We start from the raw sequence: 57671 nt of genomic DNA, 5'->3' as shown, positions 1-57671 counted from the left end.
CCGCCGGCTATCCGCTGGGCGCAGTAATAGGCAGCGCCAGAGTGGGCCAGTGCTTGAAAAGCGGGGAGCACGGGACCACCTTCGGCGGGGGACCGCTGGCTTGCCGGCTTGCGCTCGAAGCCCTGGATGTGATCGAAGACGAAGGATTGGCGTCAAAGGCCGCCGAACACGGCAAATACTTGATGCAGAAGCTTCATGCCATGAAAGCCCGACACCCATCGATCAGCGATGTGCGGGGCCTCGGCCTGATGGTGGGAGTCGAGGTCGGCGCGATTGCGCCGGAAGTGGTTAAGAAGCTCCTGAGGCGCGGCGTCGTTGCCAACGCGGCGCATGGAACGGCACTGCGGCTCGTACCGCCTCTTATCATTACGCGGGAACAAATCGATGAGTTTGTGAGCGCGCTCGATCACGTCCTGAGCGAGATCTAATAATGATTGGAAGGTTTGATGATGACAGGGATTGGTTCCAAATCGATATGCCTGCTGCCCGGTGACGGCATCGGTCCCGAAGTGCTTGCTCCGGCGGTTGCGATTCTCGAGGAAGTGGCCCGGTGGGCCGGTTTCGCGGTAACGACGAAACGGGCGGCTGTCGGTGGTGACGCTCTGGACCGCAGTGGGACACCTTTGCCGGAGGAGACGCTCGATGCCTGCAGGAAAAGCGATGCCATCCTGCTCGGGGCGGTCGGGGGGCCGAAATGGGATGGTTTCCCTTCGCACTTGCGGCCGGAAAAAGGGCTACTCGGTGTGCGCAAGGGGCTGGGGCTTTTTGCCAACCTGCGGCCGGTGCGGCAGATCCCGCCCCTGCTCGCTTGTTCCCCGCTCAGACCGGAGGTGATCGAGGGGGTTGACCTTGTCGTGGTGCGTGAACTGACTGGAGGACTCTATTACGGGCAGCCGAGGGGGATATCCGGAAAGTCCGGTTCGGAAGTCGGGCTGAACACCATGGTTTACGGCCGCGATGAGATTGAACGCATCGCACGCACAGCATTTGATCTCGCCCGAAGACGCCGCAGGATCGTGACTTCCGTCGACAAGGCCAACGTGCTGGAAGTCAGTGCGCTCTGGCGGCAGGTCGTGGAAGAAGTTCATGAAAGCTATGCCGACGTGACTCTGGCTCACCAATATGTGGACAATTGCGCGATGCAGTTGGTGCTGAAACCGAGGCAGTTTGACGTCATTCTGACGGAGAACACTTTTGGCGACATCCTCAGCGATATCGGCGGGGTGTTGACCGGCAGCATCGGCACGCTGCCGTCGGCCAGTGTGGGCAGTGGCCCAGCCCTGTACGAGCCCGTGCATGGTTCTGCGCCGGACCTGGCGGGTGGGGACGCAGCCAATCCGATTGGGGCCATCGGTTGCGTCGCGCTGATGTTCGAGGTTTCGTTCGGGCGCGCGGATCTGGCCTTGAGAATCACCCGGGCGGTTGACCGCACGCTGGCTGATGGCTACCGCACGCGCGACCTGTGCCGTGCAGGTGAAAAAGCCGTCGGCACGGCCGAGTTCGGCAGACAGGTACTGGACCGGCTCGAGGAAGCGGAAGCCGGGTGAGTCTGCAAGGCAGCCGCTCAGGCGCCATTTGTGAAGTTCGAGTCATTCGTGGCCCCTTTCCGTTTTTGAGGAGTTGTTCTCGGAGCAGTTTGGGGAACGGGGCGACTTGCTTCCCGCTCCGCGGAGAGTTCGAGTTTGGGACGAGTCGAATTTAGCCGTATCATTGAAAGATGAAAACCGGTTCCGACGACGGCTTCAAGATCCTGGACGACACCCGAGCTCCTGCGCGCAAGCCGCGTCCGGAATGGCTGAAGGTGCGCCTGCCTGCAGGTGAAAGGTATTCCGAGCTGAAGCGATTGGTGCACCGGCAACATCTGAACACCGTGTGCGAGGATGCGCGCTGCCCGAACATCGGGGAGTGTTGGGGAGCGGGCACTGCGACTTTCATGATCCTGGGGGACGTGTGTACGCGCGCCTGCAAATTCTGTGCAGTGAAAACGGGCCTGCCTCCCGATTATGACCTTGACGAACCGCGCCGGGTTGCGGAAGCGATCCGGCAGCTGAACCTTAAGTATGCCGTGATCACTTCTGTGGATCGCGACGACCTGGATGATGGGGGTGCCTCCATTTTTGCCGAGACGATCCGTCTGACCCGGCAGGCTTGTCACGGCATCAAGATCGAAGTTTTGATCCCCGATTTTCGCGGCGACCGGATTGCCTTGGGCAAGGTGGTCGAAGCCCGGCCGGACGTACTGGCACACAATGTGGAAACGGTCCCGCGGCTGTACCGCAGCGCTCGCGCCGGATCGCGGTACCGCCGTTCCCTGGACCTTCTTCTCCATGCCAAGTCGTTCGGCCCGGAAATGGTCACCAAATCGAGCATCATGCTTGGGCTTGGCGAGCAGCTGGATGAGGTCGTCGGGGTCATGAAGGATCTGCGGGGTGTCCGGGTGGACATCCTCACGCTGGGACAATATCTGCAACCGACCAAACAGCATCTTCCCGTCGAGCGCTTCTACACTCCGGCAGAGTTCAGCGACCTGCGCAGCATCGGCCTGTCGCTGGGCTTTTCCTACGTCGAATCCGGACCCCTGGTACGTTCCTCCTATCACGCCGAGAAGCAGGAAATCATCTTCAAGTGACGCGCGACGATTTCTGCCTGCATCCTTCGTCAATTGTCAATTGGAGATGAGGCCGGTTTCTGTTCTGTGATATGATTCATCTTGAACACTATCGAAGACTGATCCTATGTCAACCGTACTGCGATTTGCCATTATCTCTGCAGTGCTTTGCCTCGCCGCCGGCCCGCCCGCGCGCGCCGAGATTGCCCGGATCGATCTGAACGGCACGATCGACCCGATCACTGCCGAATACATAGTCAAGAGCATCGGAAGAGCCAGGGTGGAGCATGCACAGTTCATCCTGATCCAGTTGCGGACTCCTGGAGGCTTCGGTTCCTCCATGGAGGAAATCATCTCGGCGATGTTGAACAGCCCGATTCCCGTGGTCGTTTACGTTGCGCCCAGCGGCTCATCGGCGGCGTCGGCCGGCTTCTTTCTTCTGATGGCCGCGGACGTTGCGGCGATGGCACCGGGGACCAACACGGGTGCAGCCCATCCCCTGCTTGCGATTGCAGGATTTCCAGTAGAAGGGGGCGAGGCAGGCAAGACACTCACGGACAAGATCACAAGCAATGCGACGGCATACCTGCGCAGCATTACCGGCAAACGGCATCGAAACATCGCCGAAGCGGAAAAGGGGATCGTCGAGAGTAAGTCTTTTACCGAGACTGAGGCGCTGGAGAAGCATCTGATTGACTTCGTGGCCAAGGACGAGGGCGAGCTGTTCCGGCAACTGCAGGGCTACAAAGCCCAGCTTTTTAGCGGGCAGGAGGTCATACTCGCGCCGCAGGGACAGGCGGTGGTCGTTTATCAGATGACCGCGCGCGAAAAGTTCCTGGCCACGATTTCCCAGCCCAACCTCGCCTTGATCTTGGGGGTTCTCGGCCTGATCCTGCTTTACATAGAATTCACACACCCCGGGATGGTAGCTCCGGGGGTGATCGGAGGCATTTGTCTGTTGCTTGCGATCCTGGGCTTCTCATTCTTACCCATCAATTACGTCGGAGTGCTGCTGATCCTTCTGGCCATCGGCCTGTTTGTCGCCGAAGTCAAAGTGCAGGGATTCGGCATACTCGGTCTCGGCGGGGTGGTTTCGATGGTCATGGGCATGCTTATTCTGGTTGACAGCCCCGATCCGGCGGTAAGGATCGGGATCGCGACTGCGCTTTCGGCCGCGCTCCCGTTTGCCGTCATCTTCATCATCCTGCTGTTCGCTCTGATCCAGTCGTATCGTCAGAAAGCGTCCACGGGCAGCGCCGGCATGATCGGACTGGTCGGAGTGGCGGACAGCGAAGTTTTTGCCAGCGGTCGTGTCAGGGTGCGTGGAGAATACTGGCAGGCGCAGTCGTCCGTGCCGATCGCTGCAGGCAGGCCGGTGCGCATAGTCGGGATCGAAAACCTGATGCTGAAAGTCGAAGAGGTCCAATCATAGGCTTACCCGCGCTGCATGCGCGGCAACATTCGTCGGTCTTGGGGGAACCATGGAACCTACACAGATGCTGTTGTTCGGAATTGCAATCGTAATACTCTACCTGCTGAGCACGATCAACATTCTGAAGGAATATGAGCGCGCTGTGGTATTTCGCCTGGGCCGCCTGGCAAAGGATGCGTCGGGTCCCGGCGTGGTCTTCATTTTCTGGCCCGTCTACAAGATGGTGCGCGTCAGCCTGCGCACCGTAACGCTCGAAGTGCCGCCGCAGGACGTAATCACGCGCGACAATGTATCGGTGAAGGTGAATGCGATCGTATATTTTCGCGTCATGAATGCACCACGGGCCATTGTGGAAGTGGAAAATTATATTTATGCCACTTCACAGCTGGCTCAGACAACGCTGCGCTCGGTTCTGGGCGAGGTGGATCTTGACGACCTGTTGAGCAAGCGTGAAAAGCTGAATGTCAAGCTCCAGGAAATCCTCGACCAACACACCGATGCCTGGGGCATCAAGGTAAGCCTGGTCGAAGTCAAGCAGGTGGATCTGCCGCAGGAGATGCAGCGGGCGATCGCACGCCAGGCCGAGGCTGAACGCGACAAGCGCGCCAAAATCATTCACGCGGAAGGTGAATTTCTGGCTGCGGCGAAGATCCGCGAGGCGGCCGACGTCATCGCCAAGGAACCGGTTGCCCTGCAGCTCCGTTATTTGCAGACGTTGGCCGACATCGGGAATGAGAAAAATACGACGGTTGTTTTCCCGGTCCCGATTGATATTATCCAGACTTGGCTGAAGAAAAACTCATAGGCAGAAAAAATGGATCAACGAGGCGCTGAAGCCGGGACGGAGCTCGTCCTGGATAACCGGAAACTCATTCTTGGTTTTATGCTGCTGATTGTGGTCTGCGGCGCGTTCTTCGTCATCGGTTTCATGGAGGGGAAGCGGCAGGCTGTTCAGGCTCGGGTCGAGAGCACACCATCCAGCTCTGCAACCACGGCCGCCGAGATCGCCGGACCCGACACGAAGGCCCCCGCCACCGGAACGACCGCTACGCCAGCCACGGATCGGTCGGTGCGCGAACAGTTGGATTGGTACAAGAGCGTCCAAAGCGGTCAACCCGATGCGCGCAAGGCGACTCCTCCTGCAGAGTCGGCAAAAGCGATGCAAACTCCGGAAACCAAAAAGCCCTCACCCTCCTCTCCCAACGCGAACAGGGCGGCACCGGCGCCTGCGGTGGGGTCGATGATCCCTGCCGCAAAGGTGGGCTACAGCGTTCAGGCCGGAGCCTTCCGGGAGCGCCGCGAAGCGGAGATCAAAGCGGACGCTCTCAAGGCGAAGGGATTCCCGTGCGTGATCGAAGCTCCTAAATCGGCTGATCAGCTTTACCTGGTCAAGGTCGGTAAGTTCGAGTCGCGCGCAGATGCCGTGGCGATGCAGAAGAAACTGCAGAAAGCAGGATTCCCCTGCTTCATTAAGACCAATTGACGCATCGCGCGCCGGCGAGGGTGGAAGGGCAACTGCTGCTGACTACAACCAGAACTCATCAAAGACTGCCACCACTTCTGCTCCTTCCGGTGCTGTCCGGGATTATTGCCTGGGCTTCATTCCCAAAACTCAGTCAGAGTTATCTCGCGTGGGTAGCGCTGGTCCCGCTCATTTTCTATGTGGCGCGCGTACGGAGGCCCCGTAGTGCTTTTCTGGGCGGCGCGCTGGCCGGGATGCTTCAATTCCTCGCTCTGCTTTACTGGATCCCGCGGGTCCTCACCCATTATGGTGGCTTGCCTGCACCCGGGGCGTGGTCACTTTTTATCCTGATGGCAGCGATCCTGGGGTGCTATCCCGCCGCGGCGTGCGCCCTTACACGCTTCTGCATGAATCGCGGCGGCTCGGGATTCCTGCTGATATTGGCGCCCGCATGGGTCACCCTGGACTATGTGCGCAGCCTGTTCCCCTTCGGGGGATTTCCCTGGCTGATGGTCGGCTATTCCCAGGCCGATTATCTGAGGCTCATCCAGATCGCCGACCTCGCAGGCGTCTACGCCGTTTCATTCCTGATTGTCTGGGTCAACGTGGTGATCGCGTGGGTCCTGGTGCACCGCAGCTACAACGGGTTGGCGACCCTGGGTGCGGCCGCGATGCTGGCGGGTGCTCTGGCCTATGGCACCGGAAGCCTGCATCGCTGGGATCGGACGCAGCCTGAGTACCGCGCCGCGCTGCTGCAGGGCAACCTGTCCGTCGATGTGCCTGAATCGGCGCTGGCGTGGAAGTACCAGCAAGGGTATGTCCAAATGGCCGATCGTTTGGGCCCTGCACGGATCGACCTGTTGGTTCTGCCGGAGGCACCCTCGCCGGTCATTTTCCAGCACGATCCGGGTTACCAGGAGATTCAGCGCAGCCTCGCGCAGCGATTCCCGCTCGGGCTGGTTTTCAACAACATTTATTTTCGCGAGGTGGAGGGCACATCCAGGTACTTCAACAGCGCATTCTTTCTTGACCGGAATGGAACCGAGGTGGGGAGATATGACAAGATTCACCTCGTGCCCTTCGGCGAATACATACCTCTGCAGAAGCTCTTCTTTTTCAGCGAGACGATATCGAAGGACGTAGGGAATTTCTATCCGGGGAACAGTTTTGTGACCGTGCCCCTCGGGGGCCATCTCACGAACGTCATCATCTGTTTTGAGGCGGTTTTCCCGGAACTCTCGCGGCAGTTCATCCGGCGGGGCAGCCAGTTGATCATCAATTTGACCAACGATGCCTGGTATGGTGATACTTCAGCTCCTTACCAGCATCTAACGATGGCGCGCTGGAGAGCGGTCGAGTGCAGGCGCTATCTGCTGCGCGCAGCCAACTCGGGTATTTCGGCTATCGTGGAGCCGAGCGGGAGAATTCAAGTGCAGACCGGACTTCTACGGGAAGATACGGCCGTCGGCGGCTTCGCGTTTCTTTCGGGCGAGACCTTCTACGCGCGTCATGGCGATTCTTTCCCTATCCTCTGTGTTATCATTATTTGTTTGGCATTACTCTGGAGCCTCATGCGAGGAACCAGGTTGCCGGTGTTCCCGGCTCATCCGTAAATAGTGGAGGCAGGCATGCTTGAAGAGTTGCGCGACAAGGTGATTGCGCTTGGACAGAAGGTGGAGCAGGTTCGAGGTTATCTTTGATGCAGAGCACAAACGCGCGGAAATCCTCGAAATCGAAAAGAAAGTAGCACAGCCCGACTTCTGGAACAGGCAGGAAGAAGTTCAGGCGATCTTGCAGAACCGGCGCAAGCTCGAACGCGACGTTGAGCTTGACTCGAAACTGGCTCGGGACATGTCCGACCTTGGAGCTCTGATGGATCTCGCCGCTGAAGGAGAGGACGTGCTCGCCGAGCTGAAGGTCGAAGTGGAACGTCTGGAGCAGGAGATCAAGCAGACTGAGATTCGCACTCTCCTTTCCGGAGAGCATGATGATACCAATGCGATTGTCAGCATTCATCCCGGCGCCGGGGGCACCGAGTCGCAGGATTGGGCCGAAATGCTGCTGCGCATGTATCTGCGTTGGGCAGAGCGCTCGGGGTACGCAACGGACATCCTGGATTATCAGCAGGGTGAAGAAGCCGGCATCAAGTCAGTGACCTTTCTCGTGAAGGGGGATTACGCCTACGGCAACCTGTGCGCCGAAATCGGAGTGCACCGGCTGGTTCGCATTTCGCCTTTCGATGCTGCCGCGCGCCGGCATACGAGCTTTGCTTCCGTGTTCGTATATCCGGAGATTGATGACAGGATCGATGTGCAGATCGATGAGAAGGATCTTCGCATTGACACTTACAGATCCTCCGGAGCGGGCGGGCAGCATGTCAACGTCACGGATTCCGCGGTTCGCATCACGCACATTCCCACAGGAATCGTCGTATCGTGCCAGAACGAAAGGTCTCAAATACGGAATCGCGATATGGCGCGCAAGATTCTGCGTGTCCGCCTCTACGATCTCGAACTGGAGAAGAAGCGGAAGGAAATGCAGGCAGTGGAAGATGCCAAGCTGGATATCGCCTGGGGGAGCCAGATCCGCTCCTACGTCCTTCATCCGTATCGCCTGGTTAAGGATCACCGCACCAAATTCGAGACCTCCAATACAGATCGGGTCCTGGACGGTGATATCGACGAGCTGATCTACGAGTATCTGGTCCATCGCGAGAAATCCAGGAAGCGCGATGCCAATGCCAAGGTTGCCCGATAGTGACAGGAGAGCTCGCCAAATCCAAAGGTTGTACTGAAAAGTAAGGAGATGCAGGCGAAGATGCAAAACATGACCACCCGGCACATCTCAGGACGATCGGGTTATCACCGGAAAATCTATCTGGGCCTGCTCATCTTCGTAACCATCGCCGGCCTTCCCATAGTCGGGGTGCCGTCCTTGCGGCAGCGGTTGCGTTCACGAGTCGAGACTTTGCGGTCCGCAGCTGCCGGGGAGCCGGTTCCTCAGGCTCCTGCCAAAGCGGTGGTTGGGGAGAACCATGAACCCTTTCCGCACGAGTATGAACGCTCCCAGCAAGTGCGCCCCTCCTATCTCCCGAATATCGAAGTGTCGCCGCGGCCGCAAGTCCGGTTTGCCGTAGGGGGCGATCAGACCACTCCCCCGGCAATCGATTTCACACCCCCCGCCGCGAAGGGAAAGCCGGCCTCGAAAGCTGTCCCCGCTCCCTCCGAACCGGCGGCGACGGGCGGGCAAGCGGCCGCCGGCGCCGGAGCCGATTCGCAATATAAGAAAGGGAAGAGCGAGCAGGAGGCCTACGACATCCTGGTAAATTCGAACCAGACGCTCGCGGCTATGATCAAGGGAACTGATCCGACTCTAAAGTTCCAGGACTGGTCGGCGTCCAACAAGGGTGAGGAGTCCTACTACGTGAGCGTGACGTTTGTGCAGACGAGTGACAACATAGTCCGCAGATACATCTGGAACGTGAAGGTGATGACCAAGGAAGTCGTGCCCCTCAATTTCTATGCGATGGGGATCTCGAAGTAGCGTCTCGAGGTGGAGCGCCCGTGCATCTCAAGCCGGACTTCAAAAACCTGCCGCGAATTCCACAAATATTTCATGATTGCTCCTGTCTTGATTGCAGGCGTTTTGTCGTTGCGGGCAATGAGTGATTAGTAATCTCTTTGTCATGTAGGCGTCGGGAGTTCCATTGCAGGTATACCAGGTCAGACTTTTGCGCAGGCTTCTGCTCGGCCTGATCGCGCTGGTGTCGCTTGCCGTTCTGGTGAACTATGTCCAGATCTGGCGCCGCCGCCGCGACATTATCAAGCCGACGACTCAGATCCTGAGCCCCGAATTGCTCCGCTCGGCGACAGACGTCAAATACTCAGCGACCGAGAAGGGGGTCACCAAGTTCAAAGTCAGTGCGAAGAAGCTGTTGACAACCCGTGAAGACAAGGAGTTTCTCGAGGGCATCGACGCAAATGATTTCAACCCGGACGGCAGCGAGCGCAACCACATCAGCAGCAACATGGGGTGGTATGACCGGGTCCGCAAGCAGGCGTTTTTTTCCGGTGATGTCCGTCTTCGCCTGGGCAGGGACATCGAACTGCGCATGGAAACGCTCTATTACAGCATCGGTGATCAGACCGGCCATTCGGACGACCGATTGCGGCTCACCTCTCCACAGGCGTCCGGAACAGCCAAGGGTGTACGCTACGACAACGCGCGCAGGCGGATTGAGCTGTTGAGCGATCTCGCATTTGTAGTGCATCGGCGTGCCGTGGGCACCAAAGGGTCGTCGATCCTCGAGGAGTATCAGCTCACGTCGCAGCAGGGGTACTACTCGGAACAGGAGCATCTCATACGCCTGCAGGGAGCTGCGCGTATTGTATCTGCCGCCGGGTCCCTCGCAGGGGATCGCATCGAAGCCACTTTCAGCCCGGACAAGAAACACCTTACCAGCCTGGCCAGCCGTGGAAATGCTATCTATGAGTCTGCCGATCAAGATAACGTGCGCACGCTGCGCGGCGAAATCATCACCTTCGGCATCGGGTTTGAATCGAAAGCACTCGAAAACATCCACCTCTCTGGGCTGGCGAGCTTTTCACTGAAGTCTCCCGATGGAGGGCAGAAACTTGCGGGCTCCCAGATCCATCTGACCATGGATCCCGTCAAAGGCCTGCCGCGCGTAATTCAGAGCCAGCAGGGCGTGCGCTTTGAGTTCAAGCGTGAAGTGCAGGGCATGGAAGGCGGGGGAGACTGGCTCGAAGCCGTGTTCGTGCCGGAGGGCAACATTCTCGAAAGCATGCATATCCGCGACCACGCCAGCCTGAAAATCGGCGGTGGAACCGCAGCGCCCGATGAACTGCAGGCAGAGGATATTCGGGTCGCGTTTCGCGATCTCGAGGGTCGAAGCGTTCCGCGTGAGCTGCAGGCCGAGCGGACCGTCCAATGGAGATCTCCCGGCCGAAGTGCCGCGGAACCCGGCCGGTCTCTCTCAGCCTCCTCGTTGACCATGCGCTACTCCGAAAAAGGAGATTCGCTGCAATCCGGAACAGCCGGCGGCGGGGTGACATTGAACGCAATCCCAAAGCCGGGGCCTGGCAGCCTTCAGGTGCGGCGCCTGCAGTGTGATCGGGTCGATTTCTTTTTCTATCCCGGGAACAATCGCCTGCAATCCATGGCGGGGGACGGGCACGTACAGGTGTTTTATAGCAGGCCCGCGGAAGCCGGGACTCAAGGACAGCCTGACGAGTTCCACACTTCGAGTTCGAACATCAGGGCTAAATTCAAAGAAGCAGATGGGAGTGCCGAAACGATCACCCAGTCAGGCGGCTTTGTCTATCAGGATGGAATCAGAACCGCCAAGTCCGGAACTTGCGATTTTTCTGCAGCGACCGAGAAGCTTGTCTTGAGCGATGGTCCGAGCTTTACCGACCCTGACTCCTCCACCAGCGGCGAACTCATGGAGTATGATCGAACCGGGAAGATACTGACGGTCCGGCGCCAAGTCCGTTCCACCCTCAAGTCTGCGGCAGGAAATCCCCAGGGTTTCCTGACTGCATCCTCGGACGCATCCTCCTCGGTCATCGTGACCGCCGACGAGATGCAGTACAGGACGGAACAGGCCGAGGCCCGCTACACCGGCAACGTGCACCTGCTTTCGGCGGACGGTCAGCTTCAAGCCCAATCCCTGGTAATACAGAACAAGGGAAATCGCGTCGAAGCAGAGGGAAATGTCAGGCATCTCATACTTCGGTTCGGAAGTGCGGGTCCGGGGAAGTCCCTCCTGGGAGGCCAACCTCAGACGGGCAAGGGAGACGATAAGGCAAAAGAGAATGACCCCGTCCTGATTCGAAGTGCCGGACTTCAATACTCCAGAGCTGCGAACAGTATCCACTATGCGGGCGGTGTCGTGCTCGACTCGGCCAAGACCAGGCTTCGTGCCGACAGTATGGATGTCTTCCTGGACTCGGAAGGGAGGCAGGTCGAGCGGTCGATTGCGCGAGGAAACCTTGTAATTACACAGCCTGGCAGGGAAGTGAATGGTCTGGAGGCGGAATATTTTCCTGCCGAGGGGAAGTTCATTGTGACCGGAAGCCCAGCGACCATAACAGATTATGTCAAGAAGGAAAAGAGAACGTCCTCAGCACCTCGATTGACATTTTTTACCGCCGATGATAGGATCTTGCTGGGTCGCTAATCCTGATATAACATATTGATATTGCATTACTTACGATGAATAATCACAAGTTGCAGGCCTTGGGTTTGGAGAAGTCTTACCGAGGCAGGAGGGTTGTCAGCGAGGTTTGTCTCGAGCTCAGGCAAGGCGAAGTAGTGGGACTTCTGGGCCCCAACGGGGCCGGAAAAACCACTACCTTTTACATGGTTGTCGGTTTGATCTCACCCGATGCGGGGAAGGTCCTGCTCAACGGCTCCGATATCACCGGCTTGCCGATGTACCAGAGGGCACGATCGGGAATCAGCTATCTTCCTCAGGAGCCGTCCGCTTTCAGAAAATTGACGGTGGAAGAGAATCTCCATAGCATTGCAGAGACCCTGCCTGTTTCGCCCGAAGAGCAGGAGGAACGGGTTACGGGGTTGCTTGAGGAGTTTGGCATTGCGTCCCTGCGCCGACAGGGAGCGTATACGCTCTCCGGGGGTGAGCGGCGTCGCCTGGAAATTGCGCGGGCTCTTGTCCTGACGCCGAAGTTTGTACTTTTGGACGAGCCGTTTGCCGGGATCGATCCTCTGGCCGTGCTGGATATTCAGAGAATTATTGGGCAATTGAAGAATCGCGAAATCGGCGTTCTGGTTACCGATCATAATGTGCGGGAAACTTTGAATATCACGGATCGCGCCTATATAATAAACGAGGGCAAGATCTTACGTGAAGGTTCCCCCGAGGAATTGACGAGTGACGATGAAGTCAGAAAAGTCTACCTCGGCGAAAACTTCAGGCTCAACTAAGCGATGAACAATCGGCGACAGAATTTGCGGCAATCCCTCGACTTGCGGCTGACCCAGCGGCTTGCGCTTACACCTTCCCTTTTGCAGAAAATCGAATTGCTTCAGCTCAACAAGCTGGAACTGCAGGATATGCTCACCCAAGCACTGGTCGAGAACCCGATTCTTGAGGAGATTACCGAGCCGGAACCGCCGAAGGAGTTAAGCGCCGAGGAGAAAGTTGCCGAGACGCCGCCGGAGACAAGGGATCGAGAAAGAGATTCCTTCGAGGAAATCGATTTCCAGTACTTTTTCGGCGAATATCTGGACACAGGCTACAAGAATCGGGAGGTCGAGGATTCCGAAAAGCCGTCGTTCGAGACTTTTCTCGTGCGGCTCCCTTCGCTCACCGATCACCTGACATCGCAACTGGGCTTGTCTGACGCCGACGAGCGCACTGCGGAGATCGCGCGTCAAATCATTGGTAACCTGGATGAAGACGGGTATTTGCTCCTGAGCATGGAAGAGTTGTGCGATCTGACCATGGCCACCCCGGAGGAGGCGGAGGCTGCGCTCAGATTGGTACAGAGCTTCGACCCGATCGGCGTGGCGTCACGGGATCTCCGGGAGTGCCTTCTACTTCAACTTGAAGCACGAGGCCTGAAGGACAGCCTTGCCGCGAAAATTGTGGGCGAACACCTCCCACTTCTGGAAAATCACAAGTTCAAGGACCTTGCTGCCCGCACAGGGTCCACGTTTGAAGCGGTACTGCAGGCGGTTGACGGCATCAAGCATCTGATCCCGAAACCCGGACAGAAGTACAATCCCCAGAATGTCAACTACGTGCAGCCGGAGGTTACCATTGCCAAAGTCGGCGGAGAGTTTGTCATCATCCAGAATGACGAGGGCATGCCGCAGCTGCGCTTGAACTCGAGTTATCGGGAACTCCTCAGAAGCAACGGTGTGAGTGCCGAAACGAAGGCTTTCCTGCGTGAGAAATTTCGCTCTGCCGTTGATCTGCTGAGAAGCGTAAGTCAAAGGAAACGCACGATATACAGGGTGTGCGAGTGCATTGTGAACCGGCAGCAGGAGTTTCTCGAACGCGGACCCTCAGCCCTGCGACCCATGCTGATCAAGGATGTCGCAAGCGAGCTTGGCGTGCACAGCTCGACAATCAGCCGGGTCGTGACAAACAAGTATGTCGACACTCCGCAAGGGGTGATGGAATTGCGAAAGTTTTTCACCATGGGAGTGGAGAGCCCGGACGGAGAAGAACTCTCGATTGTGCAAGTAAAACTAAAGATCAGAAAACTGATCGATAACGAAAACAAAGGGAAACCATACTCTGACAATCAGATCGGGCAATTGCTGCGGCGCGACAACATCTTCATCACAAGGCGTACCGTGGCCAAATATCGGGAGCAGATGCAAATCCCGGGCTCTCGCGAACGGAAGATCGGTTATCTCCTACAACAGTAGGCAGCAGGAAGCCGGCAGTCGCCAGTGCAAGGCGGCTAGGATCAACTTCGCAGAAGGCGAAGCAAGCGCTACCAGATTTCCAACTGCCCCTCCGCCTACTGCCTGCCGGTTACCGCCAATTGAAAGGATCGATAGATGAATGTGGAGATCACAGGACGGCATGTCGTTATCACGACCGCCATCCGATCGTATGTCATGAAGAGATTGCGCAAGTTCGGCAAGTTCTTCGGTGAGGATGCCAGTTTTCATGTAATCATCGACGTCGAGAAGCAACGGCACACGGCGGAGATCCTTCTCAAGTCGAAGCTTCTGGATCTGACGGGGAAGGGCGAGACCGGCGACATGTATTCATCCATCGTGCGCGCCATCGAAAAGCTCGAACGTCAGGCGATCAAGAACAAGGGCCGGCTGATCGAAACTAAGCGTCAGAAAGCGAAGGCCAAGTCAGTGGAAGAGAGGTCAGGGTTCGCCCGTGCCAAATCGACGGGGCGCACCGACCGGAGGGTCGCAATCCGTGAGGAAATTGTCCCTAGGAAGCCGATGGCCGTCGAGGAGGCAGCTGTCGAACTGGGCCAGTCTGATTACCCGTTCGTGGTTTTTCGCAACGTGGAATCCGGATCCGTGAATGTCATCTATCGGCGCAAGGACGGGTCGTTCGGCCTGATTCAGGAGTAGTTTGAGCGCAATACCGGGATGCCATGCTTGAGCAGGAAGGAAGCCAGCCGGAGAGCATTACTGTAGCGGAGTTCGCGCTTGCGCCTGAGTTAGGACTGGAACTCGATGTGATTTACGGGGGCGAGGGGATGGCACACCAGATTCGCTCCCCGCGCATCCAGAAGCTTGGTTTGGCGCTCGCCGGTTACACGGACTACATCCATCCCGACCGGGTGCAACTGCTCGGCGGGAGTGAAATGAATTATCTCAGGATCTTGGAGCCGGCAGCCTGCGAGAAATCGATCCGCAGGTTGGGCCGCCTTAAGATCTGCTGCATCGTCATTACCAAAGGGCTGGATGTGCCTCCGGGCTTTCTGGAACTGGCCCGCGAAAGCGGCATCGCGTTGCTGCGTACGGCGGCATTAAGTTCAGTAGCCATCCGGAGGATCAGCGATTTTCTTGAAGTGCGCCTGGCTCCGCGCACCACGATTCACGGCGTTTTCATAGAGGTCTTCGGATTGGGGGTTCTGATTCTGGGGCCCTCAGGAATCGGCAAGAGCGAGTGCGCCCTGGAACTTGTGTTGCGGGGGCACCGCCTGATTGCCGACGACAGCGTGGAGATCACCCGTCGCGGCATCAACGGCCTGATCGGGGCAGGCGGGCCTGTTTTAAAGCATCATATGGAATTGCGGGGCCTCGGGATCATCGACATTAAGGAGTTGTTCGGCGTTTCGGCGACGGGGCAAACCCATGCCCTGGACCTTGTTGTTCGGTTGGAACGATGGAAGCCGGAAGGTGAATATGACCGACTGGGACTTGATCGTCCGACAGTCGAGATCCTGGGAGTGCCGATGCCTGTAATCGAAATGCCGGTCGCGCCGGGCCGGAATGTGTCCACGCTGGTCGAGGTGGCTGCGCGTACCCAGTTGCTGCGTAAACGCGGCTATCAGCTGTCAGGTGAACTGCTCGGGAGCGAAACCGGAAGCGGGTCCCCTTGCTAGCTGCTTGCGACCAGCGATTCATGCTGATTTTCCGGGCCTCCTGCTCCTGTAGCCTGTTCTGAACCGTCTGATCGGGACGTCCCCTTTTCGCCCGGAACTTTCGAGCGCATCATGAGCCTTCAAGAACTGGTAGTCGTGACAGGAATGAGCGGTTCCGGTAAAGGGACCGTTCTCAAGGCCTTTGAGGATCTGGGTTTTTTCTGCATCGACAACCTTCCGGTGCCGCTGATTCCCAAATTCATCGAGGGAATCCACGTCAGCGGCGGCGAGGTCGAACGTGCTGCGCTCGTGATTGACATCCGCGCCGGTGAGAAGCTGCGCGATCTGGAAAAAATGCTCTCGAGCTTGCGCGAATATGAGTTTCGTCTCTTCGTACTGTATCTGGAGGCGCGCGACGAAGTTCTGTTGCGGCGGTTCAGCGAGACCCGGCGGCCCCACCCGCTCACGGGGGACAAGACGCTGAGTCAGGCGATCCGCCTCGAGCGCAAACGCCTGCGCGCCATCCGGGAGCGTGCTGATGTCATCATCGACACCTCGGGGTATTCGATCCACGAGGTCAAGGCACTGGTGATGGACCGCTTCCGGGAACATCCCCGGACGGAAAAGCTCATCGTCTATCTGGTGAGTTTCGGCTACAAGCATGGCGTTCCCCTCGAGAGCGACCTGCTGTTTGACGTGCGCTTCCTGCCGAATCCGTTCTTTGTTGCCGGGCTGCGCATGCTCAGCGGGCGGCACCGCGAAGTTGCGAAGTACATGCGCTCTCACCCGGAAACGGATGAGTTTATCCGACGAGTTTTGGATTTTCTGAAATTCCTGATCCCCTTGTATGTCAAGGAAGGGAAGGCCTACCTTACTGTGGGCATTGGTTGCACCGGAGGGCGCCATCGGTCAGTATATGTGGTCGAAGAGCTGGCCAGGCTGCTGAAAATTCGGAGCGTGACCATAAAAGTCCGGCACCGAGATGAGGGGCAGGGCCGGCTTCCTCAAACGAGTTCATGATCCACAGGGAGTGCTATGATCGGTGCATTGGTCGTGACCCATGGGCATCTCGCGCAGGAACTGCTGGCGGCGGCGGAGATGATCGTTGGCGAGATCTCGCACATACAAGCGGTTTCTATCGGGTGGCACGACGATGTGAACGACGCGCGCAGTGAAATCGAGCGGCGCCTTGCGGATGTGGCAAGCGGCTCCGGCGTTCTTATACTGACGGACATGTTCGGAGGCACCCCTTCGAATATCGCTTTTTCCTTTCACGAGCCGGGGAAAGTGGATATTGTAACGGGAGCCAACTTGCCCATGATCATAAAAATCGCGAGCCAAAAAGAAGGGGAAACCCTCGAAGCTCTGGCACGCACTGTATGCGAGCAAGGGCGGTCAAGCATCGCCATGGCCAGCGACTTTTTGTCGACATGATCCGACGGGTTCTTGTGGTGGAAAACAAGCTGGGATTGCACGCTCGGGCTGCGGCGAAACTCGTCCACCTGACTTCCCGTTTCCGCAGCGACATCCACCTGGCCCGGGACGGCTACCGCCAGGCCATCGACGGCAAGAGCATTCTTGGGGTTTTGATGCTCGCCGCCGCGCGCGGGACGAGGCTCGTGGTTTCCATCAGCGGTGCCGACGAGATCGAAGCCGACGAAGCGATCGGGCAGCTTTTCGCTGACAAATTCGGAGAAGAGAGTTGAACAGCACAAAGGCTGAAGTGGTGTTTCAGGGCAACGGTGTCTCGCCCGGAGTCGCGCTGGGGAGTGCACTGAAGCTCGACAGCTACAACCGGGTCATCCTCAAAACGTTCATCGACGACGCATCTGTGGAAGCGGAGATCGAGCGCGTCCAGCAGGCCATCCAGACCTCCAAAGAGCAGTTGGAGAGCCTGAAACTCCGGCTGGAGAAAAAGGTCGGCACGGAGCACGGCTTCATCCTGGACGTGCATATCCTCATGCTTGAAGACAAGAGTCTTATGGCGGACATCATCTCCATCATCCGCAACCACGGCGCCAACGCGGAATGGGCAGTCCGGCAGGCCACGGATCGGATCCGCATTGCCTATCAGTCCCTAGACGACGAATACTTTCGTGAGCGCGTGAGCGACATTGAGAATGTGGTGGAGCGCATCCTCCTCAATCTGTCTGGCGACAAACCCTTCAGCTGGACCGCGCTTCCGGATGAACTGATTGTCATCGGTCACGATTTCAACCCGTCCACCTTCGCTTCCATGGATCTGCACAAAGTCCGCGCTCTCGCGCTCGAATCCGGGGGCCGCACCTCGCACACGGCGATTATTGCCCGCAGCTTGCGCCTTCCTGCGGTGATGGAAATCAAGGGCTTTCTATCGACCGTGACATCGGGCGATCTTGTGCTGGTAAACGGAGACGACGGCCAGCTTGTGCTGAATCCTTCCGATGAACGTGTCACCAGATTGCGCACCAGGATCGAAGAGGCGCGCCTTGGGGCCGGGGAGCCGCCGGCTTCGCCGGGAGGTGCCATCCTGACCGAGGACGGTTGCCGCGTGTCGCTGCAGGCAAACACCGAGTTGCCTCACGAAGTGCTGGCGGCAAGAAAGTGCGGCGCGGAGGGAATCGGTCTTTTCCGGTCGGAGTTTCTCTTTTTCGCCCATCCGCAGGGTTTTCCCAGCATGAGCGAGCAGTTGGAGACCTATCAGATGCTGGCCCGGGAGATGGCTCCGCATCCGGTGGCGGTTCGGACCCTGGACGCGGGCGGCGACAAGACCTGGGCCCGCACTGAGCCCAGCGCCGAACCCAACCCAAGCATGGGCCTGCGAGGCATACGGCTCAGCCTGCGCGCCAAAGACCAGTTTGCTGCCCAGATTGAGGCGATTCTGCGCGCCAGCGGCTCAGGTAAGCTGGAAATCGTGCTGCCGATGGTCTCGACCGTGGAGGAACTCTGGGAAGCCAAGAAGCTGATCGAGCAAGTCCGCACCAGCATTCGCCTTGCAGGCGACCAAATACCCAAAATGATTCCTATTGGAGCCATGATCGAAGTTCCTGCAGCCGTGCTGACCTTGGACCGCCTGGCGCATGAGGTGGATTTTTTGTGCGTAGGAACCAATGACCTGATTCAATATCTTCTTGCCGTAGATCGTGACAACCCGCACGTTGCCCACCTGTTTCAGCCCCTCCATCCATCCATCCTGCAATGCCTCAGCAGGATTGCCACCACCGCAAAGAGGCTCAAGAAGCCGGTGCGCATATGCGGCGAAATGTGCACCAATCCCTTCTTCGCAGTTCTATTTCTCGGAATGGGTTACGACCAGCTGAGCATGAACCCTCGATTCATACCGGGGATCCGCCAGGTGGTGCGCGCTGTGACTGTCCGGGCCGCCCGCAAGTTGGTGGAAAAGGCCATGATGCTCTCTACCGCACAGGAGGTTTCTGATTTCCTGATCGATGGGGTCTCGCGTTTGGTGAAACTGGACCTGACCCCCTTCGTGAAGGAGATCAAGACCAACCTGGGACGCTCGGGCACCGTACAACCGGGCCGCTAGACGCCGCCTGCGGCAGTAAGAGACAGCAGATATCTATTTAAACTACCTCAGTTGCAGTTTGATCGCTTTTGGGGGGTAAATGTGGGATAATTCACTTGCAAAGATCACGCCAGCAAGAGGGCGAACGATAAATCTAATGATGCGAATGTGTTCTTGCCGTTCTCTTTTCTGAACCTTTGCCTCAGGAGCTGCATCTATATGGGTGACGGCTTCATTACAGCGATTGGGGGAGACTCCGGGAGGCTATTATGGCACGCAAACTGATCTTTCTGATCCTGGCCCTGAGCCTGTGCAGTTTCTATGGCATGGCACAGTCGAAGGACTATTTCCGCATCGCAAGGTTATCCTATCTGGAAGGACACGTGAGCTTCCAGCACACCGATGAGGTGGAGTGGACGGCGGCCAGCATCAACATGGCGCTTCAGCCCGGCGATCGCATCTATACGGGCGAAAATGGCAGGGCGGAAATCGAGTTTGACGATGGTTCGGTTCTGCGCCTGGCCGAGAAGACCGACGTCGAAATCCTGACAATGAGGGAGGAGTTGATTCAGCTGCGCGCCTTGATCGGCTTGTGCTCTCTGACCAGTCGAAGCGGCGTGGGGTTCGAGGTCAACACTCCGGCCGCCGCATTTACGACCAGCGAGAAGGGCAGCTACCGGTTTGATATTGCGGAAAACGGCGATTCCGACGCAATCGTCAGGAAGGGTGCGATCGAGGCAGCCAACAACCGCTTCTCTAAGCACGTTTCGTCCGGGGAAGTTCTGCATGTTCCCGCTGCCGAGAATGCAACGGAGGTTCTGGCGCGCTACGACCAGCGCGACGCATGGGATGAATGGAACGACCGCCGCAACGCCGATGAGAATGCTTATGAGAGCAGGAGGTATGTTGCGGATTCGACCTACATGGGGGTCGGTGACTTGGATAGGTACGGCCGCTGGGTGGACGTGAGCGGCTATGGCCCGGCTTGGGTGCCGCAGGTCAGCGTCGGTTGGTCTCCTTACTGGGAAGGGCGCTGGTGGTATCGGCCTCTCTGGGGCTGGACTTGGGTTTCGTATGAGCCCTGGGGTTGGTTGCCCTATCACTACGGTCGCTGGTATGACAGCCCCGGATTCGGCTGGTGCTGGCTGCCTGGACCGTCATTTGGTTTCCATTTCTTTTCGCCGGGATTGGTCAGATTCTATCAGGGATCGGGCTGGCTTTCCTGGTGCCCACTCGGGCCCGGCGATTACTATGATGTCAATAACTTCTATTTTAACTTCAACAATAGGGCTAACCTGTATTATCTCAATGAATTGAGACTGTTGCAGCGGCGCAGCCCCGACGATCTCATCAACCGGCAGGGTCCGGGAGCTTTCCGCAGCGTGCGAACCGATGTGTTTGTGAATGGGAGTCTGGGAGCCAGGGTGCAGCAGGTGCGCGGGATTGATCCGCGGCAGGGTGGGCGAATCGTCACCGGAAATCTCGACGTGCGGCCGACAGCACGAAGCTTCGCGCCGGCGCCTGACCGGGTTGCGGAACGCCCGAACATCAAGGCCCGCGCCGTGGTGGTTCGCACCCAGCCGGAATTCAGAGCGCGCGGTGACAAGTTCGTTTCCATCACTAACCCGCAGATCGCCGTGCCGCGGACACGCGCGGACCAATCGGCAAGAGACGTGAGAGCAGTGCCGAACACGAGCAGCCGCAGCACCCAGGATGTTCCGGCCCGCAATGCCGCCCCGGCAAGATCGTATCAGATCCCGCAATCCCGCTCCTCGTCGAGTGGACAGGCGGGAAGGGATATGCAGACGGCGCCGCAGCGCCAGAATTCAGTGCCGCGCACGCAGGCGCCACCCGCGAATAACGCCCCTGGGCGCATGATCGATTCCGCACCCCCGGGATCCCGGCCCGGAATGAGTTCGTCCGGCAGCTCTTCAGGAAGAACCCAAGACTACAACCCTCCGGCAAGGCAGATGGATCGATCCTCTTCTTCTTCCTCTTCTTCGATAGATAGATCTTCCTCTATGGGATCTTCAAGCGGATCTTCGGGGATTTCAAGGCCTTCGGCGAGTGCTGCACCGCCCTCGAGTGCCGCACCGCGGAGTGCGCCGCCGGCGAGTTCAGCACCTCCGGCCAGTTCGGGTGCGGTCAAGAAGATGCCTGAAAGGCAAATGTCGTCTAACTACGCTCCCCGTTCATACCAGGCCCCTCGGGACTACCAGCCGGAACGGGCGGTCGCACCCCAGGCGCAGACCGCGGCCAGGTCGGTGTCATCCTGGAATGGCAGCCAGAACGAGTCCAGCAGCAACGCACGCTCGTATGCTGCCCGGCCTTCATATAATAACGGAGGCAGTTCTGCCGTGACGCGCGTGACTCCGCAATCCAGTGCCCCACGCGCCGCTGCGCAGCAATATAGCGCTCCCCGCTCGGTGCCGCAGTACAGCGCGCCGCGTGCAGCGCCACAATCCAGTGCCCCGCGTGCAGCGCCACAATCCAGTGCCCCGCGTGCAGCGCCACAATCCAGTGCCCCGCGCTCTGGTTCGCAGTCGCCGCGCCGGCGTTAACAACGGCAAACCGCAGGAACCACCTGGACCTCTAAGATCGAGAATTTCTTAGAGGTCTTTGTGGTTTTGGCGGTCTTCCTCGTTGTGCATTGACTCCGTCGTCCGCCGCGGCCTAGAATGCCCGATCTGGGCAGGAACAAATGAACGATTTCCGCCGGCTGTTACCCTTCATACGACCCTATCGTCTCAATCTGGGCATCTCCTTCGTCCTGCTCTTTGCGGCCGGGATCTTCGAGGTTCTGACCACCGCCCTGGCCATCCCCCTGCTGGATGAACTTCTGGGCACGCAGACGGTCCAATTGAACGGCGATCTCCAGAAGAAGCTGGAGCTACTGAAGCGGGGTCTGGCCCTGTTGCCCGGGAGCCTCCTCGAAGAAGTAGCGGTCGCCCTCCTTGTATTCACCCTCGTGAAGGGGCTGTGCCTCTATTTTTCCAACTACCTCATGAGCTATGCGGGGCAGGGGGTCGTGACTGACCTGCGCAATCAGCTCTACCGGCACGTGCTGAGCCAGTCGATGGGCTTCTTCTCCAGAAGCTCCACAGGCCTCTTGATGTCGCGGATGAACAGCGATGTCGAGCAAGTACAGGAAGCCGTATCAACGTCCGTGGCCGACCTGTTTCGTGAATCGGTGCTCCTGATTTCGCTGACCGTCTGGATTTTTTTTATCGACTGGCGGCTCGCCGGTTTGTCGCTCGCGATCGCCCCGCTGGCTCTTGGTCTCACCATGGCCATGGGCAAACGAATCAGGCAGGCCAGCCTTCACAGCCGGGAAAACGTTGCCTCCCTGAGCGACTTGCTGCAGCAGTCGCTCACGGGAATGCGGATCCTGAAAGCATTCGGGATGGAAGAACATGAACAGAACCGTTTTCAGAAGGTCGCCGCCAAGTTGTTCTCAGCCAACATGAGGGCCGCCAGCATCCAGTTTGTCAACTCCCCGGTCATGGAGATGCTGGCGGTGGTTTGTATAGTTCCGCTCCTTATATACGCGAATGCACGCATCCATGCGCACACCTTGACGCCAGGCCTCTTCGGCGGATCGATCTATTCTCTCTTCCGCATGTACGATCCGATCCGGAAGCTCAGCCGCCTGCACGTCAATTTCCAGCGCGCCTTCGCCTCGGCATCGCGGATCAACGAGCTCTTCGACACGCATGTGGAGATTCACGACCGGCCCGGCGCCCGCGCGCTCGAAGGCGTGGACGATTCGGTCAGGTTTGAAAACGTGTGCTTTGACTATCAAGGCCCGCGGGGCCAGAAGCCCGTGCTGAAGAACATCAATCTCCGGGTCCAGCGCAATCGGGTGGTCGCCCTGGTCGGGAGCAGCGGCTCGGGCAAATCCACGCTGGTGAGCCTGATTCCTCGCTTTTACGACGTGTCGTCGGGTGCGGTGCTGATCGACGGCGTGGATGTGCGCGACTACACTCAGAGCTCGCTGCGCAGGAACATCGCTATCGTCACTCAGGACACATTCCTTTTCAACGACACCATCCACAACAATATCGCCTACGGCGACATTCGAGCGTCGGAGGAGAGGATCGTCGCGGCCGCACGCGCCGCGCTGGCACACGATTTCATCATGCAGATGCCGAAGAAGTATGAAACGCGCATCGGCGAGCGCGGCCAGCGGTTATCCGGGGGGGAGAGGCAGAGGATTTCCATTGCGCGCGCCATCCTGCGCAATGCACCGATCCTGATCCTGGATGAAGCCACATCGGCGCTTGATTCGGAATCCGAGCAGCTTGTGCAGCAAGCCTTGGGCAATCTCATGCAGGATCGGACCACGTTCGTCATTGCACACCGGCTGTCGACCATCCGCAACGCGGACATGATCGTTGTCATAGATAAAGGCAGAATATTGGAGATCGGCACCCACGACAGCCTCCTGGAATGTAACGGCCTTTACTATCGCTATTTCCGCCTCCAGACCGACGAAGCGTTTGCCCAGGGGCAAGCCTGACACAGCCGTCTTAGCGTCCGGGAATGTCATGCTGATTGGAGCCGCATTCCAAAAACCTCAACGCAGAGCTCGCTGAAATCGCAGAGGCGGCAGAAGATCTGCAATCCTCGCGGGCGGTGTGTGTCGCAGTAACTATGTGATAATGCTTGCCGTCACGTGCTGTGAGGAGATAAAATGATTGGATTTGGTTGCTGAGGGTTTCAGAAGGATGATCCAGAGCATGACTGGCTACGGCGCAGTATCGCTCCAGAAGGACGGAGCCACGGTTGCCGCCGAAGTTCGGACGGGAAATCACCGCTTTCTGGATCTCCACGTTCGTCTGGCCCGTGAGTATGGTTTTCTGGAGGCCGACATTTCTCAACTGGTACGCGATGCGCTGCACCGCGGCCGGGTTGATGTAGCAGTCACGGTTCAAGCGGCCATCCCCACAGAATGCCTTGTCAGCCTGAGCACGGCCCGAAGCTACGTGGAAGCCGCCGCCCGGCTTCGCGACGAGTTTCACCTGGAGGATACGCTCGACTTGAAAGCGCTGTTGACTCTACCGGGTGTGCTCCAAAGCCAGAATCTCTTTTCACCCGAACAGCCCGCAGCAGGGGCGGACCTTCGTGGATTTGTGCTGGCCGGAGTGCGCCAGGCCCTGGAGACAGTGCTGCAGATGCGGCGTCAGGAGGGGCAGGCGCTCGAATCTGAGATGAAGCGGTATCTCCGCAACATCCGTGACAAGGTGGCCTCGATTCGTGCCTATATGCCGGCAGTGCTGGTCGAGTACAGGCAGAGGCTGGAGGAAAGGCTGAAGTTTCTCCTTCCTCAAGTGACGCCGGATCCTCAGCGGTTGGCCCAGGAAGTCGCGTTGCTCGCGGAGAAATCCGACATCTCGGAAGAGATCACCAGGCTGGAAAGCCACCTCGATCAATACGCGGGCGTTCTGGATGACGGGCGCGAGGTGGGGAAGAAGATGGATTTTCTGCTTCAGGAGATGCACCGGGAGGTCAATACGGTGCTGTCGAAAACGGGACACCTCGAAGTGACGCGCCTTGGGATCGCGCTCAAGGCCGACATCGAGAAGTTGCGCGAACAGGTTCAAAACGTGGAATAGTATGCCCCGAAAAGGCAGCCTGATCATCGTATCGGGGCCATCCGGAGCGGGTAAGTCCGCCCTTGCCTCGGCTGTGCTGGCGATTCTGCCGGGCCTGCGCTTCTCGATCTCGTATACCACTCGGGCGCCGAGGGGAAACGAGCGCGAGGGAGTGGAGTACCATTTCGTCACCAAGTCGGAGTTCGAGGCTCTGATCCGAGGCGGCGATCTGCTGGAGTGGGCTGAAGTTTACGGAAACTATTACGGCACGGCGCGCCGGTTCATCGACGACAGGCTCGAGCAGGGAGACGATGTCCTGCTGGATATAGATGTGCAAGGTGCCCGCACCATGCGTGGGAAGCGGCCGGATGCCATCAGCATCTTTATTATGCCCCCCTCCTACCAGGTGTTGCGGATGCGGCTGGAAAACCGGCGGCTCGACAAAGAGTACGTCATTGAACAACGGCTCAAGATCGCGCGCCGTGAAATCGTGCAATACCGGGATTACGATTATCTGATCGTCAATGACGAGTTTGATGTGTCTGTAGAGAAACTGAGAGCCATCATATTGGGATCCCGTTGTCGAATGACTTCGCGAGCCGAGTCAGCTGAGTCGATTGTTGCTACGTTTGGAGGAATGGATGCCGAAGATCCCTGAAGGTATCGGATCTAAATATCGTTTCATCATCATTGCTGCCGAAAGAGCCAAGCAGCTGCAGAACAGGGCCAAGCCGAAGGTCAAGATCAGGTCTGCAAAGCCTGCACATATCGCGATGCGCGAGGTGGAAGACGGACTGATCAGTTTCGAAATTCCGCAACCGCCGGAGCCGACTCCGGAAAGCTAGGAGGTGGCAGTGAAGGTCGGTCTGGGGGTGACGGGCTGCATCGCGGCATACAAAGCCGTGGAAGTCATGCGCGGTTTGCAGAAGGCAGGAGTCTCGGTGCAGGTCGTCCTCACGCGTTCTGCCCGCCGCTTCGTCGCGCCGCTGACCTTTGAAGCACTCTCCGGGCAAAGTGTGATCACCGGCATGTTCCGCTCCGGCGGAAACCTTTCGATTGAGCACATCCATCTCGCCCAGGAAATCCAGATGCTCGCCGTGGTTCCGGCAACCGCCAACATCCTGGGCAAGTTCGCGCACGGCATCGCCGATGATTTCCTGTCCACGCTGTACCTGTCCTGCCCGGCCCCGGTCCTGCTGGCGCCGGCCATGAATGTGGAGATGTGGAAACATCCCGCTGTGCGCACCAGCGTCGAAATTCTGAAACATCGCGGACACATCTTCGTCGATCCCGAGCCGGGCACCCTCGCCTGCGGCATGGAGGGTGAGGGGAGACTCGCCGAGGTCGACAGGATCGTGGCAGGCATTCTTGAGGCCTTGCATTCCGGCGAATCTCTGGCCGGACAGAAGGTCCTGGTTACGGCGGGGCCCACTATCGAGGACCTGGATCCGATCCGATTTCTGTCAAACCGCAGTTCGGGAAAAATGGGATATGCGGTCGCGCAGGCGGCGCGCCAGCGCGGCGCCGAAGTCGTACTGGTATCCGGTCCGACCGGGCTCGATCCACCGGCCGGAGTGCGCGTGATCCCGGTGCGTTCGGCGGACGAAATGAAGACGGCAGTGCTCGATCTCTATCCACATATGGACATCGTGCTCAAGGCGGCCGCGGTTGCCGATTATCGTCCCGCAGAGTATGCACCGGAAAAGCTTAAGAAGAGCGGACAGGCCGTCGCTCTGTCGCTCGTTCCCACCGACGATATTCTGGCGCGGCTCGGGGCCACGAAGAAAAACCAGGTTCTGGTCGGATTCACTGCCGAAACCCAGGATCTGCTGGCACGCGCACGCGAAAAGATGGTGCGCAAGAACCTGGATATGATGGTCGCCAACGATGTTTCCAGCGGCGTCTTCGGGGCCGATACCGCCACGGTCCATGTCTTGAGTTCCTGCGGCAATACCGTAACGATCCAGAATCGCTCCAAGCTGGAGATCGCTCATCGCATCCTGGATCTGGCGCTGCGGGTGCGTCACGTTCGCGCCGAGAATCCATAGCGGTGCGCGTGGTCCTGTGAAGCGTTGATAAGGTTAGTACCGGTTCTCCGAAGGTTGATGAAACTTCACAGCCCGGAGAGTTCTGGAGCACGCCCTGGCGGAAGATGAAATCCGGAATTGTAACCATTGCAGGCCGGCCGAATTCCGGCAAATCCACTCTGCTCAACGCTCTCGTAGGGCAGAAGATCTCGATCGTCTCTCACAGCCCGCAGACAACGCGTCATCGCATCCTCGGCATTCTCACCGACTCCCGTGGCCAGATTGTGTTCGTCGACACCCCGGGGATTCACCGGCCCGAATACCGCATGAACAGAAGGATGCAGCGCACCGTGGCCGACTCTCTGCGCGACGTGGACCTGGTGCTGCTCATGGTCGACGGCTCCGGCGCGTTCGGCGCCGGGGAGAGCTATGTCCTGGAACTGGTCAAGAAGGCAGGTCTTCCCACTTTGCTGTTGATCAACAAGATCGACAGAATGGCCAAGCCGCGCCTGCTGCCTTTGATTCAGCGGTATGCGGGGGCTTATGACTTTCTCGAGATCATCCCTGTGTCGGCTCTGACCGGGGATAACCGCGACCTCCTGGTGGACAAGGTGCTGGAACACCTCCCCGAAGGTGAATTTCTTTACGGCGCCGAACAGGTCACGGATCGCACCGAGAGATTTCTGGTGGCGGAGTACATCCGTGAAAAGATCCTGGCGTTCGCGCGCGAAGAACTGCCTTACACGACCGCGGTGCTGATCAGGAAGTTCGATGAAAGCCAGCGGGAGAGCAAGAAACTCGTATTGGTGGAAGCGGACATCCTGGTTGAAAAAAAGTCGCAGCAAGGTATCATCATCGGCAAGGAAGGAGCTCAGCTGCGCGGAGTCGGGGCGGCAGCACGCCGGGATCTTGAGCAGCTGCTGGCATGCAGGCTCTTCCTTGGATTGACTGTGCGCACGGTCCCGAAGTGGCGCGACAATAATGCGGTGCTAGACGATCTGGAAGTCGGGATATGAGCGACCTCGACAGCCTGGGCAGAGAAATACTCGAACACTTGCGTTGTTACCGCGATCGGGGAGTTCGTCTGGCGGCGGACAGACCGGGTACCCGGCAGCCGGGCACCGCTTCCACGACGGCCAGCGGGCGGCCGAGCGCAGCCACCGCAGCGCCTTCTAAGATCGCCGTGGCGGTTTCCCGCGCCTCGCTGTTCGATGAGCAGGCTTTGGCGCCCGAGGACCTGCACGCAATCCGTACGGATCTGGGCGATTGCCAGCGATGCAAGCTGGCGCGAACGCGGACCAACATCGTGTTCGGGGTGGGGAATCCGAAGGCCGAGCTGATGTTCGTCGGTGAGGCACCAGGAGCCGACGAGGACGAGCAAGGGCTGCCGTTTGTCGGGCGTGCAGGACAGCTGCTGACCAGGATCATCCAGGCGATCGAAATGCAGCGCGAGGACGTCTACATCTGCAATATCCTAAAATGCCGGCCACCGCAGAATCGCAATCCCGAGGCGGACGAGATCGCCGCGTGCCAGTCCTTCCTTTTCAGGCAGATCGCCTCCGTGCGGCCGCGGGTAATCTGCGCGCTCGGTACCTTCGGAGCCCAGACGCTGCTGCGGACCAAGGAGCCGATCTCCAGGCTGCGCGGGCAATTCATTGATTTCCACGGCGCGAAATTCATCGCCACGTTCCACCCGGCCTATCTGCTCAGAAATCCCAATGAAAAACGGAAGGTCTGGGAGGATGTTCAGAAAATCAGGGACTACCTGCGTTCGTTTCACACCTGAAAGAACTGTCAAGTTCGCACCGTACCGCTGAGATTCAAGCACGCAAAGGCCCAAAGAAGATGCCGGAAAAATGACAACCTTTGTCGATGTCGCCGTTCCCCTCGGAGTGCGCAAGACGTTCGCGTACTCGGTTCCGCCCGCCTTGACGACGCGAGTTGCCGTCGGTGCCCGTGTTCTGGTGCCGTTCGGGCGCAAGCTGGCCGTCGCCTTCGTGGTTGGGTGCAGCACCTCGCCGCCGGCCGGCGATTTCCGCATCCGCTCCATTCGGGACGTGATCGGCAACGAGCCCGCGCTCCCGCCAGCATTGGTGGAGCTCGCGCTCTGGGTTGCCGACTACTATTTTACGGCCCCGGGAGAGATCCTGCGCGCTTTCCTACCGGCGGGGAGCGTGGGTGCCGGTGAGCGTAAGGTGCGGCTGAGTGCGCGCACGCGGGATTTGATCTCGGGCGGACTGAGGCCGCCCGGCCTCCACCCCAAAGAGGAGCTCCTGCTGGAGACGCTTGCACATGCAGGCGAAATGAGCCTGAAGAAACTGGCCGCTCATGCCGGGCTGAGCGACGCCCAACAGTGGATGGAAGGCTTGGTGGAACGCGGCCTCCTGCAGACGGAAGATTACATCGAACGCGCACGCATCACCGAAAAAACGCAGTTAGGCATCAAGGCGCTGCCGGCCGAACCGGAGACGATCGCGCGCCTGACAGGTGCGCAGCGCGAGATGTATGCACAGTTGCGTTCAGCCGGAGGCACGCTCGCATTGCAGGCCGCGTTGCGGCTCGCGGGCGGTGGTCCGGGCATTGCGCGGGCCCTCGAGAAAAAAGGCCTGGCCGAGATTGCACCGATGCAGATGGATCGCGTCCCGCTCGAGTTGTCGGAGATTCCCTCCCGCAAGCTGCTCGTATTCACACCTGCCCAGCGTGAAGCGTTCGCGCGTCTACGCACTCTCGTTCTGGGCACAGAAAGCGTGCGCTGCCTCCTGCACGGCGTCACGGGCAGCGGCAAAACGGAGATCTACCTGCGGCTCATCGCTGAAGTGCTCCAGTCCGGGAACACCGCGATGCTGCTTGTGCCCGAGATCGGCCTGACTCCGATGCTGAGCCGGATTGCCGCGTCGCATTTTCCCGATCGGGTGGCTCTGCTGCACAGCGGCATGTCGCCCGGCGAGCGTTTCGACCAGTGGAACCGCATCCGCTCCGGCGCGGCGCAGGTGGTCGTGGGCACGCGTTCGGCCGTATTCGCGCCGATGGAAAAACTGCGTCTGATCGTGATCGACGAGGAACAGGATGCCTCCTACAAGCAGGACGAGTCGCCATGCTACCACGCGCGGGAGGTTGCCTGGCGCCGTCTGCAGCGCTCCGGCGGCGTTCTGCTGATGGGCTCGGCGACCCCTTCCGTGGAAACCTTCTACCATGCGCAGGACGGTTCGGATGTCCTCCGCATCACACTGCCGGAACGCATCGAAGCTCGTCCGCTGCCGAAAGTCGCCGTTGTGGACATGAGCATCGAGTTCCAGCGCCATGGCCGGAAGACGGTCGTCTCCGAACGGCTGCGCGGCGAATTGGAGGAGAACTTGCGCCGCGGCGAACAATCGATCGTCCTGCTCAATCGTCGTGGCTACTCGCGATCGCTCCTGTGCAGAGGTTGCGGGAACGTCTTTTCCTGCCCCGATTGCAGTATCTCCATGACATATCATCAGAAGGAAGGCCGTCTGATCTGTCATTATTGCGGCATCGAAAGGAAAACTCCGTCGGCCTGCAGCAGCTGTGGCGGCGAATATATCTACTTTGTCGGGGTGGGGACTGAGCAGCTGGAGGAGATCCTGCGCAACATGTTTCCAGGAGCGCGCCTGGCACGCGTCGATCGCGACACGACCCGGCGGCGCGGTGCACTGCGCAAGCTGCTGTTCGATTTTGCCGCGCACAAGCTGGATATGCTGGTGGGCACACAGATACTCGCCAAGGGGCACGATTTCCCCGATGTGACCCTCGTCGGGGTTGTTTCGGCTGATGCCGGGTTGTCCTTTCCGGATTTTCGCTCTGCCGAGCGGACTTTTCAATTGCTGACCCAGGTGTCCGGCAGAGCCGGGCGCGGCCAGGTTGCGGGCCGTGTCGTCATACAGTCATTTTACCCCGATCATTACGCGCTCCAGTTCGCACGCCGGCAGGATTACTGCGAGTTCCATCGGCGCGAGATCGAATTCCGCAGGCTGCTCGGGTATCCCCCGTTCCGCAGGCTGGTGCAGATCCTCATCAGTGCCGGAACCGCGGAGAAAGGGCTGCGTATCGGCGAGAAGGTCGCGGAGGAGGTGAAATCGACTGCAATCCGGCACGGAGCCAAATCCAGGGTGCAGGTTTTGGGCCCGGCTGCAGCCCCGCTGGAGAGGCTGCGCGGACGATACCGATTCCAGGTGCTGCTGAAGGCGGAACCGGGTGAACACTTGAGCTCGATTTTGCAGGAGGCATTCACCAACCTGGGTAAACGCAAGGTGCCTCTCAAGAGCATCCATGTCGACGTCGATCCGCTCTCTCTACTCTAGTCCGGCCTGCAGGAGCCGGCATGGCTGCTCTTTACGCACACGGTCTGTTTGGCAGTCAAGGCTCTGCTATTCTGGCTTATCGGGGTGTAGAAGGCTTATAATCTGGTGTCCGTGCCGCCATGATGCTCGACCGCCGGGATGCTCGTGAACATGTTACACGCAAGCGCAGCCTCAGCCTCGCTTTGCTCGTGACCTGCGCATGGTTTATCGTAGAGCTGGCGGCCGGTTTTTACACCAACAGCTTGGCCCTGCTTGCCGATGCGGCCCACATGCTGACCGACCTCGCGGCCCTCTCGCTGAGCCTGTTTGCGCTGACCATCTCCGCCCGCCCCGCCACCAACGAAAAAACGTATGGATACGTGAGGGCCGAGATTCTCGCGGCGCTCGCCAACGGCGTGATTCTGGTTCTGGTCGGCCTGTTTATCGCATACCAAGCCTATCATCGCCTGCTGCAACCGCCGCCGGTCAGGAGCACAATGATGCTGGCCGTTGCCAGCGTCGGCCTGGGAGCCAATCTGGTTGCCGCCAGGCTGCTCTCACACTCCGACCTGGAAAACCTGAATCTGCGTGGTGCGTTCCTCCATGTGCTCGGTGACATCATGGGGTCGCTGGGAGCAATCAGCGCGGGCATTATCATGTCGGTGTGGGGCTGGTTCCTCGCCGATCCTGTTGTCTCGCTCGTTGTCGCTGCGCTCATACTGTACAGTTCGTGGCGATTGATGCGGGACAGCGTCGACGTGCTGCTTGAGGGGACGCCACGGCACCTGGACATTGGCGCCATTCTGTCAGATCTGGGAAGCGTGGACGGCGTTCTCTCGGTGCACGAACTGCACGTTTGGTCCATCACCTCCGGGTTGCCGGCCATGAGCTGCCACATCGTGCTGCGGAGCGACGCCGACTCCTCCGCGGTGCTCAAGACACTCAGCCGTCTCATGCGCACCCGCCACCGCATCGAGCACACGACCATTCAGATCGAAAAAGATGAAGCCTTTGTGCCGGAGGTGCGCTGAGAGCGAGACTTTCCTCAACGTACAGGCCCACGCCGACTGAATCTTAACGTTTTTGATTGAAATTGCGCGGGGCCGGTTTAATATGAACCTATCGGTTAAAGCTACAAAATGAACTTTCTGCCCTAGAATTTCAGATGATGCTCCAATCCATCGGGCCGAAGGCCACACAAAGCTGACATGCAGACCTGGTTTGGACTGAAGATATGAACTCAGAAGCCCGCGGTGGTGGCGCCCTGGACAGGCCTGCGCCACAGTGCCGATGCGGGAATCACCGACAAACATGATCATGCCAAGAGCTTGGAGAGGCAAACCGTGAAAGAAAAAGAGGAGGGGAAACCTTCGGGTCCGCGCCGCGTTCCGGATGCAGACCAGGCGTGGATGGACGAGAACTTCGAACCCCTGACCGCACAATCGCTGGCTACTCTGCGTCAAGGGTATTCCTGGGTGCGTGAACTGGAGGTGCGATATCCCGGCTGGCGGCTCCACGCGGCCGCGAGCTTCGAATTTGCTCTGCCGAAAAAGAAGGCCGCCCAATCTAAAATCTGTCTGGTGGGCCTCGCCGGCGTGTACCTCAGGAGCCAGAAACCCTTCAATACTTCACCCGGTGTCGTGCCCCCGAATCTCAGGTCCATGGGTTTCCGCTCGCGTGGCGACTGGTCCATGCGCGAGATCCCCGTCGATTGCGACGCGAGGGATCTGGCCATCGCGCATGCGCATTACGACCACGCAGATGCGGACGAAGATATCAACTGCGTGTTTCCGCTGGCACGGCTGCGAGAGCTGGAAATCGAGGAATGGATCGGCAGCTGTGCGGAAGTTCACTACTCCCTCATGGGCTATGCGCCCGATGCTGCCCCGCTCATCGGAACGACGAGGAACGAGATCATCCCGCGGCTGCGAAGGCAGGGTGTGGATGCTGTGGTCGTATGCGGCGGCTGCGAGCTGAGTCACCAGTCGGGCGCGCTGATCCAGCGCGCCATCGAGGCGGAGGGAATCCCGACTGTCGGCGTCTCCGTGTGTCCCGACATCACTCATGAGCTGCTCGTGCCGCGCGCAGTGGCGCTGCGATTCCCGCTCGGCAATCCCTTCGGCGCCGCCATGGATGCGCCGATGCAGGAGCGGATTCTCAAGGACGCGCTGCAACTGCTCGAATCGGTCGAGACTCCCGGTCAGGTTCTGACGCTGCCTTACGAATGGGTCAGACTCTGAGATGGCAAGAACGCGGCCCGGACCGCAAAGATCCGCACGACTCCAGAGGTTCTGCCGCGGTTTATGCGCGGTCCGTGCGGGTTGCAGGGCAGGGAATTGCGGCCTCACGATAACGGAGGAACCGCCGGGGGGGGTGGCGGCGGTTGATAGTCCTGGGCGGGCCGCTCGATTTTCCGCTTCTCGAATACGGCGACACCGATCACTCCGCCCCCTGCCCCTATCAGGGAAAAGATCGCGATAGTCAGCAATGCGGCGAAGATCATCAGGACGACAATTGCGCTCCCCTGGGTCGGCATGGTGGCAAGGGCTTCGCGGAACCACTGCGGCAGGTTCGGTATCTCGCTGAGATTCCGGCGCGTCTCCTCGAACATCCCCATCCTGCCGCCGCTCAACAGGAACCCGAGGGAAATGCTGAAAAGGCAGTAAACCATCCCCCCGATCGCTCCCGTTAGAAGGCCGAGTCCGACTCCGCTGCCCAGCGTTACCGCCAGCGGGGAACTCTTCACATACAGGTGGGCCGCCAGGATCCCACCGCCAATCGTCCAGATACAGCAGCAAAGCTGGATTCCCGGAATGACCGAAACGATTCCCAGAAGCACACCCCCGATCAGCGCCGGCTTCAACATTCCATTCTCGTTCATGAAAGGCCTCCCAGAACGCCGGCATCGAAGCGTTTGCGCTTCCAGCGAGCTTCATGGATGAACTCTTCAAGAGCGGTCGACAGCAATAGCGAAAGCATGGCGCCAAAGACGAATCCCGTAGCGAGACGACTGAAGGGCGTATTCGTCCAGACTCCCAGGAAGGGACCCAGGGCATCCAGCAGAATCGGTGCGGCTGCACACGCAACCCAGAGCCTGCGCAGCTGCGGTGCATCCAGAATACGCGTGAGACGGAACGGCAGCAACGAAGCCAAGAACAATCCAAAGTAGATTCCCGAACAACGGTGGCAGACCGCCCACTGATGGCCGAGAAGGGTGAAGGAGCGGTCCGCATCCTGATGACACACGGGAGAAAAAAGCGCAAACAGCAGCGCGGCCGCCTGCGAATATCCCATGGCCCGCAGCAGCGGAGCGGCCAGAAAAGCGGCGCAGAGACCCGCCCAGAGAAGTGAGAGAATGACTCGTGGTGCAAGCGATGCCATGCGCGCCAGGCTATATTTCATAATTAAAACGACATTATAACCGATACGCGCGTTGTGCAGAGACTACATTCGCACCGCGCGGTAATTGAGATATCGCGGTCCCATTTGGAAAAGGAATGTGGCCACCGCGACCACGACAGCCGCTGCGGCGACGCTCGATCCGATGCAAATTCCTTTGTAGAGGCCCGGCCGTGAGAAACGCTGCTGGAACCGGATACAGCCCCGCGCCGCAAATTGCAACTCACATGAGTATTGCCGTCGGATGCGTGCCTCAGCCCTGTATTCAAAAGGCCGGGGGCATGCCTGCGCACTCGCGCCCACCGGCAAAAACAGCGGCGACAGCGCAATTACGAGTGTTGTCGTAATACGGATTTCCTGTTCTCCGCGACCACCACGGACGGGTGAAACGGCCCATGTGAGACAAGAACTCATACACAAGCTCTTGTGTTAGAAACCGGTCTCGACCCCAAATCTTGTGGAATATTTCCAAATACTACTTGACACCTAATTTTGATTCCTTTATACAAATGAACAGAATAAAGAGAGTGCGGATGCGAGTAGGATTGACGTTCAACCTGAAGCGAGGAGAGCCGGAGGAGGGGCAGGACCCTCCAAGTACCAGCCGCGAGGCGCAGGCCGAGTGGGACGACCAGGACACCGTGGATGCGGTTCTGGGAGCCCTTAGGGAGCGTCACGAGGTGATCCCGATCGATGCGGCCGAGGACCCCTACAACGCGCTTCGCGAGAGCCGCCCGGACATAGTTTTCAACATGGCCGAAGGGAGTTTCGGCCCCTGCCGCGAAGGGCACATCCCCTCAATTCTCGAATACCTCAACATTCCGTACACGGCGAGTGATCCGCTGACGTTGAATCTCTGTCTGGACAAGTCGCGCGCCAAGGAGATACTGGCCTATTACGGTCTGCCCACCGCGCGTTTCCGGGTTGTTGCGGACCGGAACCAGCCCTTCAACAGCCTCCATTTCCCGCTTCTGGTCAAGCCCCTATTCGAAGGCTCCAGCATCGGGATCCGTAATGACTCGCTGGTGGCAACCGTAGAGGACCTGCGGGCCAGAATCGCCTGGGTGCTTGAGCGCTTCCGGCAGCCGGCCTTGGTGGAGGAGTTCCTGGCGGGGCGCGAGTTCACGGTGGCCATCCTGGGAAACGGTGAGGATGCTCGTGTGCTTCCGATTGTCGAGATCCGGTTCGAGTCACTTCCGAAGGGGATGAATCCGATCTACTCATATGAGGCCAAATGGATCTGGGATCAGAGTTCAAATCCGCTGCAGATTTTCGAATGCCCCGCACGCATCAGCGCGGAAGCCAGGGCGGAGATCGAACGCATTTGCCTGGGTGCCTACCGAACCATGAGGTGCCGTGACTGGTGCCGCATCGACATTCGTCTCGATGCATCGAACTGCCCGCACATCCTGGAACTCAACCCATTGCCCGGGATTCTGCCTCGGCCGGAGGACAACTCGTGCTTCCCCAAAGCGGCGCGGGCTGCGGGAATGAATTACAACCAGCTGATCAATGCGGTTCTGGACATCGCGTGCCGGCGCTGCGGGCTAAACTGATGGTGAGATCCGACTGCATCATCCTGTACAACGCAGCCACCCTAAGGGAATTGCCGTGGTCGGAGGAGAAGGTCTATCCGGCCAATCTCATTCGCGAGGAGGTGGGTGCGATCGAGGAAAGTCTGCGCGAGTTGGGATACAGCCCATATGTGCTCGCGGTCGATCAGTTTTCGAAGGACCTGGTTTTGACCTTCTACCGCATGGCGCCGAGGTTTGTCTGGAACCTCTGCGAGGAGATTCAGGGGGACTGCAACCTCGAAATGTGCATCGCCGGGATGCTCGAGCTCATGAACATTCCGTATACCGGATCGGGACCGCTGGCTCTGGGTCTGGCATTGAACAAGTTCCGGGTCAAGCAGGTTCTGCAGTCGACCGGAATCCCGGTGCCGCGCGGATATCTGTGTGCCCTGGGCCAGCGGCTCAGGCCGCGGGCGAAGCGCCGATTCCCGGTCATCGTCAAGCCGGTGCATGAGGACGCCAGCCTGGGCATCAACTCCAAGTCGGTATGCCACGATCTCGCCCAGTTGCAGAAGCAGGTCGCTTACATCCATGATGTTTATCAGCAGGATGCTCTGGTCGATGAGTATCTGGAGGGGAGGGAATTCAACGTCGCTGTTCTGGGCGACCGGGAGCCGCAGGCGCTGCCGATCTCGGAGATCGATTTCAGCCGGATGCCGGCGGATGAGCCGCGGATCGTGAGCTACCGTGCGAAGTGGGATGAGGAGAGCATTGTCTGTCAATGCACGGTGCCGGTATGTCCTGCGGAGATACCGGCGCGCCTGGAAAACCGGATCAAGCTCATCGCCCTGAGAAGCAGCAAGTGCATCGGGTGCCGGGATTATGCCCGTATCGACATGAGGACGGACGCCGACGGGAACATCTATGTGCTCGAAGTCAATCCGAATCCCGATCTCTCTCCGCAGGCAGGATTTGTGCGTGCGGCGCGGGCTGCGGGAATGACTTACACTGACCTGGTTGCTCGGATCACTCAATCGGCCTTGGAACGAGGCACAAAGGTTCCCACCACTGCCTATGCCTGCTCCTGACTCTCATATACATTCGATTCGCAACCTGATCGCGGGCGACCGCCCAGCTGTCGCCCGGATCATAAGAGACGTCGGCAACTTCAGCCCGGCCGAGATCGACTGTGCGCTGGAGCTTGTGGATACCTACCTCAGCGACCCCGATCAGAAGGACTATCGAATTGTCGTCGCCGAATGCGAGGGCGGGGACACGTGCGGTTATGCCTGCTGGGGACCGACCCCGCTCACCAAGGGAACCTTTGATCTCTACTGGATTGCTACCCATCCCGGAACTCAGGGGCGGGGTGTCGGGCGAGCGCTAATGCATTACGTCGAAAACAGAGTAGGCGAGGAACGTGGAAGGCTTCTCGTGCTTGAGACTTCTTCCAAGGAATCCTACGGCAAGACCGTCGGATTCTATCGCCGCCTGGGTTACCAAGAGGCGTCGCGGATACCGGATTTCTACGACGTCGGTGACGACAAGCTGATTTTTGTCAAGAGATTTTCCCGGTAAGGAGAGGTTTGGTCCATGGAACAGTGGATGCTTGATCTGCGCAACAGCGTCACCAAAGGAGAAACCATCAGCGAAGATTTCGACGCCGATGTTGATGGCATCAACGAGGCCCGCGCCGTCTATCCCATGAGGATTCCGCGCTATTACTACAATCTGATTCGGGAGAAGGGTGATCCCATCTGGATGCAGTCGATCGCATCCATTCAGGAGCTGCAGGACGTCGACGCCCCGGAAGATCCGCTGCATGAGGACGATGACAGCCCGGTTACCCGTCTCACCCATCGCTACCCCGATCGCGTGCTGCTTCTGATCACCGACCGATGCCCGATGTACTGTCGGTTCTGCACGCGCAAGAGAATGGTGGGCCGCACCAGCGACATTACGGAGCGGACCATTGCCATCGGCATCGAATATATCCGGGCGCACCCGGAGATCCGCGACGTTCTGCTTTCGGGCGGCGACCCGTTGATGGTCAACGACGAAAAGCTGGAGAGCATCATTTCCAGGCTGCGCGCCATCCCGCACGTGGAGATCATCCGCATCGGAACCCGGTTCCCGTGTGTTCTCCCCAGCCGGATCACCGACGACCTCTGCAACATGCTGAAGAAGTATCATCCCATATACCTCAACACCCATTTTAACCACCCGCGCGAGGTGACGCCCCAGGCCAAGGCAGCCTGCGAGCGCCTCGCGAATGCCGGAATTCCGGTCGGCTGCCAGACGGTGCTGTTGCGGGGAGTCAACGACGATCCTGAAACCATCAAGGAGCTCATGCACAAGCTTCTGATGATGCGCGTGCGCCCTTACTACCTCTACCAATCCGATCTCACGCGCGGCACCAACCATTTTCGCACGCGCGTGGAAATGGGCCTTCAGATCATGCAGGCGTTGCGGGGTTACACCACCGGCTTTGCCGTGCCTCAATTCGTGATCGATGCTCCGGGCGGCGGCGGCAAAATCCCGCTGATGCCGGAATATGTCGTCGATTTCGGCGAGCGCGAAATTGTGCTGAGAAATTTCGAAGGCAGGCTGTACCGGTACCCGCAGCCCGCGGAAGAGTATGTGCGGGATGTGCGCGAGATCGAGGTGATCAACTTCTAAGGATCTCGACGAAGAGATCGCGCTGCAGCCAAATCAACAACCACGAAACCCACAGAGATTTCTTGTGTGGCGCGTGTGTTTGGTGGTGCCTGATAGTGCCGGCTGCGCCATATCGCTTGCCTCTGCCGCAACAGGCTGGTAAGCTTGCCCACGGAAAATCGAAGACTCGATCGTGGCTGGAGAGGGGTGTATGAAATTCATTTTCGTGACCGGAGGGGTGCTTTCTTCGCTGGGCAAAGGATTGGCGAGTGCTTCCATCGGCGCCTTGCTCGAGGCTCGCGGATACAGGATCAACTTCCTCAAGCTCGATCCTTACATCAATGTCGATCCGGGCACGATGAGTCCGTTCCAGCACGGCGAGGTCTATGTCACCGACGACGGGGCCGAGACCGATCTCGACCTGGGACATTATGAGCGCTTCACCAATGTGCGCCTGACGCGGGATAACAACTCGACTACCGGCAAGATCTACCTCAACGTCATCGAGAAGGAACGCAAGGGGGAATTTCTCGGCAAAACCGTCCAGGTGATTCCTCACATCACCAACGAGATCAAAAATACCATCCGGCGTGTGGGGCAGGATGTGGATGTGGCGATCGTTGAGATCGGCGGTACCGTGGGCGACATCGAGAGCCTCCCGTTCCTCGAATCGATCCGTCAGCTGAGAAACGAGGTCGGGCGCGAGAATTCGATCTTCATTCACCTGACGCTCGTGCCTTTTATCGCGACCTCGGGCGAGCTCAAAACCAAGCCCACCCAGCACAGCGTCAAGGAGCTGAGAGAAATCGGTATCCAGCCCGACATCCTCCTCTGCCGCACGGATCGCCTGCTGCCGCGTGAAATCAAGGCAAAGATCGCTCTGTTCTGCAACGTTTCCGAGAAGGATGTCATCACCGCGCTCGATGTCAAGAATATCTACGAAGTTCCGCTCGTGCTGCACAGTGAAGGGCTCGATGGCGCGATCGTACGCTATCTGAGCTTGCCGGTGCATGAGCCGGATCTCAGTCCCTGGAAGGAACTGTTGCACCGCGATCATCACCCCGAGGACACCGTTCGGATCGGAATCGTCGGCAAGTACGTGGAGTATGAGGACTCCTACAAGAGTCTGAACGAGGCGCTCTATCACGGCGGGCTCGCAAACCGGGTGCAGGTGCGCCTCAAATGGATCGAGTCCGAAGGGCTTCTGGACGAAACCCTGGATGCGCAGCTGGCGGGCTACGACGCGATTCTGGTTCCGGGCGGCTTCGGCAAGCGCGGCATCGACGGCATGCTGCGCGCGATCCGGTACGCCCGCACCCACGAGATGCCCTTCTTCGGCATTTGCCTCGGTATGGAGTGTGGCGTGATCGAGTTCGCGCGCAATGTCTGCAGTCTTCAGGCGGACAGCTCGGAGTTCGATCCCGCCGCACCGCATCGCGTCTTTTACATGCTGCGTGAGCTGCTGGGATCGGACATCATGGGCGGAAACATGCGGCTGGGTGCCTTCCCATGCATCCTGGACGACGACTCACTTGCGTACGGCATCTATGGAAAGAAGGAGATCTCCGAACGGCACCGCCATCGTTATGAATTCAACCGCGAGTATGAGGAGATTCTGTCGAGTTACGGCATGAAGTTTTCGGGCAACTCACCCGACCGCAATTTCGTCGAGATCATGGAACTGCCTGGACATCCGTGGTTCCTCGGCTGTCAGTTCCATCCAGAGTTCAAGTCCAAGCCCTTGCAGCCTCACCCGTTGTTTGCCAGCTTCATCGCTGCCGCACTGCGATTCAAACAGGAGCGCGAAGCAGCCCGGCCGCTGGAGCGCGACATCGAAGTCAGAGAGACCCGGATCTAGGCGCTCCCCAAATCGGGACCGCGGATAGAAACAGCTGCGTGCTGGTGCTGATCTGCACCCAGTTTCGATCTCAAACGTCGGGAAACATGAATTCCGTCAAGGTCGGCAGCCTGAAGCTCGGTCGCGGCTCGCAGCCGTTTTTTATCGCCGGGCCGTGCGTGATTGAAAGCGAAAAACACTGCCTCAAAATGGCGGAACGCCTGGCTGCAATCGCCTCCCGGTTAGGTATCGACCTGATCTTCAAGGCATCCTTCGATAAAGCCAACCGCACCTCGGCGGACTCGTTCCGGGGGCCGGGGCTGGTCGAAGGTCTGCGCATTCTGGAAAAGGCGCGCGCCGTCAGCGGCCTTCCGGTTCTCAGCGATGTGCACGAATCGAACCAGGTCAGCGCCGCTGCCGATGTCCTGGACATCCTGCAAATTCCCGCCTTCCTCTGCCGGCAGACCGATCTGATTCTAGCTGCGGCAAAGAGTGGCCGGGCGGTCAACCTCAAAAAAGGACAGTTCCTCTCGCCCCAGGAGATGCGCAAGGCCCTCGAAAAGGCGCGGGGAACAGGCAACCGCAACATTATGCTGACCGAACGGGGCACATTTTTCGGCTACAATAATCTGGTGGTCGATTTCCGTTCCCTCGTAATCATGCGCTCCTTCGGGCAACCGGTGGTTTTCGACGTGACGCACAGCGTGCAGATACCGGGAGGGAGAGGGGACAGTTCGGGCGGGCAGGCCGAGTTCATCGCCTACCTCGCGCGCGCCGGAGCCGCAGTCGGGGTGGATGGCTTCTTTACCGAGGTGCATGATCATCCCGAGGAGGCCTTGTCGGATGGGCCGAACGCGCTGACTCTTCGTGCGTTTCCGCGGCTCGTCCAGGAATTGCTCGAGATCCGCGCTGCGGTTCGGAGGAAATCATGAAGGTCATGTCTGATGCTGCGCTGGCGACCGCCATCCGCGTACTCGAACTCGAAGCGGAAGCCGTGCGCACTCTGGTGCCTCGTCTGAACAGCTCGTTTGTGCGCGCTGTCGAGATCGCCGCTGCCTGCACCGGGAAAATTGCCGTAACCGGCATGGGCAAGTCCGGCCTCATCTGCAAGAAGATCGCAGCCACCTTGAGCAGCACGGGCTCGCCTGCGATCTTTCTGCATGCGGCCGAGGCCATGCACGGTGATCTGGGCCTGCTTGGCCTGAACGACGTTGTGCTGGCGGTATCCAAGAGCGGTGAAACAGGAGAAATCCTCCAGATTCTCAATGTCGTGAAGCGCCTCGGGCTGCCTCTGATCGCCATATCCGGCGATCCCGGGTCCACCTTGGCGCGCTTGGCGGAAGTGAACCTGGATGTGAGTGTTGCCGAAGAGGCCTGTCCTTTCGGCCTCGCGCCTACGACCAGTACCGCCGCAGCTCTGGCGATGGGAGATGCACTGGCCATGGCGCTGATGGAGAGCAAGGGATTCCGGCTGGAAGATTTTGCTCACTTTCATCCAGCGGGCAGCATCGGGAAGAAGCTGCTCCGGGTTGGCGAACTGATGCACCGCGGAGAGGCGATTCCGATCGTCGGCGAAGCGACGCCGATGAGTGAGGTCATTTACGAGATGTCGTGCAAAAAGCTCGGCATGACCGCCGTGGCGGATGCCGACGGCAAGCTGGCGGGTGTGATTTCGGACGGCGACCTGCGGCGGTTGCTGCAGCGAGCTCCCGATCCGCTTCGGCTCAAAGCGGGCGAGTGCATGACACGAAGTCCGAAGACGATCTCCGCCGAACAGGCAGCCACCGCAGCGCTGGCAAAAATGGAGGAGCTGAAAATCACCAGTCTGGTCGTGGTCGATGCCGGGCAGTACATTTTGGGCGTGATCCACATTCACGACCTCTGGCGCACCCAGATGTTTTGACAGAATCCCGTACCGGACCTTGCAGGCGCGGGCGTCTTGGATGGTTCAACGCACCGGAAGCGCGACGAGATATCGGCAGCACGCGCTCTGGAGCCCATTGACTTGGTGAAGTCCGATTCGCTAGTATGACGCAGACCTTTGAAGTGAGCGGGAGTAATTCAGCGGTAGTATTTTCCAGCCCCAAGTAAGAAAAACCATAAACAATTAACAGTAACAACCGCCAGTGTTTACGGCCTTCCTGTTTTTGGATGTTTACCTGATTTTTGCCGGTTCTTGTTTATTTTTGTTGTACAGTTGTTGTACGCGTGATATTCTCTAAGGTGAATTACATACAAAGGCGGTTGTTATTCGCCATCGAGGTGAATCGTGAAGATCAGCCTTCGAGAACGCAAGACGGCGGCCGGCACCCGGACCTTATACCTGGACTTTTACGACCGCGGCCGCCGGCAACTGGAGTATCTCAATCTTTACCTCACCGGAAACCCAAAGCAGGACAAGCGGACCCGCGAGCTGGCCGGGGACATCCTCGCAAAGCGCCGGCTCGAGCATGTGCAAGGGGAGCACGGATTCCCCTCGCCAACGCGGCAACAGGATGATTTCCTGGCCTACTGCAGGACGATCGCAGAAACGAAGCGGGCCCCTAATACCCAGCTGGTATGGCAAAACGCTATCCAGCACCTGGAGGCCTTCGCGGACGGGTCTCTTTCTTTTGACCGGCTCACCGAGGAATACGTCCGCTCATTCCGCGACTACCTTCTTTCACGACTGAAACAGAACTCCGCGGGGGTGTACCTGGCCCGGATCCAGACGGCGCTGCATCAGGCCGTCCACGACAAGATCCTGACCCGCAACCCCGGCGATGGTATCGGGATCAAAAAGCAGGAAAACCGGCGCGAGTTTCTCACACTGAAGGAATTGCAACTGTTGGAGCGGACCGAGTGTGGCAACCAGGCCGTCAAGGACGCCTTCCTGTTTTCCGGTTTCTGCGGACTGCGCTATTCCGATGTGCGAGCCCTGACATGGGACAAGGTGCACAAGGCCGGGCCGCACTACTCGATTGACTTCATCATGGTCAAGACTGGCTCACCGGAACAGTTGCCACTATCCAGGCAGGCAGGGAAGATCCTCGGAGCGCAGAAAGGCCAGGAGTACTCGCCCAACATCACCGGCGAAGCAAACCCGGACGCGGTATTCAAACTGCCGGCGCAGCAAAGCATCGACAAGGCAATCAAGCGCTGGGTAAAGCGCGCGGGGATCGCAAAACGCGTTTCATTCCACACCGCGCGGCACTCGTTCGCAACCATGGGGCTCACCTATGGCATGGACATTTACACCATGTCGAAGCTGCTGGGCCATCGGGACCTAAGCACAACCGAGATTTACGCGAAGATCGTTGACGCGAAAAAGAGACAGGCAGTTGACCTTATACCGAACTTGAGCGACGGAAAGCGAAAATCCAATGTCAAAAAAGACTGATCTGCAATATCGGCGTCGCTGGGGAATCCCGGACTGGCGCAACAGCAAGGCATACCCGGCAAGCCTGCCGGACGAACTCTGGCGTTGGGAATTTCTTCGCCGGTGTGACGATTACCGCCAGGACTGGGAGCGAGAACACAAAAGGACGGTTGAATGGTACAGCAAACACACGTACCAAGAATGGATGTCACCCAATCCAAATTCCGACCTGGAATCACCAGGACCAATAGAGCCAGGAAATTTTGATTGTGATCCCGGGAGCGAGGAATTCGTTGTTTACATGAAACACTCGGTCAAAAAATATCGCATGCCAGTGCTCATCAATCCGGCCGTGGCGCGGCCGCGCAATCTGGGATTCTGGTCGGTCCATCTAATTGAGGCTGGGGATTACGTGTTCGCTCCCATGGCACTTGCGCTGGACCCAAACGCAAGCCTTGAGGCGCATATCGAAATTCTCAAGATTGGATTAAAACAAGTCGGCCAAAACAAGGATAAACCCCATGTTCCGGATTGGGCCAAGTATCTCCGCACGCTGGACGCAAAAGCGGTTGGCGCAAAAAATGATGAAATTCTGCTCGTACTCGAACCTAAAAAGATGGCCTACAATTCGGGTACGCCCGCCAATGACTGGATGAGAGCGGCAACAAAACTGCAGGAGAGACTGATCCGACCTACGAAATAAGCCTGCCCTATATTTCAGATACCTATCCTTTTTGATGTTTGAAATACTTGCGCTTGCTAACAGGAGGCGCGCGAGTATGACGGAAAAGCAAATAACCCGGATCGAAGCAAAGCTGGATCGCATCATCAGCTTGGCACTGCGGACTGGTGCGGAGAACGCGGGCCCGTTCGATCTGGAGTCCGCGGCAAAGTACCTGGAAATCAGCAAAAGCCATCTGTACCAGCTGACGTCAAAGAACCTCATCGCACACTTCAAACCCGCTGGCAAAAAAATCTATTTCGACAAGGCAGACCTGGACGAGTACCTGAGGCGAAACCGGATCCGGCCGCAGTGGGAAGCTGAATCGGCCGCGGCGCGAGCGTAGTGGCATGTCCGAAAATAAAACGGCCCGGCGCGAACCGGGCCAAAACCTAAAGGATGGACAAATGAATTCTACAAAAACCGATTCTGAATCGCAAGAAAAACCTCCAATTCCAGAAAAGGCCGATTATTTCGGCGGTTGCCCGTGGTGTGCGGGCACTGATGGGATCGTGTTCCAGGTTGATCGCGATGAAAGGTACTACGAAGATTGGTTTGTCTGCAATGCCCATCGCACCCGCTGGGCTATCGGCAATGTGATCTCCTGGCATCCCGAGCTCATCCCTCTGGAAAAAGTCCGAGCCGATTGGAACAGGGTCAAAGATTATGTGGACGTCACAACCCTGGCGCTGCCTGAAGGCAGCTACGTTCCCGAGCCTGGCTTCGTTGCGGTCCCGTTGCCCTCATGGATCCAGGCTCATGCCAGGCAGACGATGGTTGACCACCTGCAACAGAAGAACGTGGAAGACGGCCTTCGCCACATAAGGCTGGCTGCGGAACTAGAGCTTATCAGTGATCTCCCCGATGAAACCCCATGGACTGAGGCCTGCGAGATTTTGAAACAACGGCTTGCGGAGCGGCGATCGTGATCGACTCACACGACCTGCCAACCTGGGATTCGATCTTCCACGGCGAGGGCCTCAAGTCCTTGCGCCGCGGCCGGGGGGCCTGTCCATTCTGTGACTCCAGCACGGGCTTCTCGTGCCACGACGAAAAGGGCTTCAACTGCTTTGCCTGTGCCGAACATGGGGACAAGATCGCTTTCGTTCAAAAACTTCGCGGATGCGATTTTGTATCAGCATTGAAATATTTCGGCCTTGAACCCGGAAAGCCGCCGGCGCCGGATCCTGAAATCCTCCGCCGGCGCGCGATCAAGGAAGGTCTACAAACCTGGGCCCGTGAACTGGGCCGCGAGCTGCGCGACGAATATCTCGGGCGCTTCGGTCTTGAGGCCGCGGCTCTGCAGCGTCTGCACCGCGATGCGCAGGATGAGCGCGCCTGGACCTGGCTGGCTGCGGCATATCGAGGTCTCGACCAGGTGGAGTACCTGCTCGACCAGATTGACATTGGAACCGAGAGCCAACAGATCAACGCCTACCGTGAGTGGAGGGCGGCGGCATGACGATGCCTCAGTGTGATCCCCTCAAGAGCCTGGAGCCGGAGGTAGGCGACGAGCTTGCCGCGATCGCTGGGCCCCCACCACTGCACGCTGTGGCGCCATCCGTAGCCCAATGGCCGGAACCGCCGGCGCCTGAAGCATACCACGGCCTCGCTGGCGAGATAGTTCGCGCCCTCGGGCCAGCCACGGAGGCCGATCCTGTGGCGCTGCTGTCGCAAGTGCTCGTCGCGGCCGGATCCATGATCGGCCGCGGCCCTTGCTACCTCGTAGAGGGCGACCGTCACGCGGCAAATTTGTATGTGGTTCTGGTGGGCGCCACCGCGAAGGGCAGAAAGGGAACCTCCTGGGGGCGGGTGCGCTCGCTCTGCGCTCAGGTCGACGCAGCGTATGATCGAGAGCACATCCACCATGGGCTATCTTCTGGCGAGGGGCTCGTATGGCTCGTGCGAGACGCGATCGAGGAGCAGGAGCCGATCCGCGACCATGGCCGCGTCACGGACTACCAAACCGTTACCCGGGATCCCGGGGTCACGGACAAGCGCTTGCTCGTCGTTGAACCTGAGTATGCCAGCGTGCTGCGAGTCATAGCCCGCGAGGGCAACACCCTGTCCGCGCGGATCCGCGAGGCCTGGGACGATGGACAACTGCGGCTCGCCACGAAAAACAATCCCCTCCGGGCCACAGATGCGCACATTTCAATCATCGGGCACATCACGCGCGACGAGGTGCGCCGCTATCTCGATCGGACGGAACTTGGCAATGGCTTCGCAAATCGGCATTTGTGGCTGTGCGTGCGCCGCGCGCGCATCCTACCCGATGGTGGCACACCCGATGGGGACCTGGCTGCGCTGCAGTTGCGGCTGATGCAGGCCGTGGAACATTCCCGCGCGGTCGGCCCGATGCATCGCTCTGACGACGGCCGCGCCGTCTGGCATGAAATCTACGCGGATCTTTCCGAAGGGCACCCTGGGCTCTTGGGTGCCGCGACATCGCGGGCCGAGGCACAGGTGCTCAGGCTGTCGATGTTGTATGCCTTGTTGGATCTCTCGCAGGCTATCCGTGGTGAGCACGTCCGAGCCGCGGCGGCCCTGTGGGAATATGCCGAGGCCTCCGCGCGATATGTCTTCGGCGCAGAGTTGGGCGATCCTGTGGCGGATGAGATTCTCCGCGCCCTGCGCTCTGTCGCGGAGGGGATGAGTCGTACGCAGATCTCCGGGTTATTTGCTCGGAACAAGTCCGCCGGCGAAATCGACCGGGCGCTTACGATGCTGGCTGACACGGGCAGCGCGGTGTCGAGGACGGAACAGACTGCCGGTCGGCCCGTGGTCCGCTGGTTGGCCGTAGGGGCGAGGGGGCATAGTGCTACGCGCGATTAGTTCGTTTCTTTCGTTTCTTTCGTACTGCGCTACCCCTGTCAGAGCTGCATTGGACAGTGCAGGGACTTACGAAAGAAACGAAAGATACGCAGAAAGCACGGAGAAGTGACACATGGGGCGCTACGTCGACGCTGCAAACCGGGTGTTAGTCGGTACTCAAAGACCCGATGTCATCGATGGTCACGAGGTCGCAGAGATCCTATGGGAGACTCCGAAGATGGTTGTCTTCCGCGATCCCGAGGGCCGATTGTGGCGCCGCGTGCATTCCTGGGGCATGACCTGGCCGGTAGTGGTCACGGAGGCCAAGCAATGAACCCGCAACCGACACTGCTTGAGGACCAGAAGCCGCGGATCCGCCGGCTGAAAGTAAGAGTGCGGCGCACTCCTGGCCAACGCTTTCAGAATCGCGTTGAACTTGTGCTGCGGGCCTTCGGGGCTGGCTCGCGCATCGTGGCCAAGGAAGGGCGAAAAGATGATAGGCGCTAACTGTTGCAGGGGCAAGGCTTGGGTCCTACTGGAGGCCAAGCGCCCTCGGGTGGAATGTGTGGCACAACTTCCCGAGGCGAAGGGGTCCGAAACCCAGGAAATCGGAAAATCCGGTGAGGCTCGATGAAAAAGACAAGGCTTAAAAATCCAACCATGGAGACGGCGAAGGAATACGCGGGGCACCGCGGCGTGACTCCGAGTGCCGTCACCAAGTGGAAACAAAAAAGACTCCTCGTTTTGAAGAATGGCCGCATCGACGTTGCTGCATCGGATGCCATTCTTGACCGGATGGAGCAGGGATTTGAAGAAGGGTGCGACCCCAAAAATTACAACGAGGCCGTTTTCATGAAGGAAACCTTCCTTGCCAAACTTCGCCGGCTGGAGTTTCTCCAGAAGGCAAGCGAGCTGATCGAACAAGCCACGGTCAAGAACACCCTGACTAACATTTTCGCGCAGCACAAAGACGGACTCTTGACGATTCCAGAGCGGCTGTCTGCTCCGCTGGCGATCGAAACGGATCCGGCAAAGGTGCGTCAACTTTTATCAACGGAAATTCTCGGACACTTAAATGGACTCGCCGACGCTCTCGAAGGCAAATGAAATCCGGGGAATTGTGGCCCGCGCAATCCGGCCGGAACCGCTGTTGACGGTTTCTGAATGGGCGGATCGCTATCGAATCCTGAGCCACACTTCGGCCGGCGAGCCCGGCAAATGGCGGACTTCCAGAGTCCCGTTCATGCGCGAAGTAATGGACAGCATGAGCCCGAATGGTGGTAGCGAGCGAACCGTGTTCGTTAAGCCTTCACAGATCGGCGGATCTGAGGCGCTTCTAAACCTGCTGGGGCTCGTCATTCACCTTGCACCTGGCCCAGCGCTTCTGGTCCAGCCCACGGTCGAATTGGCCGCACGTTTTTCAAAGCAGCGCGTTACATCACTGATCCAAACTACGCCCGAGCTCCGAGACCGCATCTGCAGGACCGAGACGCGCGCCGCTGACAATACCATTCAGACAAAATCGTTTCCTGGCGGATATGCTGCGTTTTGCGGAGCAAACAGCGCGGCAGGGCTTCGCAGCATGCCGGCGCGTTACATCATCCTTGACGAAGTGGACGCCTACCCCGCGAGCGCGATGGGCGCGGCCGGCGCTGAAGGCGGATCGGTAGCTGAGGGCGACCCTTGTGATTTGGCAATCGCACGCAGCGAGACGTTTGCCAATCGCAAAATCTGCATGATCTCCACTCCAACGGTAAAGGGCGTGTCCCGGATCGAGGCCGCGTACAAGGAAAGCGACAAACGCCAATATTGGGTTCCATGTCCGCATTGCCAGGGATTTCAGACGCTGAAATGGAGCGGCGTTGAATGGCCGCAAGGGAAGCCGGCAGAGGCCTTTTACAAATGTGAGTTGTGCAACGGCAAAATCGAGGACCGACACAAGCCGGCTATGCTGGAGCGCGGGGAATGGCGGGCGGAATCACCGGGGGAAGGCCGGGCGGCTGGGTTTCACATTAACGCCCTGGCTTCCCCATGGACGACCTGGCCGAAGTTGGCCGCCAATTTCATCAGAGCGAGTAAGAGCCCGGAACGTCTCCGAGTTTTTATCAACACAGTCCTGGCGGAATCCTGGGAGGAACCACATTCGGAAAAGCTCGACGTCGAACTCCTCTTGTCGAGACGGGAGCCATTTGGCGCGACGCTGCCGGCAGGGGTGGCGCTTTTGACCGCGGGCGTGGACGTCCAAACGGATCGCCTCGAGGTTGGCGTTTTTGGCTGGGGGCGTGATGAAGAGTGCTGGCAGATCCAATACAACATCATCCGCGGCGATCCGATGCGGCCGGAGGTTTGGCGAGACCTTGACCGGATTCTGACCTCGGAATTTACGCACGAATTCGGCGCGAAACTCCTGATCTCTGCGTGCTGCGTTGACTCGGGATATGCAACCGCGGCCGTCTATCAGTTCACTCGGGATAGGCTTCGCCGGCGCGTCTATGCCATCAAGGGCCAAGCCGGGCGTCATCCCGTTTGGCCGCGGAGAGCGGGCCGCGGGAAGGATAAAAGCCCCATGTTCATTGTGGGCGTTGACCCCTGCAAAGATTGGATCGCAAGCCATTTGAGGATTCTCGATCCGGGTCCGGGCTTTATGCACTTTCCGATGACGGCAGATCGTAGCTTTTTCGAGCAGCTCACAAGCGAGACGGTGAGGGTCCGATACTCGAAAGGCTTTGCGGTCCGGGAGTGGTTCAAAGCGCCGGGAGTACGAAATGAAGTCCTGGACGTTGCGTGCTACAACTTCGCTGCGCTCCAAAGCCTCCACATGTCCGGGATAAAGCTGAACGCGCACGCGGACAGGATGGACGCCTTGAGATCCAAAGAGTTGACCGCCGCAAGTCAGGATCCAGATGAAAAAGCACGGCTCGGCCTGGCGTTAAATCGCGAGCGCAATGAGTCCTTTTTGGGCGAGAGAACACGGGGCTGGCTCGGCGATCCCGGGCGGGGCGGCTGGCTTAATCGCTGACAATGAGGAGGGGTCATGTTTACTAACTTCGACTTCGGAAAGGGGAACTGAAATGCGAAATCTATTGCTTGAAGAGAGACAACTGAGGCAGGAAAAAACGAAAAAACTTTGTCGGGCGCATGAGCTGCTGGCCGACGCTCGCGCGGCGGGTGCATTCACTCCTGATGCCGAAGCGGAGTACACCCGCTTGAAAAGAGAAGTCGGGTTGATTAACTCAGAGCTGGACAGCGAAACTTTTGCAGACAGTGCCAAGGTATACGCGCTTGGCGCCTATTTCCTGAGCCAGGTGAACGCATGACGGAAACCCTAGAGGCACAACTCGCCAATGCAAAAGCGGAACTTCTCAGGGAAGCGCAAGGCCGCGCGCTCATCGATTGCGGCGGGCCCTGGGCGGAACAAATTTTTTACGAAACCGCTCCAGAGGCCGATTCGATCGCCGGAGTGAGTTTTCACGAGGCTGGACACTATGTCGTGGCTGAACTCGTTGGTCTGCCTGCGGTGATGATCCAAGTGAGACTCTGTGCCGATCGCCACCTGCGCGGGGTTGTGTCTCCCACCTGGGATTTTATGGATCCCGATCCCGAGCAAACCGACGCAGTCAATCTGGGGTCGCGGATACAACTTTGCGGAACCGTCGGAATTCATCTCGACCTGGACGAAATTCTCGCACGGGCCGGAGTAATGATTCGTGATAATTGGCCGCGCGTTCAGAGAATCGGTGCACATCTGGAAAGCCTCTGCCGCACGCAAACGGGCCCCACTTGGCGTGTTGTCATTTCGGCGCAAACAATAGATCGGTTGTTTTGGCCGGAGGCAGCATGGGTTGAGTGGTATGGGAGGGGAATATGCGCCTGAGGGGGCTGCGCCGAAAAATTCGAAATCAGGTCCGCGCGCTTTGGCTGCGCATCACCCGGCTTTATGCGGCACCGTTTGCGCGCTGGCGTAAGGCGCATGAGGCTAAGCAAATCTTTCGTGCAGCAAAAGCGCAAGTCGAATTTCACCGGGGCCTGACGTTAGATGCGGAACGGCAACGGGCGATGAACGAACAATGGTTGCAGCGGCGGTATCGAGACCGCTAAAGGAGATGAAATGCTATTTGCAAAAAAGGACGAGGCGAAAAAATGGATTGCCAAGGTGAGGGAACTTCAAAAAGTGCGAGCGGACCTGCAGCGCGAATTTGCTGCGATTCGGCCCAAGTGGCACGAGGCGCAACGCGAAGCTGAGCAGCTGGAATCGCTACGCCTCGCCAAAGACGGCAGTTATTCCCGCCAGGTTTGTGAAGAACTTTGGGCCGAACGCGACGCGGTTCATAAGGCGGAGCTCGAGGCGGCTATTGCCCGTCGTGACGCGTTGACGGCGGATCTTGTGCCGCAGCTGCGGGCAACGAAGGACAAGCTCCATCGCGCGTTGAGCGCGGTTTGTGGCTCCTTTGGCAACGTTGTTGGCGCCGTGTGTGCTCAACTCCCGGAGAACTCGGAATTGAGAACCGAACTGGCAGCGGTGCTCCGGCAGTGCGAGGCGTGCGAGGATCCAACTGAAATCATTTTGACAATCACCAAGTGGATCGAGCGCCTCGAGGAATCGGAATCCGTCTCAATGCCGTTTTACCGTTTTGATCGGGTCCTTGCGGCGGCTCTTGGCCAAATGTAGTAGTCAAACAACAGGAGGCACGAAATGAAGTGGGAATATCGTTTCGAGGTTTTGGACGAGATGGCAGACCTCAATCCGTTGGGCGCCCTGGGCTGGGAACTGATCGCAGGCGTTAAGCGCCCGGACGGACTCATGGTTTTTCAGTTTCGCCGGGCGATTGCCGAAGGCGCAACAGATTCGCCAGCGGCTATCGCTTAAGCCAAACCGCCCGGCTGCAGTCACCGGGCACCGTGGGCCTGGCTGCGCATAAGCGCAGGGTCATGAGGCACCCCCTCCGGCCGGGCCTGCGGCAAAAAATTCCAGCGGGCTCAGTCTTCGGTGACTGGGCCCGCTGGAACGGATGCGGCAAACGCCACATTAGGCAACCTGGCCCCCGACGTGAGCAGCGCTGGGGACGCGGATTTCGGTCATACATCGCTGCCCGCTCGAAGGGCGATCGTTCAACCTGAGCCTCTACAGAGCAGAGTTTTCGAGGGCGAAGGCTGCATTGTGATAGAATCAGACCCCATCGGACCTCAAAGGAGCAGGGCATGAAAAAACAAGAGCATGAGCGAACGCTTGGAGAACTCTTCAAGTCCACAGAAGACGCGATCACGGAACCGTACGAGGTGGTTCGAACAATCGGGTTTCAGCTAGAGGCCAAAGGTGGGTCCAGGAAGTTCCGGCTGGAAGCAATCAAACGTCCCGGGAAGGAATCATCAAGCGTTCTCGTGTGGCAGATAAAAGAGAACGGTACATTACAGTCCTATCACGTCAGACAACCTACCCTTGACAGGGTTCATCCCGATCTGGCCTTGCGATCAATGGTGAAGTTTATCAGGCAGCACTATGCAGATTTTTCGAAAATCGTTCGATAAAGGCGATCTCCACCTGAAGGCATTACCGCTTGCGAAAATCTGCAACAAAAAGTAAAGTACGCTCATGCTGAAGCGCGACTCAAACACGGTACAACAAGCCCAAACGACAGAGGGGAATATTCTGTTGTACATTTGTTGCACGAAAATTTAATGAAACGCTAAAGCATAGATATATCAATAGTTATCGCTGCGGGAGTAATTCAGCGGTAGAATGCCAGCTTCCCAAGCTGGACGTCGCGGGTTCGATCCCCGTCTCCCGCTCCAATCTTTTCAACGAGTTACAGACACCCCGAATTCGTAGAGTCCATTAAGCCTCAATCACCGAATCGAGGGCATTGACGGCTTCCTTGCGGCGGTGGATCGAAGTAATCGTATAAACGTTCTCGTTTACATCGACGCTATGCCCCATTTGCTCCGCCCGGATATGCGGATCGACGTCAAGCTCCTTCGACAGAGAACTGTGGGTCCTCCGCATGACTTGGAAGTTTGCCCACGCCCGTCCAACCGCCCTCAACCTCGGAAGGGAACTCCTCCTCCCGGCAAGTACCGCGAGCCTCGAAATTAGCTGTTCCCGAACATCCAGTACCGATAACATCAAACGGACTTCATCGAAGGTCACCTATCTGGACGTCCCTTCACCTCCGCCGACCCGACGCCCTCGAACTTCCGGCGTGGTCGGACGGAGGTAAGGACGAACGGCAATCATGGATTCGTATATCGTTTTTTGTTCTCCCGGCACGTGAGTACCCGCAGAACATGAATTATTTCTGCGGGTTGAGCTTGGTCCGGGTGGACATGAACAGATCAAACGTCCCGAGCCGCTGGGACGCAAAGATCAGTGTGGTGCCATCCCAGGATAGTGTTGGATGGTACTCATAGGCTGTTGAGTTTAACAAAGTCAGGTTCACCGGCGTGGACCACGGATCCAGAGTGGTTTCACGCGTCGCGACCCACAGATCTATACCGAAGCCCGGCTGGCCCCTCACGAAGAAGATCTCCAGAACGTCCTTGCGGAGGCACGGCTGGAACTCGCGCTTTTCGCTATTCAACTCGACAACAGGTTTGGGCGGCCCGAAGGTGCCCGTCTCTTCGGAAAGCGAACTGACGTAGATATCAAACCAGGTTCCGCCAAGCACACGGTCGCTGGCAAAGTAAAGAAGCAATTGGCCCGTCATCTGGTCTTCGATGAGAAATGGGCCATTTTCCCCATTCCCGCTATTCACCACGCATCCGAGGTTGGTCGGCGTCTCCCATCCGAAATCATCGCGTTTGTTCTGGCGGTGCGAGATCCACAGGTCCATGCCGCCACATCCATGGGGGCGATCACTGGTGAAAACCAACCAGTGCCCGTCGGGCGAGAAGGCCGTGTCGTCTTCGTGGTACGGGCCGTTGATCGTCGTGCCGAGATTGACCGGGGCTTCCCATGGATCCTCAAGACTGTCCCGTTGGGACACATAGATGTCAAAACCGCCCTGGGCATTGGGATCAGGCCGATCTGACCCAAAGTAGAGGCTCAATCCGCTTTTTGAGATGGTCGGGTCTCTATCGTTGTAACCGGAGTTGACAGTGGGTCCCAGGCTTACGGGGGCAGACCAATCGGTGAACTGCATGGTATCCTCCGCAGGCAGGATCCCCATAAACAACAACATGACAGCAACAGCCAGGATTCTTTTCATGGCACCTCCTATTCATAATGAAATCCGCAGACTTCAACCGGAAATAGCCTCAAACAACGCCGGCGTGCACCAGAGCATCGGTCTTACTGCTCGGCCGGCCGCTTTTCGGGATTAAGACTCGGCATCCATCGATCCATGTCAGAACTGGCAATCCACAACTAATGTCGAGGTGGGAATTGCCAAGCAAAAGCGACATCCCTATCCGAGTAGTACTTCGTTGTTCCTTATTGATCATCCTGAGGATGTGGCGCGGGTACGTGAATTAGTGCCTTTGTCCTACTGATGTGCATATAGTCCAATCAGCTGCCCTCTGTGATGAAGAAAACCTGATCTTTCGGTGATCTTATGGGTGGGCGAATTGCTTGAGTTTTTTGGCTGTGCTTTGAGCTTAGGCCAGGATGGCGTTAAAATAATAAGATTTATCGCTTCGCAATGAAGAAGACCTGATTTTTCTGCGACTTTGCGGAGTTAGCGATGCCACGTCATGACCAACCGCACCTGTCCTATCGTTTTAACCATGTCGTGGTGGAACGGGACCTCTTTCGCGTGTTCAAAGGCGCTCAACTGATGAGCCTCGAGCCGCGAGCATTTGACCTCCTGATTTATCTGATCGAACATCGTGACCGTGTGGTGGAAAAGCAGGAACTGTTTGATCAAATCTGGAAGGAATCGTTTGTCACCGACGATGCCCTGGCTCAGGAAATCAAGAATATCCGGCATGCCATCGGTGATGCGGCCGGCACTCCCCGTTATATCAGCACTGTTCGCAAGCGTGGCTATCGCTTCATCGCTGACGTAATTATTGAAGAGCGCAGGGCAGCCGTCAGTGTTGCCTCTGTGCCCTCTATTGCAGTCCTGCCGTTTGCCAACCTGAGCGCCGCGCCGGAGAACGAGTATTTTTGCGACGGACTGGCTGAAGAACTGCTCAACACATTGACAAGGGTCAGGGATCTGCGAGTGGTCGCGCGAACCTCGGCATTCTCGCTCAGGAACCAGAAATTGGACGTGCACGAGATCGGCAGACGGTTGAACGCGGCCACGATCCTCGAAGGAAGTGTGCAAAGAAGAGGCAACCGCGTGCGCATCCTCACTCAACTCATCAGCGCCGCCGACGGTTACCATCTTTGGTCGGAGCAGTTCGACCGCGAGATGGACGATATTTTTGCGATCCAGGATGAGATTGCTGCTGCGATCATCGATAGGCTGAAGGTCAAGCTGCTGCCAAGCGAGAAAAGCACGGTGGTAAAACGGTATACGGGCAGCGTGGACGCATATCACCTGTATTTGAGAGGTCGCCACTTCTGGAACAGACGGTTTTCTCCGGGGGCACCGGAGAAGGCGCTCGAGTATTTTCAGCAAGCGATTGGGGTCGACCCGCGTTACGGGCTGGCCTACTCGGGATTGGCCGACTATTACAATCTGCAAGGCATTTTTCAATTCCGTGCTTCGCACGAGACATTCCCCACTGCTAAGGCCGCAGCGGAAAAGGCACTGGAAATCGACAATACGATCGCCGAGGCGCACACTTCCCTCGCATATACTAAAATGCTGTATTCGTGGGATTGGCCCGGGGCAGAGTGTGAATTCAAAAAGGCGCTCGAACTAAATCCGGGTTACCCTACAAGTCATCTTTGGTATGCCCAGTATCTCTGTGCCATGGCCCGATTTGATGAAGCCGTTGCCGAAGCAAGACGGGCTGAGGACCTCGATCCGCTCTCGCTCAGCATCAATGCCAATGTAGGATTGGTGCTTTACTGGGCCCGGGAATACAAACAGGCTGTGGAGCAACTGGAGAAAACGCTTGAACTGGACCCCGACTTCGGCCTCGCTTATGTCTATCTGGCATTTGTCCTAATCCAACAGGGACGGTATGACCAAGCTATCGCCGCCATTCAGAAATCCATGGAGCACACGGGATATATGCCGCTGGCGATTTCCAAGCTTGGGTATGCGTATAGCCTCCGGGGCGACAAAGCCGAGGCGCAGAAAGTTCTGAAGGAGGCCGAAGCGCATTTTGAGAAGCTGGGTCTCCCCTCGACAGTGTTGGCGGAAATCCATGGGGGGCTGGGGGACCGCGAGAAGTTCTTCGAATGCCTCAACCGTGCCTATGAGGAACGCAGTCCGCTGTTGCCCTGGCTAAAGATTTATCCCGAGTACGATACCATGCGTTCGGACCCACGGTATGACGAACTCCTGCGCCGCCTGGGCCTCGCTCCATAACACGAGCCGGGTAGCGGGCCACACTTTGAACAGGAAGCTTCGGAGGCACCCAGGGCGTCTGGTCAGCCCGTTCTCAAACATCGTAACGCAGAGCCACCTGTAGAACCGGGGCATTGCCCACGGCAGTGGAGATCTTTCCAGAGGTAGCTCGATTTGAAATCGGTATTCGGCGGGCCGAAGTTGGCGTTGATGAACACGTTGTAAGCCTCGGCGCGGAAGGAGATTCCATGCCGCTCATTGATCTCGAAGCGCTTCACCAGAGAGGGCGTCCGCATCGGTTTCGTCTGGGACCAACAATCCCGCTGAATGCCACTGCCGCACAGGGGTCCGCCGGATTACTCCCAAGAAGTCGTTAGCGTACCCGGACAAGTCGCTGGGTTCACCTTTTGTTCACCTTTGTCATTGTACGAGTACGCCGTTAGAACTAAGCCGCTGGCGCCGGTATCGACGTTCGCAGCGGTAATCCCCGATTTGCATCACCGACTTAGGTATCCACGTTTGCTGCGGTAATCCCGCCGTTTTGCTAGCCTCGGGGTCATAGAAAGGAGGTCTCTATGACCCCATTACGTCAGAGAATGCTGGACGAGCTCCAGCGCCGCAATTACTCACCTGAAACGTTTCGTGGATACATTCTGGCCGTCAAGCAGTTTGCCGATTATTTCGACAAGTCCCCGGATAAACTCGGCACCGAAGAGGTGCGCCGGTTTCAACTCTACCTGCTCAAGGAGAAGAAGCTTGAGCCGAGCACGGTTAAAATAAGACTCTCGGCATTGCGTTTCCTATACAAGAAGACCCTCAGGCGTCGCGATCTTGACATGGACGATTTGCCTTTCCCCAAGGTTCCTAAAAAGCTGCCGGTGGTGCTGAGTCATGAAGAGGTGACGCGATTGATCGAAGCTGCGCCGAATCTCAAATACCGCACCATTTTGATGCTTTTGTACTCGACGGGTTTACGACGGGCCGA

Annotated in this window: 55 protein-coding genes, 1 tRNA gene and 1 pseudogene (2 of these 57 cut by a window edge); 54 read left to right on the top strand and 3 right to left on the bottom strand. The window is 58.3% G+C overall.

Features of this window, described 5'->3' with window-relative positions; translation table 11 throughout:
- The 29 genes from LAP85_10760 to LAP85_10620 form a co-directional block, all read left to right on the top strand.
- Window positions 1-428 carry the 3' portion of an aspartate aminotransferase family protein gene (locus LAP85_10760; protein MBZ5496872.1) on the top strand. Its footprint begins 799 nt before the window's first position, so the window shows 428 of its 1227 coding nt (coding positions 800-1227); the start codon falls outside the window, past its left edge; its stop codon occupies window positions 426-428.
- A 21-nt stretch (window positions 429-449) separates the two neighbouring features.
- A complete protein-coding gene (gene leuB, locus LAP85_10755; protein MBZ5496871.1) occupies window positions 450-1547 on the top strand; it encodes a 3-isopropylmalate dehydrogenase in 1098 nt (365 codons plus the stop codon).
- Between the two features lie 170 nt (window positions 1548-1717).
- A complete protein-coding gene (gene lipA, locus LAP85_10750) occupies window positions 1718-2629 on the top strand; it encodes a lipoyl synthase (protein ID MBZ5496870.1) in 912 nt (303 codons plus the stop codon).
- Window positions 2630-2735: 106 nt separating this feature from the next.
- Window positions 2736-4040 carry a nodulation protein NfeD gene (locus tag LAP85_10745; protein ID MBZ5496869.1) on the top strand — a complete coding sequence of 435 codons (1305 nt, stop codon included), beginning with the start codon at window positions 2736-2738 and terminating at the stop codon, window positions 4038-4040.
- A 64-nt stretch (window positions 4041-4104) separates the two neighbouring features.
- Window positions 4105-4845, top strand: coding sequence for a slipin family protein (locus tag LAP85_10740; protein ID MBZ5496868.1), 741 nt, complete (start codon window positions 4105-4107; stop codon window positions 4843-4845).
- 9 nt (window positions 4846-4854) lie between these two features.
- Entirely contained in the window at window positions 4855-5523 is a 669-nt protein-coding gene (locus LAP85_10735) for an SPOR domain-containing protein (protein ID MBZ5496867.1), read from the top strand.
- Entirely contained in the window at window positions 5520-7115 is a 1596-nt protein-coding gene (lnt, locus tag LAP85_10730; GenBank protein ID MBZ5496866.1) for an apolipoprotein N-acyltransferase, read from the top strand. Before LAP85_10735 ends, lnt begins: the two co-directional genes overlap by 4 nt.
- Before the next feature lie 79 nt (window positions 7116-7194).
- Window positions 7195-8259: a peptide chain release factor 2 gene (gene prfB, locus LAP85_10725; GenBank protein ID MBZ5496865.1), complete on the top strand. Its 1065-nt coding sequence runs from the start codon at window positions 7195-7197 to the stop codon at window positions 8257-8259.
- 60 nt (window positions 8260-8319) lie between these two features.
- Window positions 8320-9045: a hypothetical protein gene (locus LAP85_10720; GenBank protein MBZ5496864.1), complete on the top strand. Its 726-nt coding sequence runs from the start codon at window positions 8320-8322 to the stop codon at window positions 9043-9045.
- A 163-nt stretch (window positions 9046-9208) separates the two neighbouring features.
- Window positions 9209-11704 carry an LPS export ABC transporter periplasmic protein LptC gene (gene lptC, locus LAP85_10715; protein ID MBZ5496863.1) on the top strand — a complete coding sequence of 832 codons (2496 nt, stop codon included), beginning with the start codon at window positions 9209-9211 and terminating at the stop codon, window positions 11702-11704.
- 35 nt (window positions 11705-11739) lie between these two features.
- Window positions 11740-12471 carry an LPS export ABC transporter ATP-binding protein gene (gene lptB, locus LAP85_10710; GenBank protein MBZ5496862.1) on the top strand — a complete coding sequence of 244 codons (732 nt, stop codon included), beginning with the start codon at window positions 11740-11742 and terminating at the stop codon, window positions 12469-12471.
- 3 nt (window positions 12472-12474) lie between these two features.
- Complete coding sequence (gene rpoN / locus LAP85_10705) at window positions 12475-13926, top strand: RNA polymerase factor sigma-54 (GenBank protein MBZ5496861.1); 1452 nt, start codon at window positions 12475-12477, stop codon at window positions 13924-13926.
- Between the two features lie 135 nt (window positions 13927-14061).
- On the top strand, window positions 14062-14601 hold the full coding sequence (raiA, locus tag LAP85_10700) for a ribosome-associated translation inhibitor RaiA (GenBank protein ID MBZ5496860.1): 540 nt from the start codon (window positions 14062-14064) through the stop codon (window positions 14599-14601).
- A gap of 23 nt (window positions 14602-14624) precedes the next feature.
- Window positions 14625-15581 (top strand): HPr(Ser) kinase/phosphatase, encoded by a 957-nt coding sequence (gene hprK / locus LAP85_10695; protein MBZ5496859.1) that lies wholly within the window; start codon window positions 14625-14627, stop codon window positions 15579-15581.
- A 111-nt stretch (window positions 15582-15692) separates the two neighbouring features.
- Entirely contained in the window at window positions 15693-16580 is an 888-nt protein-coding gene (rapZ, locus tag LAP85_10690) for an RNase adapter RapZ (protein MBZ5496858.1), read from the top strand.
- Window positions 16581-16595: 15 nt separating this feature from the next.
- The gene (locus tag LAP85_10685) at window positions 16596-16994 is read left to right on the top strand and encodes a hypothetical protein (protein MBZ5496857.1); all 399 of its coding nucleotides are present in this window, start codon (window positions 16596-16598) and stop codon (window positions 16992-16994) included.
- On the top strand, window positions 16991-17266 hold the full coding sequence (locus LAP85_10680; protein ID MBZ5496856.1) for an HPr family phosphocarrier protein: 276 nt from the start codon (window positions 16991-16993) through the stop codon (window positions 17264-17266). Before LAP85_10685 ends, LAP85_10680 begins: the two co-directional genes overlap by 4 nt.
- Window positions 17263-19086 carry a phosphoenolpyruvate--protein phosphotransferase gene (ptsP, locus tag LAP85_10675; protein MBZ5496855.1) on the top strand — a complete coding sequence of 608 codons (1824 nt, stop codon included), beginning with the start codon at window positions 17263-17265 and terminating at the stop codon, window positions 19084-19086. The genes LAP85_10680 and ptsP overlap by 4 nt, the downstream gene beginning before the upstream one ends.
- Window positions 19087-19334: 248 nt before the next feature.
- Window positions 19335-21626: a FecR domain-containing protein gene (locus LAP85_10670; protein ID MBZ5496854.1), complete on the top strand. Its 2292-nt coding sequence runs from the start codon at window positions 19335-19337 to the stop codon at window positions 21624-21626.
- 140 nt (window positions 21627-21766) lie between these two features.
- Complete coding sequence (locus LAP85_10665) at window positions 21767-23584, top strand: ABC transporter ATP-binding protein/permease (GenBank protein ID MBZ5496853.1); 1818 nt, start codon at window positions 21767-21769, stop codon at window positions 23582-23584.
- 220 nt (window positions 23585-23804) lie between these two features.
- On the top strand, window positions 23805-24680 hold the full coding sequence (locus LAP85_10660) for a YicC family protein (protein MBZ5496852.1): 876 nt from the start codon (window positions 23805-23807) through the stop codon (window positions 24678-24680).
- A gap of 1 nt (window position 24681) precedes the next feature.
- The gene (gene gmk, locus LAP85_10655; GenBank protein ID MBZ5496851.1) at window positions 24682-25317 is read left to right on the top strand and encodes a guanylate kinase; all 636 of its coding nucleotides are present in this window, start codon (window positions 24682-24684) and stop codon (window positions 25315-25317) included.
- The gene (rpoZ, locus tag LAP85_10650; protein MBZ5496850.1) at window positions 25301-25504 is read left to right on the top strand and encodes a DNA-directed RNA polymerase subunit omega; all 204 of its coding nucleotides are present in this window, start codon (window positions 25301-25303) and stop codon (window positions 25502-25504) included. The genes gmk and rpoZ overlap by 17 nt, the downstream gene beginning before the upstream one ends.
- 3 nt (window positions 25505-25507) lie before the next feature.
- Window positions 25508-26707: a bifunctional phosphopantothenoylcysteine decarboxylase/phosphopantothenate--cysteine ligase CoaBC gene (coaBC, locus tag LAP85_10645; protein ID MBZ5496849.1), complete on the top strand. Its 1200-nt coding sequence runs from the start codon at window positions 25508-25510 to the stop codon at window positions 26705-26707.
- Between the two features lie 104 nt (window positions 26708-26811).
- Entirely contained in the window at window positions 26812-27702 is an 891-nt protein-coding gene (era, locus tag LAP85_10640) for a GTPase Era (GenBank protein MBZ5496848.1), read from the top strand.
- Window positions 27699-28472: a uracil-DNA glycosylase gene (locus LAP85_10635; protein MBZ5496847.1), complete on the top strand. Its 774-nt coding sequence runs from the start codon at window positions 27699-27701 to the stop codon at window positions 28470-28472. Before era ends, LAP85_10635 begins: the two co-directional genes overlap by 4 nt.
- Before the next feature lie 70 nt (window positions 28473-28542).
- A complete protein-coding gene (gene priA, locus LAP85_10630) occupies window positions 28543-31005 on the top strand; it encodes a primosomal protein N' (GenBank protein MBZ5496846.1) in 2463 nt (820 codons plus the stop codon).
- A gap of 122 nt (window positions 31006-31127) precedes the next feature.
- Window positions 31128-32015, top strand: coding sequence for a cation diffusion facilitator family transporter (locus tag LAP85_10625; GenBank protein MBZ5496845.1), 888 nt, complete (start codon window positions 31128-31130; stop codon window positions 32013-32015).
- Between the two features lie 312 nt (window positions 32016-32327).
- Complete coding sequence (locus LAP85_10620) at window positions 32328-33224, top strand: hypothetical protein (GenBank protein MBZ5496844.1); 897 nt, start codon at window positions 32328-32330, stop codon at window positions 33222-33224.
- A 104-nt stretch (window positions 33225-33328) separates the two neighbouring features.
- On the opposite strand, the gene LAP85_10615 is transcribed toward LAP85_10620, so the two are convergent.
- Together LAP85_10615 and LAP85_10610 are read right to left on the bottom strand one after the other, a co-directional pair.
- Complete coding sequence (locus LAP85_10615) at window positions 33329-33865, bottom strand: hypothetical protein (GenBank protein ID MBZ5496843.1); 537 nt, start codon at window positions 33863-33865, stop codon at window positions 33329-33331.
- On the bottom strand, window positions 33862-34386 hold the full coding sequence (locus LAP85_10610) for a DUF2085 domain-containing protein (protein ID MBZ5496842.1): 525 nt from the start codon (window positions 34384-34386) through the stop codon (window positions 33862-33864). Before LAP85_10610 ends, LAP85_10615 begins: the two co-directional genes overlap by 4 nt.
- A gap of 530 nt (window positions 34387-34916) precedes the next feature.
- Here LAP85_10610 and LAP85_10605 point away from each other — a divergent pair.
- The 23 genes from LAP85_10605 to LAP85_10495 all read left to right on the top strand — a co-directional run bounded on the left by LAP85_10605 (window position 34917) and on the right by LAP85_10495 (window position 53075).
- Window positions 34917-35939, top strand: coding sequence for a D-alanine--D-alanine ligase (locus LAP85_10605; GenBank protein MBZ5496841.1), 1023 nt, complete (start codon window positions 34917-34919; stop codon window positions 35937-35939).
- On the top strand, window positions 35939-36985 hold the full coding sequence (locus LAP85_10600; protein MBZ5496840.1) for an ATP-grasp domain-containing protein: 1047 nt from the start codon (window positions 35939-35941) through the stop codon (window positions 36983-36985). Before LAP85_10605 ends, LAP85_10600 begins: the two co-directional genes overlap by 1 nt.
- Window positions 36972-37475 carry a GNAT family N-acetyltransferase gene (locus LAP85_10595; GenBank protein ID MBZ5496839.1) on the top strand — a complete coding sequence of 168 codons (504 nt, stop codon included), beginning with the start codon at window positions 36972-36974 and terminating at the stop codon, window positions 37473-37475. The genes LAP85_10600 and LAP85_10595 overlap by 14 nt, the downstream gene beginning before the upstream one ends.
- A gap of 15 nt (window positions 37476-37490) precedes the next feature.
- On the top strand, window positions 37491-38576 hold the full coding sequence (locus LAP85_10590) for a KamA family radical SAM protein (GenBank protein MBZ5496838.1): 1086 nt from the start codon (window positions 37491-37493) through the stop codon (window positions 38574-38576).
- 190 nt (window positions 38577-38766) lie between these two features.
- A complete protein-coding gene (locus tag LAP85_10585) occupies window positions 38767-40413 on the top strand; it encodes a CTP synthase (protein ID MBZ5496837.1) in 1647 nt (548 codons plus the stop codon).
- 86 nt (window positions 40414-40499) lie between these two features.
- Window positions 40500-41324 carry a 3-deoxy-8-phosphooctulonate synthase gene (gene kdsA, locus LAP85_10580; GenBank protein MBZ5496836.1) on the top strand — a complete coding sequence of 275 codons (825 nt, stop codon included), beginning with the start codon at window positions 40500-40502 and terminating at the stop codon, window positions 41322-41324.
- A complete protein-coding gene (locus tag LAP85_10575) occupies window positions 41321-42295 on the top strand; it encodes a KpsF/GutQ family sugar-phosphate isomerase (GenBank protein MBZ5496835.1) in 975 nt (324 codons plus the stop codon). The genes kdsA and LAP85_10575 overlap by 4 nt, the downstream gene beginning before the upstream one ends.
- Window positions 42296-42661: 366 nt before the next feature.
- The gene (locus LAP85_10570; GenBank protein MBZ5496834.1) at window positions 42662-43771 is read left to right on the top strand and encodes a site-specific integrase; all 1110 of its coding nucleotides are present in this window, start codon (window positions 42662-42664) and stop codon (window positions 43769-43771) included.
- Window positions 43755-44453, top strand: coding sequence for a hypothetical protein (locus LAP85_10565; GenBank protein ID MBZ5496833.1), 699 nt, complete (start codon window positions 43755-43757; stop codon window positions 44451-44453). The genes LAP85_10570 and LAP85_10565 overlap by 17 nt, the downstream gene beginning before the upstream one ends.
- 76 nt (window positions 44454-44529) lie before the next feature.
- Window positions 44530-44817 (top strand): helix-turn-helix domain-containing protein, encoded by a 288-nt coding sequence (locus tag LAP85_10560; GenBank protein MBZ5496832.1) that lies wholly within the window; start codon window positions 44530-44532, stop codon window positions 44815-44817.
- A gap of 61 nt (window positions 44818-44878) precedes the next feature.
- Window positions 44879-45400 carry a hypothetical protein gene (locus LAP85_10555; protein MBZ5496831.1) on the top strand — a complete coding sequence of 174 codons (522 nt, stop codon included), beginning with the start codon at window positions 44879-44881 and terminating at the stop codon, window positions 45398-45400.
- The gene (locus LAP85_10550; GenBank protein MBZ5496830.1) at window positions 45397-45933 is read left to right on the top strand and encodes a hypothetical protein; all 537 of its coding nucleotides are present in this window, start codon (window positions 45397-45399) and stop codon (window positions 45931-45933) included. The genes LAP85_10555 and LAP85_10550 overlap by 4 nt, the downstream gene beginning before the upstream one ends.
- On the top strand, window positions 45930-47306 hold the full coding sequence (locus LAP85_10545) for a DUF3987 domain-containing protein (protein ID MBZ5496829.1): 1377 nt from the start codon (window positions 45930-45932) through the stop codon (window positions 47304-47306). Before LAP85_10550 ends, LAP85_10545 begins: the two co-directional genes overlap by 4 nt.
- Before the next feature lie 112 nt (window positions 47307-47418).
- Entirely contained in the window at window positions 47419-47619 is a 201-nt protein-coding gene (locus LAP85_10540; GenBank protein MBZ5496828.1) for a hypothetical protein, read from the top strand.
- A 410-nt stretch (window positions 47620-48029) separates the two neighbouring features.
- Entirely contained in the window at window positions 48030-48392 is a 363-nt protein-coding gene (locus tag LAP85_10535; protein ID MBZ5496827.1) for a hypothetical protein, read from the top strand.
- A complete protein-coding gene (locus tag LAP85_10530; protein ID MBZ5496826.1) occupies window positions 48361-50304 on the top strand; it encodes a phage terminase large subunit family protein in 1944 nt (647 codons plus the stop codon). Before LAP85_10535 ends, LAP85_10530 begins: the two co-directional genes overlap by 32 nt.
- A gap of 52 nt (window positions 50305-50356) precedes the next feature.
- Window positions 50357-50602 (top strand): hypothetical protein, encoded by a 246-nt coding sequence (locus LAP85_10525; GenBank protein MBZ5496825.1) that lies wholly within the window; start codon window positions 50357-50359, stop codon window positions 50600-50602.
- Window positions 50599-51159: a hypothetical protein gene (locus tag LAP85_10520; GenBank protein ID MBZ5496824.1), complete on the top strand. Its 561-nt coding sequence runs from the start codon at window positions 50599-50601 to the stop codon at window positions 51157-51159. The genes LAP85_10525 and LAP85_10520 overlap by 4 nt, the downstream gene beginning before the upstream one ends.
- Window positions 51150-51383, top strand: coding sequence for a hypothetical protein (locus LAP85_10515; protein ID MBZ5496823.1), 234 nt, complete (start codon window positions 51150-51152; stop codon window positions 51381-51383). The genes LAP85_10520 and LAP85_10515 overlap by 10 nt, the downstream gene beginning before the upstream one ends.
- Window positions 51384-51393: 10 nt before the next feature.
- On the top strand, window positions 51394-51954 hold the full coding sequence (locus LAP85_10510; GenBank protein ID MBZ5496822.1) for a hypothetical protein: 561 nt from the start codon (window positions 51394-51396) through the stop codon (window positions 51952-51954).
- Between the two features lie 24 nt (window positions 51955-51978).
- The gene (locus tag LAP85_10505) at window positions 51979-52152 is read left to right on the top strand and encodes a hypothetical protein (protein MBZ5496821.1); all 174 of its coding nucleotides are present in this window, start codon (window positions 51979-51981) and stop codon (window positions 52150-52152) included.
- 332 nt (window positions 52153-52484) lie between these two features.
- Window positions 52485-52811 carry a hypothetical protein gene (locus LAP85_10500; protein MBZ5496820.1) on the top strand — a complete coding sequence of 109 codons (327 nt, stop codon included), beginning with the start codon at window positions 52485-52487 and terminating at the stop codon, window positions 52809-52811.
- A 189-nt stretch (window positions 52812-53000) separates the two neighbouring features.
- Window positions 53001-53075: transfer RNA gene (locus LAP85_10495), tRNA-Gly, on the top strand.
- Between the two features lie 497 nt (window positions 53076-53572).
- Here the strand turns inward: LAP85_10495 and LAP85_10490 are convergent.
- Complete coding sequence (locus LAP85_10490; protein MBZ5496819.1) at window positions 53573-54487, bottom strand: hypothetical protein; 915 nt, start codon at window positions 54485-54487, stop codon at window positions 53573-53575.
- Window positions 54488-54961: 474 nt separating this feature from the next.
- Here LAP85_10490 and LAP85_10485 point away from each other — a divergent pair, with 474 nt between their 5' ends.
- Window positions 54962-56707, top strand: coding sequence for a winged helix-turn-helix domain-containing protein (locus tag LAP85_10485; GenBank protein ID MBZ5496818.1), 1746 nt, complete (start codon window positions 54962-54964; stop codon window positions 56705-56707).
- A gap of 554 nt (window positions 56708-57261) precedes the next feature.
- Window positions 57262-57671 (top strand): annotated as a pseudogene (locus LAP85_10480) (site-specific integrase) (it continues 471 nt past the right edge of the window).

The sequence above is a fragment of the Terriglobia bacterium genome (assembly GCA_020072565.1).
In the GTDB taxonomy this organism is placed as follows: domain Bacteria; phylum Acidobacteriota; class UBA6911; order UBA6911; family UBA6911; genus JAFNAG01.
This window is presented reverse-complemented; position numbering and strand designations above follow the sequence as displayed.

What these genes read in the sequence shown, in the direction of transcription:
- leuB (MBZ5496871.1), top strand. Translation starts at nt 450, where the DNA reads ATGACAGGGATTGGTTCCAAATCGATATGCCTGCTGCCCGGTGACGGC.
- lipA (MBZ5496870.1), top strand. Translation starts at nt 1,718, where the DNA reads ATGAAAACCGGTTCCGACGACGGCTTCAAGATCCTGGACGACACCCGA.
- LAP85_10745 (MBZ5496869.1), top strand. Translation starts at nt 2,736, where the DNA reads ATGTCAACCGTACTGCGATTTGCCATTATCTCTGCAGTGCTTTGCCTC.
- LAP85_10740 (MBZ5496868.1), top strand. Translation starts at nt 4,105, where the DNA reads ATGCTGTTGTTCGGAATTGCAATCGTAATACTCTACCTGCTGAGCACG.
- LAP85_10735 (MBZ5496867.1), top strand. Translation starts at nt 4,855, where the DNA reads ATGGATCAACGAGGCGCTGAAGCCGGGACGGAGCTCGTCCTGGATAAC.
- LAP85_10720 (MBZ5496864.1), top strand. Translation starts at nt 8,320, where the DNA reads ATGCAAAACATGACCACCCGGCACATCTCAGGACGATCGGGTTATCAC.
- lptB (MBZ5496862.1), top strand. Translation starts at nt 11,740, where the DNA reads ATGAATAATCACAAGTTGCAGGCCTTGGGTTTGGAGAAGTCTTACCGA.
- rpoN (MBZ5496861.1), top strand. Translation starts at nt 12,475, where the DNA reads ATGAACAATCGGCGACAGAATTTGCGGCAATCCCTCGACTTGCGGCTG.
- raiA (MBZ5496860.1), top strand. Translation starts at nt 14,062, where the DNA reads ATGAATGTGGAGATCACAGGACGGCATGTCGTTATCACGACCGCCATC.
- hprK (MBZ5496859.1), top strand. Translation starts at nt 14,625, where the DNA reads ATGCTTGAGCAGGAAGGAAGCCAGCCGGAGAGCATTACTGTAGCGGAG.
- rapZ (MBZ5496858.1), top strand. Translation starts at nt 15,693, where the DNA reads ATGAGCCTTCAAGAACTGGTAGTCGTGACAGGAATGAGCGGTTCCGGT.
- LAP85_10685 (MBZ5496857.1), top strand. Translation starts at nt 16,596, where the DNA reads ATGATCGGTGCATTGGTCGTGACCCATGGGCATCTCGCGCAGGAACTG.
- LAP85_10680 (MBZ5496856.1), top strand. Translation starts at nt 16,991, where the DNA reads ATGATCCGACGGGTTCTTGTGGTGGAAAACAAGCTGGGATTGCACGCT.
- LAP85_10670 (MBZ5496854.1), top strand. Translation starts at nt 19,335, where the DNA reads ATGGCACGCAAACTGATCTTTCTGATCCTGGCCCTGAGCCTGTGCAGT.
- LAP85_10665 (MBZ5496853.1), top strand. Translation starts at nt 21,767, where the DNA reads ATGAACGATTTCCGCCGGCTGTTACCCTTCATACGACCCTATCGTCTC.
- LAP85_10660 (MBZ5496852.1), top strand. Translation starts at nt 23,805, where the DNA reads ATGACTGGCTACGGCGCAGTATCGCTCCAGAAGGACGGAGCCACGGTT.
- gmk (MBZ5496851.1), top strand. Translation starts at nt 24,682, where the DNA reads ATGCCCCGAAAAGGCAGCCTGATCATCGTATCGGGGCCATCCGGAGCG.
- rpoZ (MBZ5496850.1), top strand. Translation starts at nt 25,301, where the DNA reads ATGCCGAAGATCCCTGAAGGTATCGGATCTAAATATCGTTTCATCATC.
- era (MBZ5496848.1), top strand. Translation starts at nt 26,812, where the DNA reads ATGAAATCCGGAATTGTAACCATTGCAGGCCGGCCGAATTCCGGCAAA.
- LAP85_10635 (MBZ5496847.1), top strand. Translation starts at nt 27,699, where the DNA reads ATGAGCGACCTCGACAGCCTGGGCAGAGAAATACTCGAACACTTGCGT.
- priA (MBZ5496846.1), top strand. Translation starts at nt 28,543, where the DNA reads ATGACAACCTTTGTCGATGTCGCCGTTCCCCTCGGAGTGCGCAAGACG.
- LAP85_10625 (MBZ5496845.1), top strand. Translation starts at nt 31,128, where the DNA reads ATGCTCGACCGCCGGGATGCTCGTGAACATGTTACACGCAAGCGCAGC.
- LAP85_10615 (MBZ5496843.1), bottom strand. Translation starts at nt 33,865, where the DNA reads ATGAACGAGAATGGAATGTTGAAGCCGGCGCTGATCGGGGGTGTGCTT.
- LAP85_10610 (MBZ5496842.1), bottom strand. Translation starts at nt 34,386, where the DNA reads ATGAAATATAGCCTGGCGCGCATGGCATCGCTTGCACCACGAGTCATT.
- LAP85_10605 (MBZ5496841.1), top strand. Translation starts at nt 34,917, where the DNA reads ATGCGAGTAGGATTGACGTTCAACCTGAAGCGAGGAGAGCCGGAGGAG.
- LAP85_10600 (MBZ5496840.1), top strand. Translation starts at nt 35,939, where the DNA reads ATGGTGAGATCCGACTGCATCATCCTGTACAACGCAGCCACCCTAAGG.
- LAP85_10595 (MBZ5496839.1), top strand. Translation starts at nt 36,972, where the DNA reads ATGCCTGCTCCTGACTCTCATATACATTCGATTCGCAACCTGATCGCG.
- LAP85_10590 (MBZ5496838.1), top strand. Translation starts at nt 37,491, where the DNA reads ATGGAACAGTGGATGCTTGATCTGCGCAACAGCGTCACCAAAGGAGAA.
- LAP85_10585 (MBZ5496837.1), top strand. Translation starts at nt 38,767, where the DNA reads ATGAAATTCATTTTCGTGACCGGAGGGGTGCTTTCTTCGCTGGGCAAA.
- kdsA (MBZ5496836.1), top strand. Translation starts at nt 40,500, where the DNA reads ATGAATTCCGTCAAGGTCGGCAGCCTGAAGCTCGGTCGCGGCTCGCAG.
- LAP85_10575 (MBZ5496835.1), top strand. Translation starts at nt 41,321, where the DNA reads ATGAAGGTCATGTCTGATGCTGCGCTGGCGACCGCCATCCGCGTACTC.
- LAP85_10565 (MBZ5496833.1), top strand. Translation starts at nt 43,755, where the DNA reads ATGTCAAAAAAGACTGATCTGCAATATCGGCGTCGCTGGGGAATCCCG.
- LAP85_10560 (MBZ5496832.1), top strand. Translation starts at nt 44,530, where the DNA reads ATGACGGAAAAGCAAATAACCCGGATCGAAGCAAAGCTGGATCGCATC.
- LAP85_10555 (MBZ5496831.1), top strand. Translation starts at nt 44,879, where the DNA reads ATGAATTCTACAAAAACCGATTCTGAATCGCAAGAAAAACCTCCAATT.
- LAP85_10545 (MBZ5496829.1), top strand. Translation starts at nt 45,930, where the DNA reads ATGACGATGCCTCAGTGTGATCCCCTCAAGAGCCTGGAGCCGGAGGTA.
- LAP85_10540 (MBZ5496828.1), top strand. Translation starts at nt 47,419, where the DNA reads ATGGGGCGCTACGTCGACGCTGCAAACCGGGTGTTAGTCGGTACTCAA.
- LAP85_10530 (MBZ5496826.1), top strand. Translation starts at nt 48,361, where the DNA reads ATGGACTCGCCGACGCTCTCGAAGGCAAATGAAATCCGGGGAATTGTG.
- LAP85_10525 (MBZ5496825.1), top strand. Translation starts at nt 50,357, where the DNA reads ATGCGAAATCTATTGCTTGAAGAGAGACAACTGAGGCAGGAAAAAACG.
- LAP85_10520 (MBZ5496824.1), top strand. Translation starts at nt 50,599, where the DNA reads ATGACGGAAACCCTAGAGGCACAACTCGCCAATGCAAAAGCGGAACTT.
- LAP85_10515 (MBZ5496823.1), top strand. Translation starts at nt 51,150, where the DNA reads ATGCGCCTGAGGGGGCTGCGCCGAAAAATTCGAAATCAGGTCCGCGCG.
- LAP85_10510 (MBZ5496822.1), top strand. Translation starts at nt 51,394, where the DNA reads ATGCTATTTGCAAAAAAGGACGAGGCGAAAAAATGGATTGCCAAGGTG.
- LAP85_10505 (MBZ5496821.1), top strand. Translation starts at nt 51,979, where the DNA reads ATGAAGTGGGAATATCGTTTCGAGGTTTTGGACGAGATGGCAGACCTC.
- LAP85_10500 (MBZ5496820.1), top strand. Translation starts at nt 52,485, where the DNA reads ATGAAAAAACAAGAGCATGAGCGAACGCTTGGAGAACTCTTCAAGTCC.
- LAP85_10490 (MBZ5496819.1), bottom strand. Translation starts at nt 54,487, where the DNA reads ATGAAAAGAATCCTGGCTGTTGCTGTCATGTTGTTGTTTATGGGGATC.
- LAP85_10485 (MBZ5496818.1), top strand. Translation starts at nt 54,962, where the DNA reads ATGCCACGTCATGACCAACCGCACCTGTCCTATCGTTTTAACCATGTC.